This is a genomic window from Streptomyces sp. NPDC037100, from assembly GCF_055606225.1.
In genome coordinates this window covers 317,165-364,623 of record NZ_JBVJSX010000010.1, presented here as the reverse complement: position 1 = coordinate 364,623, position 47,459 = coordinate 317,165, and the positions used below count along the sequence as shown (strand labels likewise).

Sequence of the window (47,459 nt, the reverse complement as noted above, 5' to 3'; positions counted from 1 at the left end):
ATGCCGGGCCAGCACCGCGTCCACCTCCGGCGTCAGCGCCGCCGCCAGACGAGCCGCCGCGGGGCGGCCCTCGTCCCGCAGGGCGTCGACGGCGGTGAGGATCACTGCGCGCAGTCCCTCCTCCTCGGGCACACCGGCCGCTGCCCGCTCGTACAGTCGCGCGCCCTCCTCCAGGACGACGTCCGTGTCCATGCCCGCCGGGATCTTGATCTCGGCATGATGGCGCCAGGTACTGACCGGGTCCCCCCACGCCTCGACGGTGAACGTCCACAGCCCGGGCTCCCCCGCGGTGACCGTGGCACCCCATCGGTCGGTCCCCGGGGCCAGCTCCCGCAGGGGCGTGAACGGGCCGGGGCGGCCCTCGGGGTCCTTCAGGACGACATTGGCCGCCACCGCGTCGTGCCCCTCTCGGAACACGGTCGCCGAGATCTCGAAGGTCTCGCCGGTGACGGCCTTGGCGGGCCTGCGTCCCTGCTGGACCGCCGGGCGGACATCCAGGACGGGTATGCGCCCGACGGCGGTCGCGTCGCGGCGTGGTGGCGCGGCCGGTGGACCGGGGTCGGCCGGGCGTGCGGGGCGTGCTTCGCCGCCGGGTGCGCGCGCCCCGGTGGTGCGGCGGTTGGGGGGTGCTGGCGAGTGGTGCTTGGCGGGCATGACCGCTCCTGTCCGCGTCAACGTGGGTAGGCGGATGTCTGTGGGGAGGTGGGTCCTGCATGGTGCTCCTGAGAGGGGTACCCGCAGGAGCCTTCCCACCCTATTCGGGTGGGCAATCCGGCACGTTGTTAACTACTCACGCGTATGTCGACACACAAGACCGGCCTCGTCCGCGACGGACGAGGCCGACCCCTGCCGTGGCTGCTCCTTCGCCCTACCCGCGCGGCACCCGCAGTAACTTGTCCGGCGAACCGAAGCCCCGGCCGGAGACCTTCCCGGTCGCCGCTGTGGCGGTCAGAGCCCTCCCGACCTGCGCCGGAGTGGCTTTTGGATGATCGGCCAGATAGAGAGCTGCCGCGCCGGCGGCGTGCGGGGACGCCATCGAGGTACCCGAGAAGGTGGACCATGCGGTGTCGCCCGCGGCGGACGCGGAGGTGATGCCGACTCCCGGCGCGAACAGATCGAGGGCCGGACCGTGGTTGGAGAAGGCCGGTTTTGCATCCTCCCGGTCGGTCGCGCCGACCGTGAGGGCCTGCTTCACGCTCCCCGGGGAGTACAGACCGGCCGGCCTGCCGTCGTTGCCCGCGGCGACCGTGTAGGTGACGCCGGAGGCGATGGAGGCGCGGACGGCGGCGTCCAGCCGCTCGTTGCGCGGTCCGCCCAGACTGAGGTTGGCGACCGCGGGTTTCTTCGCGTGCCGGGTCACCCAGTCGATCCCGGCGATCACCCGGGCCGTGGTGCCCCCGCCCGCGGCGTCGAGGACGCGCACGGAGACGATCCGGGCCTTCCTGGCGAGGCCGTGGGTCGTCCCGGCCACCGTGCCGGCGACGTGCGTGCCGTGACCGTTGGCGTCCGAGGCGACCCGGTCGTTCCCGACGAAGTCCCAGCCGTGGCCCGCCCGGCCTGCGAAGTCCTGGTGGGTGGCCCGGACTCCGGTGTCGATCACGTACACCGTCACTCCCGCACCGGCCGACCGGGGCCAGGTGTAGCTCCGGTCCAGAGGAAGCCGCGGCTGGTCGACGCGGTCCAGCCCCCAGGACGGGGGGTTCTTCCCGGTGCCGTCGAGGCGCACGCGCGTGTCCTGGACGACCGAGGCGACACGGGGGTCGGCGGCCAGCCGAGCGGCCTGTCTCCCGTCCGCGCGGACCGCGTAACCGTTCAGGACCGTGCCGTAGGTGTGGCTGATCTCCACCCCGTACTTTCCGGCGAGGCCCTTTCCGGCCGCCGACCGGGCCCCCGTGCCCTCCTCCAGTGTCACCAGGTAACTTCCGTGCACGGAGCCGGGTGATCCGGCGCCGAGTATCCGCCCCTCCGGTACGGCCTGCGCGGGCAGGGTGGTGGCCGAAAACGCCGCGGCACAGATCGCCGCGACCAGGCCCCCCGTCCGGCGCAGACGCCGCTCGCGCGTCCGAGCCATGGTCCGATTTCCCCTCCTCGACTCGGCGTACGGCGGCCGCGGCGGCGCCGCGTGCGGCGGGCGCGGGCCGGTACGCCAGAGGCAGCCTCTCGTGGCGGGTGAAGCACCACAAGGACGCCTGTGGGGGTGGAATCGGCCATATCCGCCGATGGTGCGGTTCAGGCCGATCGGGGGTCGGGTCGCGGAGCCTCAGCGGCGGGGGCGCCGACGTGGGTACTGTCGTAGGAGACGTCGTCGAAGCCCTGCGAAATCCAGCGAACGCGCCGAGGTGGAACCCGTGAAGGCGATCCGTCGATTCACCGTCCGACCCGTTCTCCCCGACCCCCTCCGGCCGCTCAGCGACCTGGCCCGCAACCTGCGCTGGTCATGGCACGCGGAGACCCGTGAGCTGTTCCGGTCCGTCGACCCCGAGCGCTGGGCGGCCTCAGGTGGCGACCCCGTCCGGCTGCTCGGCAGCGTGCCGCCCGCGCGGCTGGCGGAACTGGCCGGGGACCGCCCGTTCCTGCGCCGCCTGACCGCGGTCGCCGGCGATCTGCACGACTACATGACCGGCGACCGCTGGTACCAGACCCAGCCCGAGGAACTGCCCGCCGCGATCGCCTACTTCTCACCCGAGTTCGGCATCACGGCCGCCCTGCCCCAGTACTCCGGCGGCCTCGGCATCCTGGCCGGCGACCACCTCAAGGCGGCCAGCGACCTCGGCGTCCCGCTGATCGGCGTCGGCCTGCTCTACCGGCACGGCTACTTCCGCCAGACCCTGTCCCGGGACGGCTGGCAGCAGGAGCACTACCCCGTGCTCGACCCGAACGAGCTGCCCGTCGTCCAGCTCGAGGAGCCCGACGGCAGCCCGGCCCAGGTCACCCTCGCCCTGCCCGGCGGCAAACAGCTGCACGCCCGGATCTGGCTGGCGCAGGTCGGCCGGGTCCCGCTGCTGATGCTGGACTCCGACGTCGAGGAGAACGACCTCGGCGAGCGCGGCGTGACCGACCGGCTCTACGGCGGCGGCAGCGAACACCGGCTGCTCCAGGAGATGCTCCTCGGCATAGGAGGTGTCCGGGCGGTACGGACGTACTGCCGGCTGACCGGCCACCCGGCGCCGGAGGTCTTCCACACCAACGAGGGGCACGCGGGCTTCCTCGGCCTGGAACGCATCGCCGAACTCTGCGCCGAGGGACTGGACTTCGACGCCGCGCTGGAGTCGGTCCGCGCCGGAACCGTCTTCACCACCCACACCCCCGTACCGGCCGGCATCGACCGGTTCGACCGCGCGCTGGTCGCCCGGCACTTCGGCCCCGACGCCGAGCTGCCCCGCATCGACGTCGAGCGCGTCCTCAGGCTCGGTATGGAGACCTATCCCGGCGGGGAGCCCAACCTGTTCAACATGGCCGTGATGGGCCTGCGCCTGGCCCAGCGGGCCAACGGCGTCTCGCTGCTGCACGGCAACGTCAGCCGGGAGATGTTCGCCGGGCTGTGGCCCGGTTTCGACGCCGACGAGGTGCCGATCACGTCCGTGACCAACGGGGTGCACGCGCCCACCTGGGTCGCCCCCGAGGTGTTCCGGCTCGGTGCGAAGCAGATCGGTGTCCAGCGCGCCGAGGACGCGCTGACCGTCGGCGGCTCGGACCGCTGGGACGCGGTCGCCGACATCCCCGACCAGGACATCTTCGACCTGCGGCGGGTCCTGCGCGAGCAGCTCGTCGAGGAGGTGCGGGAGCGGCTGCGGGCCTCCTGGCGGCAACGCGGCGCCCATACGGCCGAGCTGGGCTGGATCGACAACGTGCTCGACCCGGACGTCCTGACGATCGGCTTCGCCCGGCGCGTCCCCTCGTACAAGCGCTTGACGCTGATGCTGCGCGACCGGGACCGGCTCATGGACCTGCTGCTGCACCCCGAGCGGCCGGTCCAGATCGTCGTCGCGGGCAAGGCGCACCCCGCGGACGACGGCGGCAAGCGGCTGGTGCAGGAGCTGGTGCGGTTCGCGGACGACCCGCGGGTACGGCACCGGATCGTCTTCCTGCCCGACTACGGCATGGCGATGGCGCAGAAGCTGTACCCCGGCTGCGACATCTGGCTGAACAACCCGCTCCGGCCGCTGGAGGCCTGCGGCACGTCCGGCATGAAGGCCGCGCTCAACGGCTGTCTCAATCTGTCCGTCCTCGACGGCTGGTGGGACGAGTGGTTCCAGCCCGACTTCGGCTGGGCCATCCCCACCGCGGACGGTGCCGGTACCGACCAGGACCACCGTGACGACATAGAGGCCGCGGCGCTGTACGACCTGCTGGAGCAGCGGGTGACGCCCCGCTTCTACGAGCGCGGGCGCAGCGGACTGCCCGACCGGTGGATCGAGATGGTCCGGCACACGCTGAGCCTGCTCGGGCCGAAGGTACTGGCGGGGCGGATGGTCCGCGAGTACGTGGAGCGGCTCTACGCGCCGGCTGCGCTCTCCCACCGGGCCGTGGGCCCGGACGCGGCGCGTGATCTCGCCGAGTGGAAGACGAAGGTGCGGGCGGCGTGGCCGGGCGTCACCGTCGACCATGTGGAGACGTCGGCGTCGGAGGTGCTGGCGGAGCTCGGTACGACGCTGGGGCTTCGGGTGCGGGTGGGGCTCGCGGACCTGGGGCCGGACGATGTCGAGGTGCAGGTCGTTTCCGGGCGGGTGGACGAGGAGGACCGGATCGGGGACGCGACGGTCGTGCCTCTGAAGCCGGTGGGGTCTCCCGGCCAGGACGGGCGCTGGGTGTACGAAGGGCCCTTGTCGCTGGATCGCACCGGGCCTTTTGGGTACACGGTGCGGATCCTTCCCGCGCATCGGCTGTTGGCTTCGAGTGCGGAGTTGGGGCTTGTGGCAGGGCCGTCCGAGGAGCTGGTGGCGGCTGCCGGGCTGTTGATGCGCTGAGTGTCGGCCGCGGCGGCGTGGGGGCTGGTCGCGCAGTTCCCCGCGCCCCTAGAGGGGCGCTGCGATCCGGCGCAGGACATGGCCGCAGCGCCGGGCATACGCGTGCTGGAAGCCCCTCGTCGCCGGGCCGCCCGCCTTGGCGTACCACTTGGCCGCACGACTGAACGCGTTCACCGTCAGCCAGACCGTGCCGTCTCCCGTGCGGTCGACCACGAAGGACTCCTCGCCGGTCTCCGGGTGGCCGGGCAGGGTGCCGTAGGCCCAGCCCGCCCGGCGGGGTTCCTCGACCGTCCAGACCACGCGGCAGGGGGCCTTGATCATGCCGGCGAGGGTGACGGTGACGTCGACGCCGGGGGCGGCCCGGTCCGCGCTCGCGTCGAGGCCGACTCCCATCGCGCGGTGCATCTCCCAGGTGAGGACCGCCTCCGCCGCCCGGCGGAAGACCTCCTCGCCCTCGCCGAGACGGGTGCGTACGTTCATGGGGCGGAAGCCCGGGGGACAGAAAGCCTGGTCACGGGTGGCGCCGACATCGGCGTAGGTGAAGTCCTGCGAATCCGTAGAAGACACGGTCCCCAAGAGTAGGGCGGTACCCGGACCGCTTCGGGTCCGGGTACCGCCCGGGGTCGTGCTCCGGTCAGCCGACGTTGACGGCCGACCAGGCGGACGCGACCGCCTTGTACTCGGTGCTGGACGCGCCGTACAGCGCCGAGGCCGCGTTCAGCGTCGCCGTACGGGCCTGGGCGTACTTGGTCGTCGACGTCATGTACGTCGTCAGCGCCTTGTACCAGATCTGCAGCGCCTTGGTCCGGCCGATGCCGGTGACCGTGGAGCCGTTGGAGGTGGGCGAGTTGTAGGTCACGCCGTTGATCGTCTTCGAGCCGCTGCCCTCGGACAGCAGGTAGAAGAAGTGGTTGGCGGGACCGGAGGAGTAGTGGACGTCCACCCCGCCGAGGCTGGAGGACCAGGCGTCCTTGGACGAGCCGTCCTTGCTGGGCTTGTCCATGTAGCGCAGCGGCGAGCCGTCGCCGTGGATGTCGATCTCCTCGCCGATGAGGTAGTCACCGACGTCGGAGGAGTTGTTCGCGAAGAACTCGGCGCCCGCGCCGAAGATGTCGCTGGTGGCCTCGTTCAGGCCGCCGGACTCGCCGCTGTAGTTCAGGCCGGCGGTGTTCGAGGTGAGCCCGTGGCTCATCTCGTGGGCGGCCACGTCCAGCGAGGTCAGCGGGTGGGTGTTGCCCGAGCCGTCGCCGTAGGTCATGCAGAAGCAGCTGTCGGACCAGAAGGCGTTGACGTAGTTGTTGCCGTAGTGGACCCGGGAGTAGGCGGCCTTGCCGTCGTTGCGGATGCCGTTGCGGCCGAAGGTGCTCTTGTAGAAGTCCCAGGTGATCTGGGCGCCGTAGTGGGCGTCGGCGGCGGCGGTCTCGGCGTTGGACGGGTTGCCGGTGCCCCAGACGTCGTCGGAGCCGGAGAAGAGGGTGCCGGTGCCGGAGGTGCCGCGGCCCAGGTTGTACGTCTTGTGGCCGCCGCGGGTGCCGTCCGTCAGGTTGTAGGCCGACCCGGACTTGGTGGTGCCGAGGGTGACGGCGCCGCTGTAGGTGGTGTTGCCGGTGCCGGTCTCGATGCCCTGGTACTCGTACAGCTTCTTGCCGGTGGCGGCGTCGGTGATGACGTGCAGCTCGTTCGGGGTGCCGTCCTCCTGGAGGCCGCCGACGACGGTCTCGTAGGCGAGGACCGGCTTGCCGTCGGCCGCCCAGATCACCTTGCGGGGAGCGGAGTTCGCCTCGGACTTCTCCGAGCCGGCCGCCTTGGCGAGGGTCACGGCCTGCTTCTCGGCCTTGGCGGCGCTGACCGCGGGCTTGAGCGAGGCGACCTTCAGGGTCGCCTCGGTGGCTCTGGTGACGCCCTTGGTCGCGCCGGACTTGGACGCGTGCACCACGAGGTCGCCACCGAGGACCGGCAGGCCCGCGTAGGTGCGCTCGTACCGGGTGTGGACCGATCCGTCGGCGTCCTTCACGACGTCCTTGACGACCAGCTTCTCCTGGGAGCCGAGGCCTATCGCGTCGGCGGTCCGCGTGGCCTGTGCCTGCTGCTCCTGGACCAGCGCGGTGCGGGCCTGCGCGGAGAGCAGGACGGGGGCGGCGGCGAGGGCCGGCTTGCTCGCGGAGTCCGCGGCGACGCTGCTGCCGGAGCTCAGGCCGGTGGTGAGCAGGGCACCTGCGGCAACGGCGGTGGCGATGGCGAGCGTGGCGCGCTTTTGACGCGCGTAGAAAGAGGTGGACACACAAGCTCCTCGATGTGGGGGAAGTGCTGTGCTGCTGTGGTGCCGTGCGGCGTGGGGGAAGAGTGGCACCAGGGACGCGTACATGTCAGGAGAGGGACCTGAGGTTGGCCGGAACTCGACGACCAGATGTACGCGAGGACACGTGAAACGGACGCCGCCCCGGGGGATTCGAACCCACCGGGGCGGCGCCCTGACTTCGAGGGGCCTACGGGCCCGCGTACCTATGGGCCTGCGGGCCTGCCGGCCTGCGGATCTACGGGAACGTCAGCTTCCAGCTGTTGATGTAGCCGGTGTCGATGGCCGCGTTGTCCTGGACTCGCAGGTTCCAGACGCCGTTGGCGACCTCGGAGGAGGCGTTCACCGTGTAGGTGGTGTTGATGTCGTCGGCGCTTCCGCCGGTGCCGTACCCCTTCAGTGTGTAGACCGTGCCGTCGGGGGCGACCAGGTCCACCTTGAGGTCACCGATGTAGGTGTGGACGATGTCCACCGAGACCTGGAGGTTGGACGGCGCGTTGCCCGTCCGGCCGGAGACGGTGACCGGCGAGTTGACCGCCGCGCCCCGGTCCGGGATCGCCACGTCGGCGGTGTTCTCGAAGGACGTGCCGCCGCCCCCTCCGCCGCCGGAGCGGGTTCCGACGTTGACGCCCGCCCACGCGTCCTGGACCGCCTTGTACTCGGCGCTGTCCGTGCCGTAGAGCTCACCGGTGGCCGCGAGGGTGCCGGTGCGGGCGCCCGCGTAGTTGGTGGTCGAGGTGAACTTCGTGGTCAGCGCGCGGAACCAGATCTTCTCCGCCTTGTCCCGGCCGATGCCCGTGACCGGAAGGCCGTCCGAGGTGGCCGAGTTGTACGTGACACCGTTGATGGTCTTGGTGCCGCTGCCCTCGGAGAGCAGGTAGAAGAAGTGGTTCGCGGGACCCGACGAGTAGTGCACGTCGACCGAGCCGATGCCCGAGTACCAGCTGTCCTTGGACGAGCCGTCCTTGCTGGGCTTGTCCATGTAGCGCAGCGGCGTGCCGTCGCCGTTGATGTTGATCTCCTCGCCGATGAGGTAGTCACCGACGTCGGAGGAGTTGTTCGCGTAGAACTCCACCGTCGAGCCGAAGATGTCCGAGGTCGCCTCGTTCAGGCCGCCGGACTCGCCGCTGTAGTTCAGGCCGGCGGTGTTCGAGGTGAGCCCGTGGGTCATCTCGTGCGCGGCCACGTCGATCGACGTCAGCGGGTTCGCGTTGCCCGAGCCGTCGCCGTAGGTCATGCAGAAGCAGCTGTCCGACCAGAAGGCGTTGACGTAGTTGTTGCCGTAGTGGACCCGGGAGTACGCGCCCACGCCGTCACCGCGGATGCCGGAGCGGCCGTGTACGTTCTTGTAGTAGTCCCAGGTCAGGGCGGCGCCGTAGTGCGCGTCGGCGCCCGCGGACTCCAGGTTGGACGGGGTGCCGTTGCCCCAGACGTCGTCCGGGCCGGAGAAGAGGGTGCCGGTGCCGGAGGTGCCGCGGCCCAGGTTGTACGTCTTGTGGTTGCCGCGGGCGCCGTCGGTGAGGTTGTACGTCGACCCGGACTGGGTGGTGGTGAGGTCGACCGTGCCGGAGTACACCGTGTTGCCGGTGCCGGTCTCGATCGCCTCCCACTCGAACAGCTTCGCGCCGGAGGTGGCGTCGGTGACGACGTGCAGTTCCTGCGGGGTGCCGTCGTGCTGGAAGCCGCCGACGACCGTCTCGTAGGCCACGACCGGCTTGCCGCTCGCGGCCCAGATCACCTTGCGGGGCTCACGGTTGATGCCGGGGCTCTTGGCCTCGTCGGCCTCGCCGGCGGTCAGGGCCTGCTGCCGGGCCTTCGCGGCGGACACCGCGGTCTTCGTCGTCGCCGGCTTGATGGCGGCGCGGGTGGCCTTCACGACGGCCGCGGTGGCGTCCGCCTTCGTGCTCTCGACGATCAGGTCGCCACCGAGGACCGGCAGGCCGTCGTAGGTGCGCTCGTAGCGCGTGTGCACGGTGCCGTCACCGTCCTTGAGGACGTCGCGGACGACCAGCTTCTCCTTGGCGCCGAGGCCCAGGTCCTTCGCGGTCTGCGCCTTGGCGGCGTCGGCCTCGCGGATCAGTGCGGCGCGCTGGGCGGGGGTGAGCCTGACCGACTCGGAGCCGGGCTTCGCCTTGCTCGCGGCCGACGGTGCCTTCTCCGGGGCGGCGGTGGCGGTGCCGCTCTGCACGGCGGCGGCGATCAGCGCGGCGACGCCGGCGAGGGCCACGGCCGCGGTGCGGCGGGGGGTGTGGGGAGTGCGTCTGTGGGAGGTGCCTCTTCGCGAGGAACTGCTTCTCAACACTGACTCCTTCTGCGGGACCGGGGGTCGCCCGGCCTGGGGAGGTGGAGGTGTTGCTGTGGGGTTCCTGTGGAGCAGTCGTGGGAAGCGTGGCAGGGGAGTGCGCTTTCTGTCAGGACCGCGTCAAAAGTATGGCCGGAAAAGGTTCGTTGTCCGGAAGTTCATGTTCGCTATACGGACGCTTCACCGTCGTCGGGCGGATCTCCGTGCCAGGAGCGCCACAGCGCCGCATAGGCTCCGCCGGCCGCCACCAGCTCGTCGTGCGTGCCGAGTTCGGTCAGCCGGCCGTCCTCCATCACCGCCACCCGGTCGGCGTCGTGCGCGGTGTGCAGCCGGTGCGCGACGGCGATGACGGTGCGCCCCTCGAGGACGGCGGCCAGGGCCCGCTCGGTGTGCCGGGCGGTCGTCGGGTCGAGCAGCGCGGTCGCCTCGTCGAGGATCAGCGTGTGCGGGTCCGCCAGCACCACGCGGGCCAGGGCGAGTTGCTGCGCCTGCGAGCCGTCGGTACGGCGACCTCCCTGGCCCAGCGGGGTGTCCAGCCCCTGCGGCAGCTCCCGCACCCACGTATCGGCGCCGACCACGGCCAGCGCTTCCCACAACCGCTCGTCGTCCGCGGCCGGTTCGGCGATCCGCAGGTTGTCGCGGACCGAGCCGAGGAACACGTGGTGCTCCTGGGTGACCAGGACGACCTGACGGCGCAGCCGCTCCGGCCCCAGCCCGACGACCGGCACGCCGCCGACCGTCACCGAGCCCGCGGTCGGCGCGTCGATGCCCGCCATCAGCCGGCTCAGCGTGGTCTTGCCGGCCCCGGACGGCCCGACCACGGCGAGCCGCTCCCCGGGCCGCACCGTCAGATCGACACCGCGCAGCACCTCGACGCCCCCGTCGTAGGCGTAGCGCACCCCGACGACGTCGATCCGGTCACCGTCGGGATCCGGGCAGTCGCCCTCCCCGCCGGCGTGCGGCGCCCGGGCGAGCCCTTCCACCCGGGCGAACGAGGCGCCGCTGCTCTGCAGTTGCTCGACCCGGACCAGGATCTCGTCCAGCGGGTTGCTCAGCTGATGCAGATACAGGGCCGCCGCCACCACCGCCCCGAGACTCATCGCGCCCGAGGAGTGCAGCACGCCGCCGATCACCAGCACACCGGCCACGGGCAGGACGTACGACACCTCCACCGCCGGGAAGAACACACTGCGCAGGTGGAGCGTGTGGAAGCGGGTGCGGCGGGAGGTCTCCAGGGCGTCCCGGCTCGCGGCCGTGCGCTGCCTTTCCAGGCGGAACGCCTCGACCGTGCGGGCGCCGGACGCGGTCGCCGCGAGAATCTCCGCGACGTCCGAGGTGGCCGCGCCCTCGGCGAGATAGCCGTCCCGGGCCCGGCGCAGGTACCAGCGCAACGCCGCCTGGATCGGCGTGAGTCCGAGCACGCCGAGGGCGCCGAGCAGGGGGTCCAGGAGGAACACCGCGCCGATCAGGAACAGGCACTGGACGAGGTTGACGAGCAGGACGGGTCCGGCGTCGCGCAGGGTGTTGCCGACGGTGGTGACGTCGGAGGTGCCGCGGGCGGTGAGGTCGCCGGTGCCGGCTCGCTCGACCACCGAGGCGGGCAGGGCGAGGGCGCGGTCCACGAACCGCTCCCGCACGCGGGCCAGGGTCCGTTCGCCGAAGCGGTGGCCCGCGTAGCGGGCCCAACGGGCCAGGAGCAACTGGGCGAGGGCGCACAGGAGCAGGGCGAGGGCGAGCCGGTCCACGGCTCCGACTCCGCGGCCCGCCTGTACGTCGTCGATCATCCGGCCGAGCAGCCACGGCCCGGCCAGACCGGCCAGGGCGGCCAGGGCGTTGAGACCGAGGACCGTGCAGAAGACCCGGGTGTCCGCCCGTACGAGGCCCACCATCGCGCGCCGGACGTCCGGCCGTGCGGCGACGGGGAGTTGGGTGCGGGTCATCCCAGGGCCTCCTCGGCGTCTCGTGCGTCGGTGGCCCGTGCTCCGGTGGCCTGTGCCTCGGCGTCTCGTGCGTCGGTGGCCCGTGCCCCTGCGTCTCGTGCGTCGGTGGCCCGTGCTCCGGTGGCCCGTGCCCCTGCGTCTCGTGCTCCGGTGGCCCGTTCTTCGGCGTCCCGTGCCCCGGTGTCCCTTGCGACGACGGCTCGGTAGCCGGGGCTGGATTCCAGGAGTTCGTGGTGGGTGCCGGTGGCTGCGACCTTGCCGCCTTGCAGGAAGAGGACGATGTCCGCGTGGTCGAGGACCAGGGGGGAGGTGGTGGTGACGACCGTGGTGCGGCCTTGTCGTGCCGCGCCGAGCCGGGAGGCGACCGTGGCTTCCGTGTGGGCGTCCAGGGCCGAGGTGGGTTCGACGGTGAGGAGGATCTCCGGGTCGGCCAGAAGGGCTCTTGCCAGGCGGATGCGCTGGCGTTGGCCGCCGCTGAGGTTGCGGGCCTGGGCGGTCATCGGGGAGTTCAGGCCGTCGGGGAGGGCTTGGACGATGTCTTCGGCCGCGGCGGTGTGGAGCGCCTTGCGGGTCGCCGCGGCGTGCCGCCCGGCGGCTGCGGGGGTGCCGTGGCCGGTCGCGCGGTTCCCCGCGCCCCCGACCACAGGTCCCACCATCTCCTGCAGGGTTCCGGCGAACAGGTCCGCCTCGTGGTCCGCCAGCAGGATGCGGGACCTGACCTGGGTCAGGGCGATGTCGTCCAGGCGAGTGTCACCCCACATGGCGTTCGACGGGGCGTAGCGGGCCAGGCGGTCCAGGACGGCCGTGGCGTCCGCGGGGTGCTCCGCCACCAGCGCCGTCATGCGGCCCGGCCGGATGAGCACGCCCGACTCGGGGTCGTGCAGCACCGAGGGTTCGGACGGGGCGTCCCGGGTGCCGGTGTCGGGCACCGGCTCCAGGCGCAGGAACCGTACGACCCGCCGGGCGCACACCAGACCGCGGCTGATCTGGTAGCCGCACTCCACCCAGAAGGACACCGGGCCGACCAGGACCGCCACATAGCCGTAGACCGACACCAGCTCGCCCACGGTGATGTCACCCTGCGCGGCCAGTCGGGCCGCGAGCCAGGTCACCACCGCGAGGAACAGGGTCGGCAGGCCGATGCCCAGGGCCTGGACCCAGCTGGTCACCGCGCCGACGCGGTAGCCCTGTTCACGCAGCCGCCCGGAGTCCCGGCGGAAGGCGTCCGCGATCAGGTCCTTGCCGCCGAGGCCGGCGAGGACCCGCAGGCCACCGGCGAGGTCGCCGATACGGGCCGTCAGGACGCCCTGGCGTTCGCGGTACTCCGCCTCCGAGCCCTGCAGCCGGCCGAGCAGCGGGCCGACCAGCAGGACGAGGACCGGAATGCCGAGCAGGACGACCGCGGCGAGGAGTGGAGAGACCGAGATCAGCAGGACGGCCACGACCAGACAGGCCACGACGGCGCCGACGCCGGGGCCGACGACCGTCAGGGACTGGCTGATCGTCTGGACGTCACCCACACCGATCGTGACGACCTCACCCGCGCCCATCTGCCGGGACAGGGACGACCCGAGCCGGACCGCCTGACCGACGACCACCTTCACCGTGCGGAAGTTCGCGTCCATACGGACCCGGGTCATGGTGCGGTGCCGCATGATGCTCAGCCAGGCGTTGAAGGCCCCCACCGCGAACAGCGCGCCGCTCCAGAGCACCAGCGCGCTCATGTCCCCGGGCTCCAGACCGTCGTCGATCGCCCGGGACATCAGATAGGGCGTGGCCGCCAGCAGCACCATCCACACGCTGCCCAACATCGCCCCGGCGGCACACCGCCCGGGCTGCCGCATGACCAGCCACCACAGGTACCGGGCGCCGCCGCGGTGATCGGGTGTGCCGGGGTCCTCGTACGCGTCGATCATCTGCCCGCCCTCCGCCCTCCGCCCTCCGCCCTCCGCCGCCGCCCTAGGCCAGACTGTCCCGCCACGCCCGGTGCAGATCCGCGAACCTGCCCGTACCCGCGATGAGGGCGGCCGGTTCGCCGTCCTCCACGATCCGGCCGTGCTCCATCACCAGAACACGGTCCGCGATCTCCACGGTCGACAGCCGGTGCGCGACGACCACGGCCGTGCGGCCCTTCAGCACCGTCGTCATGGCCCGCTGCACCGCGCGCTCCCCGGGGATGTCCAGCGAGCTGGTCGCCTCGTCGAGGATCAGCACCGCCGGGTCGGCCAGCAACGCCCGGGCGAACGCGACCAGTTGCCGCTGCCCGGCGGAGATCCGGCCGCCCCGCTTGCGCACGTCGGTGTCGTAGCCGTCGGGCAGGGAGCTGATGAAGTCGTGCGCGCCGATCTCCTTCGCCGCCTGCTCCATCTCCTCGCGGGTGGCGTCCGGGCGGCCGATCGCGATGTTGTCGGCGACCGTGCCGGAGAACAGGAACGCCTCCTGCGTCACCATGACCACCCCGCGACGCAGTTCCGGCACGGGGAGGTCGCGCAGGTCGACGCCGTCCAGCAGCACCCGGCCGCCGGAGGGGTCGTAGAACCGGGCCAGCAGCTTGGCCAGCGTCGACTTGCCGGCGCCCGTGGACCCCACGACCGCGACCGTCTGCCCGGCCGGCAGGGTCAGATCGAACGTGGGCAGCACCTCGCCGCCGGTGCGGTAGCCGAAGCGGACGCCGTCGAAGACCACTTCGCGGCCGGGATGCTCGCCCTCGAGCGGCGGGAGCTGCCGGGGGGCGGCCGGCTCGGGGACCGACGGCATCTGGGCGAGCAGGCCGGCGATCTTCTCCAGCGAGGCCGCCGCCGACTGGTAGGAGTTCAGGAACATCCCGAGCCGGTCGATGGGGTCGTACAGCCGCCGCAGGTACAGCACGGCCGCCGCCAGCACACCGAGGGCCAGCGTGCCGTCCGCGACTCGGTGGGCGCCCCACAGGACGATCGCCGCGACCGCCGTGTTGGCGACCAGGCGGGAGCCGGTGACGTAGCGGGCCATCTCCAGCAGCGCGTCGCCGTTGACCCGTTCGTGCCGCCGGTTGAGCTCGCCGAAGTCCGCGTCGTTGGCGGACTCCCGACGGAAGGCGCGCACCGGGCGGATGCCGTTCATCGTCTCGACGAACTTGACGATCACGGCCGCGATGGCGGTCGACCGCGCCCGGTACACCCGCCCGGCCCGCCGCTGGTACCACCGCACGAGCCCGTACAGCGGCACCAGGGACGCCACCGCCACGCCCCCGAGCCCCAGGTCGAGCCAGAGCAGCATCGCCGAGATGTAGACGAAGGACAGAATCACCGTCACGAGCTCCTGGAGGCCCTCGTCCAGCAGTTCGCGCAGTGACTCCACGTCGGTCGTGGAGCGGGAGATGAGCCGGCCCGAGGTGTAGCGCTCGTGGAAGTCGACGCTCAGCGCCTGCGCGTGGCGGAAGATCCGGCCGCGCAGGTCGAGCAGCACGTCCTGGCTGACCCGGGCCGCGGCGGCGACGAACGCGAACTGCAGTCCGCCCGCGGCCAGCGCGCACGCCAGATACCCGACGCCCACCGCGATCAGCGGCCCGTGGTCCTGCGCGCGGAACGCCGGCACGCCGCGGTCGATGGCGTACGCCACGAGCAGCGGGCCCGCCTGCACGACCGCCTGCTGGAGCAGCAGCAGGAGCGTCGTGACCGCGACCCGCGCCTTCATGGGCGCGAGCAGGGAGCGCAGCAGGGCCCCGGTGGCGCCCGGCGGGGTGGGCAGGACATCGTGGTCGAAGGGGTCGCCGGTGGCGGCGTGACGATCGCCGGGTGGGTCGTCGGGTCGGTCGTCGGGTTTGTTGCCGGCCGGTGCGCCGGTGGCCGCCGTCATCGTGCGCCCTCCTCTTCCCCTGACAATTCCCCTGGCAGTTCCCCTGACATCAGATGCGCGTACTCGGCGTTCGTGCGCAGCAGTTCGTGGTGGGTGCCGACCGCGGCGATCCGGCCGCCGGACAGCAGCGCGACGCGGTCGGCGAGCAGCACGGTGGACGGGCGGTGCGCGACGATCAAGGCGGTGGTGTCCGCCAGCACTTGCCGCAGGGCGGCCTCGACGGCGGCCTCGGTGTGTACGTCCAGGGCCGACAGCGGGTCGTCCAGGACGAGGAACTCCGGCTGCCCGACGACGGCCCGGGCCAGTGCGAGGCGCTGGCGCTGGCCACCGGAGAGACTGAGGCCCTGCTCGCCCACCTGAGTGTCCGTCCCCTGGGGCAGGGCATGCACGAACTCGGCCTGGGCGACGGCGAGGGCACGCTCCAGATCCGTTGTGCCGGCGGTGTCCTTCGCGCCCATGAGAACGTTGTCGCGGACCGCGGCCGAGAACAGCGTGGGCTCCTCGAAGGCCACGGCGACCTTGGTGCGCAGCGCTTCTCCGGACAGCTCCGTGATGTCGACGCCGTCGAGCGTGATGCGGCCCGAGGTCAGCTCGTAGAGGCGGGGGACGAGCGCGGTGAGGGTGGTCTTGCCGCTGCCGGTGGCCCCGACCAGGGCCATGGACTCGCCGGGGCGGATGTGCAGGTCGATGTCCTGCAGGACGGGAGGGGAACCGGGCGGGGCGTCCGGGTAGCGGAACCGGACGTGGTGGAAGCGCAGACCCGCGTCCTGCGGGTCCTTCGCGCCGGTCCGCGTACCGGAGGCGGTGTGCTCGGGGGCGGTGCGCGTATCGGAGGCGGTGTGCTCGGGGGCGGTGCGCGTATCGGAGGCGGTGTGCTCGGGGGCGGTGCGCGTATCGGAGGCGGTGTGCTCGACCTCCTCGTCCATCACCTCGAAGAACCGCTCCGTCGCCGTCGCCGCCTCCTGGCTCATCGCCAGCAGGAACCCGATCGACTCCACCGGCCACCGCAGCGCCAGCGCCGTCGACAGGAACGCCACCAGCGTCCCCGCCGACAGGGCACCGTCGGCCACCTGGACGGCCCCCACCACCAGCGCCGCCCCGATCGCCACCTCCGGCAGCGTCACGATGACGCCCCAGATCGTCGCCAGCAGCCGCGCCTTGCGCAGTTCCGTGCCGCGCAGCGTCCGCGACAGGTCCCGGAACGCCCGGGCCTGGCTCCGGTGGCGGCCGAAGCCCTTGATGATGCGGATGCCGAGCACGCTCTCCTCGACGACCGTCGTCAGGTCGCCGACCTGGTCCTGGGCCCGCCGGGCCACCTGCGCGTACCGCTTCTCGAAGACCAGGCAGGTGACCATGACGGGCACGGCGGGTCCGAGGACGACCAGCCCCAGCGTCCAGTCCTGGAGCAGCATGATGACCACGCCCACGACGATCGTCACTCCGTTGACCAGCAGGAACGTCAGAGGGAAGGCGAGGAACTGGCGCAGCAGCATCAGATCGGTGGTGCCTCGGGACAGCAACTGCCCCGAGGCCCACCGGTCGTGGAAGGCCACCGGCAGCCGCTGGAGGTGCCGGTACAGCCCCGCCCGCATGGACGCCTCCACGTGGGTGAGCGGACGGGCCACCAGCCACCGCCGCAGCCCGAACAGCAGGGCCTCCGCGAAGCCGAGCAGCAGCAGATAGAGCGCGCCGAGCCACACCCCGGCCGGGTCACGACCGGCGATCGGCCCGTCGACCATCCACTTCAGGACGAGCGGGATCACCAGGCCCACGCAGGAGGCGAGTATCGCGACGAAAGCGGCACTGAACAGCCGCACCCGCGCGGGCCGCACGTACGGCCACAGGCGGAGCAACGAGCGCACGGCGGAACGGTCCTGGGCGGGGGCGTGTGTCGTGGCCATCAGCAGCGAGCCTACGGATCGCCACTGACACTGCCCACCGAGTTTCCGCCGGACCGGCTCGGTCCTCGGCCCTACGACCTGGGGGTACTCCCCGCTCGAGCGAAGCCGGGAGCTCCAGGGAGCGTTCGACGGGCGGTACGGCTGCACCTGCCGGGTCGTACGGCCGCATCAGCCGATCGGTCGATGTCCGTTCGAGCGCGACGGCCGATGTGCCGGGCCCCGCCTCACCGGGACCCTCTTCTCCCACCTGTACGCCGAGCCGGGCGTCAACGACCGTGCGGCGGCGGTCGCGACGGCGTACGAGCGGGGGATCCTCGGCCAGGCGGGGTAGCGCAGCGGGGTTCGGTCGGTCTTCTCCGAAACGGCCTTGAGCTCGGCGAGCCGCTCCGGTCGGTCCGGGCCAGGTCGGCCTGCGGGTTCACGGACCTGCAACGAGCCGCAACACAGCGCGGCATCGCCTCCCGGCCGACCGGCGAAACGGCGCCTCGGGCCGCCCCGCGGCGCAGTACCGCCCGGGTCGGCATGGCCCGGTCTCGCTCTCCCGGCCGGTGGCGAAACGATGCATCAGCCCGCCACCCTCAGCAGCAGCACCGCCCGTGCCGGCATCGTGATCTCCGTCCCCGCGCGGTGCTCCACACCCGGCGCCTCCCCCTGCTCCTCCAGGCTCGTGTCCACGACGACCTCGTACCGCTCGGCCCACGGCGGCCCCGGCAGCGCGAAGTTCACCGGGCCCTCGCCCGCGTGCAGGACGGCCAGGAAGCTGTCGTCGAGGATCTGCTCCCCGCGTTCGTCGCGGCCCGGGATGTCCCGGCCGGACAGGTACATGCCGAGTGTGGCCGCCGGTGCGTACCAGTCCTGCTCCGTCATCTCCGTGCCCCGGGACGTGAACCAGGCCAGGTCGCGCAGCCCGTCCGCGGTCTGCGCCCGGCCCGAGAAGAACGCCCGGCGCCTGAGCACCGGGTGGCGGTGGCGCAGCGCGATCAGCCGGGAGGTCAGCGCGAACAGGGCCTGCCAGCCCGGGTCCTCCAGCAGCTCCCAGTCCACCCAGCTGATCTCGTTGTCCTGGCAGTAGGCGTTGTTGCTGCCGCGCTGGGTGCGGCCCAGCTCGTCGCCCGCGACCAGCATCGGCACGCCCGTCGACAGCAGCAGCGTGGTCAGGAGGTTCCTGAGCTGGCGGCGCCTGAGCGCCCGTACGCCCTCGTCGTCCGTCTCGCCCTCGGCACCGCAGTTCCAGGCCCGGTTGTCGTCCGTGCCGTCCCGGTTGCCCTCGCCGTTGGCCTCGTTGTGCTTGCGCTCGTAGGACACGAGGTCGCGCAGGGTGAAACCGTCGTGCGCCGTGACGAAGTTGACGGACGCGTACGGCCTGCGCCCGCCCCAGGCGTACAGGTCGCTGGAGCCCGACAGGCGGTAGCCCATCTCGCGGACATCCGGCAGCGCATGCCGCCAGAAGTCCCGCACGGCGTTGCGGTACCGGTCGTTCCACTCCGTCCACAGCGGGGGGAACGCCCCCACCTGGTAGCCGCCCGACCCCACGTCCCACGGCTCGGCGATCAGCTTCACCCGGCGTAGCACCGGGTCCTGGGCGATGACCGCCAGGAACGGGGAGAGCATGTCGACGTCGTGCATGGAGCGGGCCAGCGCCGCCGCCAGGTCGAAGCGGAAGCCGTCCACGCCCATCTCGGTCACCCAGTAGCGCAGCGAGTCCGTGATCAGGCGCAGGACGTGCGGCTGGACCACATGCAGGGTGTTGCCGCATCCGGTGTAGTCGGCGTAGCGCCGGGGGTCGTCCTGGAGGCGGTAGTAACCCCGGTTGTCGATGCCCTTCAGGGACAGCGTCGGACCGAGCTCGCCCGCCTCCGCGGTGTGGTTGTAGACCACGTCGAGGATGACCTCGATCCCCGCCGCGTGCAGGGCGCGCACCATCCGCTTGAACTCGCCGACCTGCTGCCCGGCCGTCCCGGAGGCCGCGTAGCCCGCGTGCGGGGCGAAGTAGCCGATGGAGTTGTAGCCCCAGTAGTTCCTGAGACCTCTGCGCAGCAGGTGGTCCTCGTGCGCGAACTGGTGCACCGGCAGCAGCTCCACCGCCGTCACGCCCAGCTCGACCAGGTGCTCGATCGCCGCGGGGTGCGCGAGACCGGCGTAGGTGCCGCGCAACTCCTCGGGGACGCCCGGGTGCAGCTGCGTGAAGCCCTTGACGTGCAGTTCGTATATCACCGAGTCGGCCCACGGCGTCTTCGGGCGGCGGTCGTCGGCCCAGTCGTCGTCATCGTGGACGACGACGCCCTTCGGCACGTACGGCGCCGAGTCCCGGTCGTCGCGCACGGTGTCGGCGACGTGCTGCTGCGGCCAGTCGCGGACGTGCCCGTACACCTCCGGCGGCAGACCGAAGTCCCCGTCCACGGCGCGGGCGTACGGGTCGAGCAGCAGCTTCGCCGGGTTCCAGCGGGCGCCCGTCCACGGGTCCCAGCGGCCGTGCACCCGGTAGCCGTAGCGCTGCCCGGGCAGCACGCCCGGGACGAAGCCGTGCCAGATCTCGTGGGTCAGCTCGGCGAGCCGGACCCGCGACTCCTTGCCCGCCTCGTCGAACAGGCACAGCTCGACGCCCTCGGCCCCGCCCGCCCACAACGCGAAGTTGGTGCCCGCCACCCCGTCCGGACCGACCCGGAACCGGGCGCCCAGCGGGGTCGGCGCACCCGGCCACGCGGACACGATGGGCGGCGGCGCGGCCCTTCGTGCGCCGTTCACGGCGGCGGCCTGGCGCCCGTTCCCGGTGGCCCGATGACCGGCCACCGCCTCCTGCTCGGCTGCGCTGGACACCTGTCAGCCTCCCACCGGCTCGTGGGACGACGGGGGACAGAGGGGTACGGCCCTGTGCTGCGGCCCGGGTCGCGGCTCCCCTGCGCGTCGTCCTCCCCACTGTTCTGCCCAGAGCGTGGGTCGCACTCACGTTTCCCCGGGGGCGGGCATGGTCGTTTCCCGGGGACGCGGCCGGTCGTTGGGCACCGCGTGAGGCACGTACAAGGGCGCGCGCGGCGCGCGAGGGCCGCGCTGGCCGCCGTAGTGACATGGGCAGGGCTCCTGGCCGGGGCCACGGGGTGTACCTCGGACGACGCGGGCGGGATCACCGGGGCGTTCGGCGCGCCCCCGGCGCCCGAGGACGTCATCAAGGTCTCGCCCGACGACGGCAGCAGGGGTGTGCGCCCCGACAGGAAGCTGCGGGTGCGTGTGCCCGACGGCCGGCTGGAGAAGGTGAAGGTCGTCAGGTCGCACGACGCGCAGGAGTCCCGGGTGCCCGGGCACCTCTCCGCCGACGGCCTGACCTGGGAACCCGACGAGCAGCAGCTCGCGCTGGCCGCCAAGTACACGATCGACGCGGTGGCGGTGGGCGGCGACGGGCGCCGCTCGGCCCGGCACACCACCTTCACCACCTACGTCCCCGAGGAACGCTTCATCGGCTACGTCGCCCCGGAGAACCGCGCCACGGTCGGCACCGGCATGATCGTCTCCCTGGAGTTCAGCCGCGAGATCACCGATCGCGCCGCCGTCGAACGCGCGATCCGGGTCACCGCCCGCCCGGCCGTCGAGATCCGCCCGCACTGGTTCGGCAGGACCCGCCTCGACTTCCGCCCCGCGGACTACTGGAAACCCGGCACCCAGGTCACCGTCGCCCTGCGTCTGCGCGACGTCGAGGGCGCGCCCGGCGTCTACGGCCTGCAGCACAAGACCTTCTCGTTCACCGTCGGACGCAGCCAGGTCTCCGTGGTCGACGCCGCCGCGCACTCCATGGAGGTCCGGCGCGACGGAGAGCCCCTCGCCACCGTGCCCGTCACGGCGGGCGCGCCGGGGAACACCACGTACAACGGCAAGATGGTGGTGACGGAGATGCTCGACGTCACCCGGATGAACGGCGCCACGGTCGGTTTCAAGAAGCGCGACGGCAAGGGCGAGTACGACATCCCGGACGTCCCGCACGCCATGCGCCTGACCGACTCCGGCACCTTCCTGCACGGCAACTACTGGGCGCACCACTCCGTGTTCGGCCGCACCAACGTCAGCCACGGCTGCATCGGACTGCGCGATGTGAAGGGCGGCAGCTCGGACACCCCGGCCGGCTGGTTCTTCGACCGCAGCCTCGTCGGGGACGTGGTGGAGGTCGTCAACAGCAATGACAAAACCGTCTCTCCGGACAACGGGCTCGGAGGATGGAATATGGGCTGGAATGCATGGAAGGCAGGCAGTGCGGTGAAGTAACCGGACAGCGGGGTGGGTTGACCTGTGATCCGTTGGGACCGAACGGTGACAATCGCAGGCCGCCGGTGCCCGGTGCCTTGTGGTTAATATGCGCCGACGCGCGGGGGACGCGCGGGGTGCGGGTCTGACCAGGCCCTGGGAGGGGAGAACCACGTGAACGGGCGACCGATATCGGGGGCGTCGGTTGGGCGCAGGAACGGAGTGCTCGCGTCGGCGATCGGCGTGCTGCTGCTCGCCGTCACGGCGTGCGGCGGCGGGGGAAGCGGCTCCGGTTCCGGCGAGGGCGGCGGCAACGGCAAGGATTCGGGCAGCGCACAGAGCAAGCAGTCCGAGGCTGTCGTCGGCATCACCCCCAAGGACGGGGCCAAGTCCGTCGACACGAGCGGTGCGCTGAAGGTCACCGCGACGAAGGGGAAGCTGACCGAGGTCGAGGTCAAGGACGCCGAGGGCAGGAAGGTCGACGGCGAGATATCCGGGGACGGCGCCAGCTGGACGCCGTCCATCCATCTGGCCGGCGCCACCAAGTACACGGTCCACGCGGTCGCCAAGGACTCCGAGGGCCGCACGGCCGCGGAGGACGCCGGCTTCACCACACTGACCCCGAAGAACACCTTCATCGGCACCTTCACCCCCGAGGACGGCTCCAAGGTCGGCGTCGGGATGCCGTTCTCCATACGCTTCTCCCGGGGCATCACGGCACCGGAGGACGTCGAGAAGGCCATCCGCATCAAGACGGAGCCGGCCGTCGACGTCGAGGGCCACTGGTTCGGCAACGACCGCCTCGACTTCCGGCCGGAGAAGTACTGGAAGCCCGGCACCAAGGTGACCGTCGACCTGAACCTCGACGGCGTCGAGGGCCGCTCCGGCGTCTACGGCGAGCAGGACAAGACGGTGAAGTTCACCATCGGCCGCAACCAGGTCTCCGTGGTCGACGCCAAGAAGCTCACGATGAAGGTCATGCAGGACGGCAAGACCATCAAGACCGTCCCCGTCACCACCGGCCAGCCCGGCATGGAGACCTGGAACGGCCAGATGGTCATCAGCGAGATGCTCACGGTCACCCGGATGAACGGCGAGACGGTCGGCTACGGCGGTGAGTACGACATCAAGGACGTCCCGCACGCCGTCCGCCTGACCACCTCCGGCACCTTCCTGCACGGCAACTACTGGGCGAGCGGCGCCTTCGGCAACTACAACGCCAGCCACGGCTGCATCGGCCTGCGCGACGTGCGCGGCGGCTGGGACAAGAAGGTGCCGGCCGCGTGGTTCTTCAACCACTCGATGATCGGTGACGTGGTGGTCGTCAAGAACTCCGAGGACCGGATCGTCGACCCGGACAACGGGCTCAACGGCTGGAACATGTCCTGGGAGAAGTGGAAGAAGTAGTTCTCATTCGCGTAGGACACGAGGGCCCCGGCCGGTGTGACCCACCGCACCGGGGCCCTGGGCGTGAGTCCCCTGCCGTGCCGGCCCGGGGGCGACCCCGGACCCCCGGCCGGTGTGACCCACCGCACCGGCCCCAATCCTGTTAGTCCCCGTTAACCTGCTGCCTATGACCGTCTCTCTCGAAGTCGCTGAAGGCGTCGGCACGATCCGTCTCGACCGCCCGCCCATGAACGCGCTGGACATCGCCACGCAGGACCGGCTGAAGGAACTCGCCGAGGAGGCCGCGCGGCGCGAGGACGTCCGGGCCGTGGTGCTCTACGGCGGGGAGAAGGTGTTCGCGGCCGGCGCGGACATCAAGGAGATGCAGGCGATGGACCACACCGCGATGGTGCTGCGCTCCCGTGCCCTGCAGGACTCGTTCACGGCGGTGGCCAGGATCCCCAAGCCGGTCGTCGCGGCCGTGACGGGCTACGCGCTGGGCGGCGGCTGCGAACTCGCCCTGTGCGCGGACTTCCGCATCGCCGGCGAGAACGCCAAGCTCGGCCAGCCGGAGATCCTGCTCGGCCTGATCCCCGGCGCCGGCGGCACTCAGCGCCTGGCCCGCCTGGTCGGCCCCTCCAAGGCCAAGGACCTCATCTTCACGGGCCGGATGGTGAAGGCCGACGAAGCCCGCGAGATCGGCCTGGTGGACCGGGTCGTCCCCACCGGCGAGGTGTACGCCCAGGCGCACGCCTGGGCCGCGAAGCTGGCTCAGGGTCCGGCCCTCGCGCTGCGCGCCGCGAAGGAGTCGATCGACACGGGTCTGGAGACGGACATCGACACGGGCCTCGCGATCGAACGGAACTGGTTCGCGGGACTGTTCGCCACCGAGGACCGTGAGCGCGGGATGCGCAGCTTCGTGGAGGAGGGGCCGGGCAAGGCGAAGTTCCTCTGAACATCCCCACAGGGGCTTGCAATTGACGCGGTGTCTGACCCGGGGTCCCTCGATGGGGCGGTTTATGTGAGCCTTAAGGCAACCTTAAGCGTGCCGGAACGGGAGAGTCCGGCGATTACCCCGGAAGGCAACGTTCCAGCAGTTCAGGCGGGGTGCCGAGGGCTTCGAAATGCCTGCAGCATATGACGGATGATCGCCGGTCCGCCGTCCGTTCCCCGGGGCGTATTCCCCGGGAACGGCCCCGTCGGGTGCTGCGGACGGCCATGATGGGGGCATGGCGGGGCTGGAGGGTATGGAACAGCCGCGGGGACACGCACATGCGGCCGCGGCACGCTGGTCGCCGACCGTCGAGGACGAATACGCGCTCAAAGCGCTGGAGTTGTACGGCAACCCGACGGAGGCAGAGGTTCCACTGCCGTCCCGCCCCGAGTCCGCGGCCACCGCGAGACGGCTCACCCAGGTCGTGATCCTGCGCCACTGGGGACTCACCCCCAAGACCACCGAGGACGCGGTGTTGCTCGTCTCCGAACTGGTCGGCAACGCCGTACGCCACACCGGCGCCCGTGTCTTCGGGCTGCGCCTGCACCGGCGCCGCGGCTGGATCCGCGTGGAGGTCCGCGATCCCTCCCGCGGGCTGCCGTGCCTGATGCCGGTCCAGGAGATGGACATCAGCGGCCGTGGCCTGTTCCTCGTCGACAAGCTGGCCGACCGCTGGGGGGTCGACCTCCTGCCCCGGGGCAAGACGACCTGGTTCGAGATGCGGGTCTCCGACCGCTGAGCACGCCCGATGCCTCACCCGGTCGCCGGACGGACGAATCATGCGTTCCTCCGCCGGGCGCCCATTAAATGGTGCAATGCGCCCCCATCTCGTCAAGAGCACCCTGGTCGCGGGTGCCGTCCTCGCCGTCCTCGCCGCCTGTGGCACCGGAAGCGGGGAACGGACCCCCGAGGGACACGGCACCAAGGCCGCCGTGCCCCTCCCGCCCGAGAAGAAGCCCGTGAAGGGCCTGCCCGGCATGCCGCCCGTCCTGGACCCCGAGGACGTGTACGCGGCCGACCGCCCGAACAAGCTGTCCCCGGTGGTCAAGGACTTCCCGTCCCGGGTCTACGTCCCCAACACCGAGTCCGACACGGTCACCGTCATCGACCCCAAGACGTACGAGATCACCGAGACGATCCGGGTGGGCCGGCAACCCCAGCACGTCGTGCCCTCCTGGGACCTGAAGACGCTCTGGGTCAACAACAACCGCGGCCACACCCTCACCCCGATCGACCCCAAGACCGGCAAGGCCGGCAAGGACGTCGAGGTCCACGACCCGTACAACCTGTACTTCACGCCCAACGGCAGATACGCCGTCGTCATGGCCTCCCTCGACCGCGAGCTGGTCTTCCGGGACCCGCACACCATGGCGATCAAGAAAACCGTCCCGGTCTCCTGCTACGGCGTCAACCACGCCGACTTCTCCCTCGACGGCCGCTACTTCATCGTCTCCTGCGAGTTCAGCGGCGAGCTGCTGAAGGTCGACACCGAGAAGATGGAGGTCGTCGGTCAGCAGCGGCTGCCGTTCGACGGCGCCATGCCGCAGGACGTGAAGGTCTCGCCCGACGGCAAGAGGTTCTACATCGCGGACATGATGGCCCACGGCATGTGGGTCCTGGACGGCGACCGGTTCACCGAGCCCACCCTGATGCCCACCGGCAAGGGCTGCCACGGCCTCTACGTCAGCCGCGACTCGCGCGAGATGTACGTGACCAACCGCGGCGAGGGCACGATCTCGATCTTCGACTTCACTCAGGGCAAGCTGACCAGGAAATGGCAGCTGCCCGACGGCGGCAGCCCCGACATGGGCGGTGTCTCCGCCGACGGCAAGGTGCTGTGGCTGTCCGGCCGCTACGACGCCGAGGTGTACGCCGTCGACACCCGCACCGGCACCCAGCTCGCCCGCATCCCGGTCGGCAACGGCCCGCACGGCCTCGCGGTCTACCCCCAGCCCGGCCGCTACTCGCTCGGTCACACGGGCGTCTTCCGGTGAGCCCGGGCCCACGGCGGCCGGACCGGAGGCGGCCGAGGTGCTGGGCGAGCTGCTGGGGGACGCCGATCCGGCCGTCGTGCTGACCCGGCTGCGGGCGCACGCCACCCACCGGGTGGCCCGGTACCGGGAGTTGCCCGCCGCGGTGAAGGGCACCGGGCCCGGGGCGGCGTACCACCAGGAGTTCGCCTGGGTGGTCGCCGCGCTGGAGGCGCGCACGGCCGGTTAACCTGACCTCCGTCAGACCTGCGTCAGCAGGACGCACAGCACGAGATGAGGGGCGGATCGGTGGCGGACATCGAGGAAGCACGCAAGCAGTTCGAGCGGATCGATACGGACGGGGACGGATTCATCACCGCTGCCGAGTTCAAGACCGCCCTGGCCCGGTCGGGTGACTGGAACGTCACCGAGTCGGTCGCCGAGGTCGTCATCAAGACCCGCGACCTCGACGGCGACAAGCAGTTGAGCTTCGACGAGTTCTGGGCCTACCTGAGCAAGTAGCCGCACCGCTCGCCGGCCGCGAGCGAAGGGGCCCGTTCCGCGATCCCGGACCGGGCCCCTCGCCGTACCCGGAACACGGGAGGCCGGACGTCCGCGGCAGGTCAGGCGTCTTCCGCCCACGTGCGCAGCGCCGCCCTGCTCTCGAAGCGGGCCACGTTCTTGTCGAGCGGGTCGTCGGTGTACTGGTGGAAGCGCCACTTCGCCTTGATGCGGGGCTTGCCCGCCGAGACGTAGTCGGCGATCCACAGGCCGTCGCCCGCACAGGAGGTCGTGTCGACGTTGAGCCAGAAGTTGCGGTTGGCGTAGAGGACGACCCGATGGTTCGGCCGGAGGTCCTTCAGCTTGCGGATGAACCGGTCCTTCTCGGCGTTGCTCGCGTGGGTGCCGCTGCCGGTCGTCTCCCAGTCGACGGCGAGGATGTCGCCCGCCCGCTCGGGGGCCTTGCTCAGGAAGTACTCGGCCTGGGCCGTCAGATTGCCGGGCCACAGGAAGTGGTAGAAGCCGACGACCAGCCCGGCGTCTCTGGCGCGCTTGGTCTGGGCGGCCAGCTTGGGGTTGACGTAGGAGCGGCCCTCGGTCGCCTTCACGAAGACGAAGGAGAGGCCGTCGGTGTCGTAGGAGGAGCTCTGGTAGGCGCTCACGTCGATGCCGCGCAGCATGGGGGTCTCCCTGAAGTGCATGTGGGGGAGGGGGAGTTCGACCACCATGGCACGGGCTGCCGTCGGCTGACGTGGAAACGGCGACGTAGGTCGAGTGCGGGGCGGAGGTCCTCCGGGTCCGGAGTGTGGTGATGCCCCCGCTGCGGCGGCCCTACGCCGGGCGTGAGGCGGCTCGCGCCCGGCGCTCGTGAACGGAGGGCGGATTCAGGGGGCGGAGGAGGTGACCGGGGAAGCGGGCGCATCGGTGGCGGAGACGGCCTCGCCCGAGTCGAGGGAGAGGTGCTTGGTCTCCTTGCCGATCAGGAGCGCGACCAGCGTGAGCACCGCCATCGCCGAGAGGTAGACGCCCACCAGCCAGGGCGAGCCGTCCCCGGCCTGCCACAGCGCCACGGCGATGAACGGCGCGACGGCCGCCCCCAGGATCGAGCTGACGTTGTACGCGATTCCGGAGCCGGTGTAGCGCACGCTGGTCGGGAAGAGCTCCGGCAGCAGCGCGCCCATGGGGCCGAAGGTCATGCCCATCAGGGTGAAGCCGAGCACCAGCCACAGCACCACGCCGAGGGTGCCCAGTTCGATCAGCGGCACCCAGACCAGACCGAAGACCACGATCGCGGCGGTGATCCAGATCAGGGTCGTGCGCCGGCCGTAGCGGTCCGCGAGCGGTCCGGAGACCAGGGTGAACGCGGCGAAGAACAGCACGCCGAAGATCATCATGAGGACGAACGTGGTGTAGTCGTACCCCAGCCCGGGCACGGCCGCGTCCCGCGCGGTGCGTCCGTAGCTCAGTGAGAACGTGGTCATCAGGTAGAAGAGCACGTAGGTGGCCAGCATGATGAAGGTGCCCAGGACCAGCTGCTTGCCGTGGCCGCGCACCACGGTGGCCAGCGGCAGCCGCCGCACCCCGCCCGACGCGCGGGTCTTGGCGAAGACCGCCGACTCGACGAGCCGGGAGCGCACCCACAGGCCGATCGCGACCATCACGGCGGAGAACAGGAACGGCACGCGCCAGCCCCAGCTGACGAAGGCTTCGGAGGGCTGCGAGGGGTCGGCGCCGGCGGCGGAGGGCAGCAGCGCGCCCATGGCCAGGAACAGGCCGTTTCCGATGATGAAGCCGAGCGGGGCGCCCAGCTGGGGGAAGGTGCCGTACAGGGCGCGCTTGCCGCTGGGCGCGTTCTCGGTGGCGACCAGGGCGGCGCCGCTCCACTCGCCGCCGAGCGCGAAGCCCTGGGCGAGGCGCATCAGCACGAGCAGTGCGGTGGCCGGCCAGCCGACCTGCGCGTAGGTGGGCAGGACGCCGATGAGGAACGTGGCGATGCCCATGGTCAGGAGCGAGGCGACGAGCGTCTTCTTCCGCCCGAGCCGGTCGCCGAGGTGCCCGAAGACGACGGCGCCGATCGGGCGGGCGACCATCGCGGCGCCGAAGACCGCGAAGGACGACAGCAGCGCCGTGGTCGGGTCGCTGCTCGGGAAGAACAACGCGGGAAAGACGAGCACCGCGGCGGTCGCGTAGATGTAGAAGTCGTAGAACTCGATCGTCGTGCCGATGAGGCTGGCGACGAGGACACGGGACCGCGAGTTGACGGGTGTCGGGGCGGAACCGGGGGCAGATGGGGGCATCGTCAGGTCTTTTCACGCGTGAAACATGGTCACTGCAACGATGTCAGCCGTCTCGTTTGCCGGTGTCGCCATCTCGCGATGTGGGACGGCGATCGGGGGTGCCATGACGTCCCCGGGGGCGAGTCGGTGGTGATGCCGCTCCACGGGAGACGGCGTAGCTGCTTCCTGTCGGGCCCCGGATTCCGCTTCACGGGAACCGGCGTGGCTGCACAACGGCAGCAGCCGCTGCGGCTGGTCGTCGGCTGTGCGGACTCGCTGTCTATGTCCTGCGGGTGTTCGAATCTGCCTGCCCCCCGAGGTGAACACAGTCAGAACGCGTCCGCATGGCCGTAGACGGCGGCTAAACACTTTTGACGGGTCGGGAGATGAACAGGCATGAACGCCATCGCAGCCCTGATGCAGGGGTGGGCAGTTGAGGGGGCAGCCTTCATGCGGCACGTGTTGCCGTGGCAGTCCGCCTGCTGCGTCTTACTCATCACCGGAGTGATGAGATTCCTTTCGGAGAGGTCGCGCCGCAAGACCCTGCTGGCCATCACCACGCAGTCGCCGCCCGGCACCGTAGTGACGCAGGCAGGTGGCATGGGGGGCCCGAAAATGTGGATCCAGGTCGGAGGCGGGGCGGTGTCGCTTCCGGAGCGGGACTCATGACGCCTCGAATCCCGCCGATGCACCGGGATGAGATTGCCGCCCTGTACCTGCAGCTCCGCGACGGCATGGTCAAGTTCGCGGACCGGCTGCTCCATGGCGATCGCCATATGGCTCGTGACCTGGTTCAGGAGACATTCAAGGCCGCTGCCCTGCAGTGGGGCACCTTGCGCACCCGTACCGAGTGCGTCCAGCGGGCGTGGTTGTACCGAGTGCTGAAAAACAAGATCTTCGATCAATGGAGAGCAGCCGGACGCCATGAGGAGAGCGCCGGTGGTCAGGACATGGTGAACGAACTGGATACGCCGCGGACGGCGATCTCCAACCTCCTATTGCAGAAGTGCTGGAAAGCCATCGACAGCATGCCTTGTGCTCAGCGACGGGTGGCTCTCTTGAAGTGGCAGGGCGAGTGGACCAACCGTGAGATCGGCACACACTTGGACATCGCTCCGAGCACCGTACGGGTCCATCTGAGAAACGCGCGGAACACGCTGGTCGCCGAACTGGGCGATGAGCTTGTCTTCCCGTCCGAATGGAGGGACGAGGCACCTGGAGAGGAGGCAGCAGGATGAGGAACACCCAGCACTGGACAGACGTCCCCAACCCCCCGTCTCCATCCGGCAAGTGCGTCAGGGTTGACGACCTTCTCAGGCAACTCGACCGTGCAATGGACGCGGAGGTACCGACACGGAGTGCAGTCGAAGGGTTGATCGAGTTGAAGGAGTGGATGGCCGGGGAGAGGCCGTTTCTTCAGGAGCAATCCGGGCATGGGGCGATGTTTCCCGCGGATCAGCCGCATGAAGTGGTCGGGCATACGGCAGATGAGCTGCGGCAATCGGCCACCCGGCAGGACCTGTTACTGGAGCGCCACGAGGAAGTCCAAGCCATCGACGAAGCATTGGTGGCGCTGGGCAGGACCGCCGACGGTGTGCGACGGCAGCGGCACACCGGACTCCTCGCCTTCACCGGCCCGGCCGGACTGGGCAAGACGGCTCTCGTCACGGAAGCGCGCACCCGAGCCGCGGCACGCGGGTTCACAGTGCTTTCGGGCAAGGGCGGCGAGATGGAGGAGCAGTTCGCGTTCCATGTGTTGCGTCAGCTGGTGCAGCCCGCCCTGGCGCCGATGGACGAGGCCGAACGCCGTGCCTGCCTCGGTGGTTGGTACGACATCGTCGCCGCCACGCTCGGACTCGAGGCACCCGACCCCGCTCGGGCACCAGACCCGGCCGGGGTGCGCGATGGCCTCGACTGGGTCATGACACGCCTTACGGTCAAGAAGGCGCCTGTCGTTCTGCTCCTGGACGACATGCACTGGGCCGACGCCGAGTCTCTGAACTGGATCGCTTCCTTCGCCCCACGAGCCCAAGACCTCCCCCTGCTGATCGTGGTCGCCTACCGGCCGGACGAACTACCGTGCGAGGCGGCCGCTTTCCGCATGCTCATCGAGCGTCACAACCGTCCCTACGCCTTGAAACCACTCACACCGGCCGGCGTGGCACACATCGTCAGGGAGAAGGTGAGCGGGGGAGCAGACGATGTGTTCTGCGAGGAATGCTGGACGGTGACCGGAGGGAGTCCGTACGAGGTCGCCGAACTCGCCAGTCAGCTCGCGGAACGACAAGCAGCGGGCAGCCACGACGAGTTGCCGGTGTTGCGAGAGCTGGCCTCTGCGGTCAGGGGCCCCGGACTGCTCGACCGACTGCAACGACTGGGTACCGCGACCGTCCGCTTCGCGTGGGCCTCCGCCGTTCTGGGCACCTCCATCTCGCCGAATCTCGCGGCTGCCGTCGCCGCCGTCAACAGCGCGGAGGCCGCCGAAGCGACAGAGAAACTGCGCGCCGCGCGAATCCTGACAGACACCCTCGAACGCGATGGTGGCATGGAGTTCTCACATCCACTGATCGCCTCGGCGATCTACCGATCCATTCCCCCGGCCCTGCTGGTCGCTCTGCACCATTGCGCGTCAGAAGCCGTCATGGCTGCGGGGTTGGGTCCCACCGCCGCTGCCCGGCATCTGCTGGAGGTGCCCTGCGAGGGCATGCCCCGAACCGTCGAATGCCTGCGTGCTGCCGCGCGGGAGTACCTTCGCGCGGGAGCTCCGGAGGCCGCCCGGCGGGTCCTGAGCCGGGCGCTGCTGGAGCCGCCCCTCCCGGAGGACCGCGCGGCACTCCTCCACGAGCTGGCCTGCTCGACCTCCCTGACCGACCCCATGGCCACGGTTCGTCATCTCCGGGCAGCGCTGTCAGAACCGGGAGTCGACCCCGACCTGAGGGCCTTCATCGTCCATCGCCTGACGCAGGCGCTGGCCCACACCGACCAGGTGGCCGAGGCGGCAGACCTGGCCGCCGACGAGGCACGGCAGGCGCCCAACCCGCGCATCAGGCTGCGTTTGCAGGCAGATCATTTCGTATGGAGCGCGCTGCGCATGGACGAGCCCGACTCGGCCGCCCGCTCGCGTCGGCTGGCGCGGCTGGCCGGGCGCCTGACCGGCCGGGGTCTGGAGGAGCGGTACATCCTGGGCCTGAGAGCCTGGGACGCCATGCTGTGCGGCGAGCCGCGGCCATCCGTCCTGTCCCATGCCGAGGATTCCCTGCGCGGCGGACTGAGCTGGACTGATGAGGACCGAGGCTTCGAGGTGCCTGTCTATGTCGCTCTCGTCTTCATGTACTGCGACCAGCCACGACGGGCCGAAGAACTGTTCGCCAAGGGGATGGCCGAGTGCGAGGCCAAAGGCTGGCGCGGCTCCCACCTGGCAGTCGGGCAGACCCTCTTGGCCTATATCCGCTACCGTCGCGGCTGCCTCACCGAAGCGGAGGCACTGGTACGGGAGGGCCTGCGCACCGCCGACCGCGTGGAAGGTGCGGTGCCCGCCCAGTGGTTCGCCATCGGCATCCTCATCCAGACCCTTATCGCCCGGGGGCGGACGGCGAACGCGCGCGAGCTCGCCGATTCCTACCACTACGGCGAGGTGGTTCCGAATGCCGTCATCTACCCGGACCCTCGCACGGTGTACGCCGAACTGCTCCTGGCCGAGGGGCGGCGGTCCGAGGCCGAGCGCCTCTTGTCCACCGTGGGAGACTGGCTTGAGTCACGGAACTGGCGCAACCCGACCTGGTGCCCCTGGCAGCTGCACCTGGCGTCCGCTCTCGCATCCTCCGCTCCCGACCGGGCGGTCCGCCTCGCCCGGGAGGCCGTCAAACGGGCCCGCCACTTCGGTGCGGCGTCCGCGATCGGCCAGGCCCTCCTCACCGAGGCCGATGTGACAGGCGGGTCGGCGGCGCTCGACCTGTACGCCGAGGCCGTCGACCACCTGGAACGGTCTCCTGCCTCCTACGAGCTGGCCCGGGCCCTGGTCGGATATGGCGCCGCCCTGTCCCGGAACGGCCAGCCACAAGAGGCCGCAGACCGCCTCTACCAGGGCCTGGAAGCCGCTGTCCACTGTGGTGCCGAGGCCCTGGCCGACCACGCCAGAGAGGAACTCTCGGCAGCCGGACTGCGGCCCCTTCGCCACGCGCAAAGGGACACACTCACCGCTCATGAACGACTCGTTGCCGAGATGACGGCCCACGGTCAGCCGACAGCGGTGGTCGCGAAGGAACTGCGGATCACCGAACAGGGCGTGAAGCGACTGCTCTCCTCCGTCTACCGCAAGATCGGCACCGACAACACCGGTCTCGCCAGAGACCTCGACGCACTCTCCCGCTTGTGACGATGCCGCGCAGCGCCCCTCGGCCTGGCAGCCTCCGGAAAGGCCTGCCGGCTGCGAGGATCGGTACCGCACCGGCCGAGCTACGGGCGTCGCAACGACGAGGGAGCCCCCACTGAGGACCGCCGACGGGGCCGCGGAAGTCCCCGGCAGTGGTCGAGTCGGCGCCAGGACGCTTTCGGCGCTCACGGGGCGCGGCACGCGGCGGACCTGCGTCCCCATGTCGGTACGGCCGCGCAAGCAGGGAAGGCCCTGACAACCCCGACCGACACGAACACGCTGGTCAGGCCCGTTACCTCAGCACTCGATGATGTTCACCGCCAGCCCGCCCCGGGCCGTCTCCTTGTACTTGACCGACATGTCCGCGCCGGTGTCCTTCATCGTCTTGATGACCTTGTCCAGGGACACCTTGTGCGAGCCGTCGCCGCGCATGGCCATGCGGGCGGCCGTGACGGCCTTGACCGCGGCCATGCCGTTGCGTTCGATGCAGGGGATCTGCACCAGACCGCCGACCGGGTCGCAGGTGAGGCCGAGGTTGTGTTCCATGCCGATCTCGGCGGCGTTCTCGACCTGCTCGGGCGAGCCGCCGAGAACCTCGGCCAGGGCGCCCGCGGCCATGGAGCAGGCGGAGCCCACCTCGCCCTGGCAGCCGACCTCGGCGCCGGAGATGGAGGCGTTCTCCTTGAAGAGCATGCCGATCGCGCCCGCGGCGAGCAGGAAGCGGACCACGCCCTCCTCGTCGGCGCCCGGCACGAAGTTCATGTAGTAGTGCAGGACCGCCGGGATGATGCCGGCGGCGCCGTTGGTGGGGGCGGTGACGACCCGCCCGCCGGCGGCGTTCTCCTCGTTGACCGCCATGGCGTAGAGGGTGATCCACTCCATGGCCAGGGCCAGCGGGTCGCCCTCGGAGCGCAGCTTGCGCGCGGTGTTCGCGGCCCGGCGGCGCACCTTGAGCCCACCCGGCAGGATGCCCTCCTGGGACAGTCCGCGCGCCACGCAGTCCCGCATCACCTGCCAGATCTCCAGCAGGCCCTCGCGGATCTCCTCCTCGGAGCGCCAGGCCCGCTCGTTCTCCAGCATCAGCGCGGAGATGGACAGGCCCGTCTCCTCGGTCAGGCGCAGCAGCTCGTCACCCGTGCGGAAGGGGTACTTCAGCACGGTGTCGTCGAGCTTGATGCGGTCCGCCCCGACCGCGTCCTCGTCGACGACGAAGCCGCCGCCGACCGAGTAGTACGTCTTCGTCAGCAGCTCGGTGCCCGAGGCGTCGTACGCCCACAGCGTCATGCCGTTCGCGTGGTACGGCAGGGCCTTGCGGCGGTGCAGGACCATGTCGTCGTCGAAGGAGAACGCGACCTCGTGCTCGCCGAGCAGGTTCAGCCGGCCGCCGGCCTTGATCGCCTCCACCCGCTCGTCGGCGCTCGAGACGTCCACCGTGCGGGGCGAGTCGCCCTCCAGGCCGAGCAGCACCGCCTTGGGCGTGCCGTGGCCGTGCCCGGTGGCGCCGAGCGAGCCGTACAGCTCCGAGCGGACCGAGGCGACGGACCCCAGGAGCTCCTCGTTGCGCAACCGCCGGACGAACAGGCCGGCCGCCCGCATCGGGCCGACGGTGTGGGAACTGGACGGGCCGATGCCGATCGAGAACAGGTCGAAGACCGAGATGGCCACGGGGGAACTCCTGACTACATGGGTGGTGCAGAGGGGGTGGGCGCCGCGTCCACGGGTGGCGGGCGCGGCGCCCGAAAGGTTTCTTCGTTACGTGTTCAGACCCGGGTACAGCGGGTGCTTGTCGGCCAGGGCCTTCACCCGGGCCTTGAGGGCCTGCGCGTCGTACGACGGCTTGAGCGCCTCGGCGATGACGTCCGCGACCTCCTGGAAGTCCTCGGTCCCGAAGCCACGGGTCGCCAGCGCCGGCGTGCCGATCCGCAGACCGGACGTCACCATCGGCGGACGCGGGTCGTTCGGGATCGCGTTCCGGTTGACCGTGATGCCCACCTCGTGGAGGCGGTCCTCGGCCTGCTGGCCGTCCAGCTCCGAGTGGCGCAGGTCGACCAGGACCAGGTGCACGTCCGTGCCGCCGGACAGGACGTCCACGCCCACGGCCCGGACGTCGTCCTTCACCAGACGCTCGGCCAGGATGCGGGCACCGTCCAGCGTACGGCGCTGGCGCTCCTTGAAGTCCTCCGAGGCGGCGACCTTGAAGGAGACGGCCTTGGCCGCGATCACATGCTCCAGCGGGCCGCCCTGCTGACCGGGGAAGACGGCGGAATTGATCTTCTTGGCCAGTTCGGCCGTGGAGAGGATCACACCGCCGCGCGGGCCGCCGAGAGTCTTGTGGGTCGTGGTGGTGACCACGTGGGCGTGCGGCACCGGGTTCGGGTGCAGCCCGGCCGCGACGAGCCCCGCGAAGTGGGCCATGTCGACCATGAGGTACGCGCCGACCTCGTCCGCGATCCGGCGGAACGCGGCGAAGTCCAGCTGCCGCGGGTAGGCGGACCAGCCGGCGACGATCAGCTTCGGCTTGGACTCCTTGGCCAGCCGCTCGACCTCGGCCATGTCGACCCGGCCGTCCTCGCCCACGTGGTAGGCGACGACGTCGTAGAGCTTGCCGGAGAAGTTGATCTTCATGCCATGGGTCAGGTGCCCGCCGTGCGCGAGGTTCAGCCCCATGATCGTGTCGCCCGGCTTGAGCAGCGCGAACATCGCGGCCGCGTTGGCCTGGGCGCCCGAGTGCGGCTGGACGTTGGCGTGCTCGGCGCCGAACAGCTCCTTGACGCGGTCGATCGCGATCTGCTCGACCACGTCGACGTGCTCGCAGCCGCCGTAGTAGCGGCGGCCCGGGTAGCCCTCGGCGTACTTGTTGGTGAGGACCGAGCCCTGCGCCTCCATGACCGCGACCGGCGCGAAGTTCTCCGAGGCGATCATCTCGAGCGTGGACTGCTGGCGGTGCAGCTCGGCGTCGACCGCCGCGGCGACGGCCGGGTCGAGCTCGTGCAGGGGTGTGTTCAGGACGGACATACGACTCCCTCAGCCCGCGGAGAAGGCGGTGTACTCGTCGGCGGAGAGCAGGTCGCCCGGCTCGTCCGTGACCCGCACCTTGAACAGCCAGCCGCCCTCGAAGGGGGCCGAGTTCACCAGCGACGGGTCGTTCACGACGTCCTCGTTGACCTCCGTGACCTCACCGGAGACGGGGGAGTACAGGTCGGACACCGACTTGGTCGACTCCAGCTCGCCGCAGGTCTCACCGGCGGACACGGAGTCACCGACCTCGGGAAGCTGGACGAACACGACATCGCCGAGCGCGTTGGCCGCGTGCTCCGTGATGCCGACCGTCGAGACGCCGTCCTCGGCGGCCGACAGCCACTCGTGCTCCTTGCTGTAGCGCAGCTCGTTGGGGTTGCTCATGACCTGGATTCTCCTGTACGCGCGGGAGTGCTGTGGAAGGGGGGACTGCTGGTGAGCTGGGACGACGGGCACGGGGTCGCTGGAGCGGCCCTCCGGCCAGTGTCTACTTCTGACGCTTGTAGAACGGCAGCGCCACGACCTCGTACGGCTCGTGACTGCCCCGGATGTCCACGCCCACGCCGGTCGTGCCGGGTGCGGCGTGCGCGGCGTCGACGTACGCCATCGCGATCGGCTTGCCGAGGGTGGGGGAGGGGGCGCCGGAGGTGACCTCGCCGATCACCTCGCCGCCGGCGACGACCGCGTACCCGGCGCGCGGCACCCGGCGTCCCTCGGCGACCAGCCCGACCAGCACGCGCGGCGGGTTCTGCTCGGCGCGGGCGGCGGCCTCGCGCAGGGCCTCGCGCCCGACGAAGTCGCCCTCCTTCTCGAACTTCACCACCCGCCCGAGCCCGGCGTCGAAGGGGGTGAGGGAGGTCGACAGCTCGTGCCCGTACAGCGGCATGCCCGCCTCCAGGCGCAGCGTGTCGCGGCAGGACAGCCCGCACGGGACCAGGCCGACGCCCTCGCCGGCCTTGGTCAGGGCCTGCCACAGCTCGACCGCGTGCTCCGGCTTCACGAACAGCTCGAAGCCGTCCTCGCCGGTGTACCCGGTCCGGGCGATCAGGGCCGGTACGCCCGCGACCGTGCCGGGCAGCCCGGCGTAGTACTTCAGGCCGTCGAGGTCGGCATCGGTCAGGGACTTCAGGATCCCCGGCGACTCCGGTCCCTGGACGGCGAGCAGCGCGTAGGCGTCCCGGTCGTCGCGCACCCCGGCGTCGAAACCGGCGGCGCGCTCGGTCAGCGCGTCCAGCACCACCTGGGCGTTGGAGGCGTTGGCGACGACCATGTACTCGGGGGCCTCGGTCTCGCCCAGCCGGTAGACGATCAGGTCGTCCAGGATGCCGCCGTCGGCCCGGCAGATCATGGTGTAGCGGGCCCGGCCCGGCTTCACACCGCCGATGTTGCCCACCAGGGCGAAGTCCAGCAGGGCGGCGGCCTGCGGCCCGGTGACGGTGATCTCACCCATGTGGGAGAGGTCGAAGAGCCCGGCCTTCGTGCGCACGGCGGTGTGCTCGTCGCGCTCGGAGCCGTAGCGCAGGGGCATGTCCCAGCCGGCGAAGTCGGTCATCGTCGCGCCGAGGACACGATGCAGGGCATCGAGCGCGGTGTGACGGAGTTGTCCTGTACTGCTCACAGTCGGTCGTCTCCAAGGGCAATGACGGGCGAGGTCGTTCCTCCCCATCTGTCATCGGAACCTGAGAGGTTCGCCATGACCGCACGGGTCGTGACTTGCACCTTGGGTGGGGCCACCCCTGTCATACGGAGGGGGCGACCCGCTTTTCAGATGTGCCTCGCCCGCGCGGTAACGGGGCCTGAGAGATTCAAGGGAGGGACTTGCTCCTTCGGCGCCCCAGCGACAGATGCTGCCGGGGACTCTCCCGCGCGGATTCAAACGGCCGGTATGCAGTTGGCGCGCACATCATTGCACGCATCCTTCCGGCGCGGCAGGGGGACCTTCACAGGGAGTGCGGGAGTCCCGCGCGCCGGACACGGCGACCTGTAGCAGCCCTGTTGCAGGACGCGAACGTAAATGAGAGGCCTGCGGCATTACCTTCTCTTTACACTCGGCGGGGATGGGACTCCGTACCTGGCCCCAGGGGAGGACGATCACGGTGAACAGGACCACCGCGTACGCGACGACGGGCATCGCGCTGCCCGAACAGCCGGCCGCACCGGCCCGGGCGGTCCCCGCTCCGGCACCGGCGCCGGTCGTCCGCGACCTGCGCGACCGTGCCGGCCGGAGCCCGCACGCGCTGCTGTTCGGCCCCCGCGACCTCGTCGTGGTGACGGGCCTGCCGGGCAGCGGCAAGTCCACGCTGATGCGGCGCACCGTGCCGGACAGGCGCATCGACTCCCAGGACACCCGCGACCGCTGGGCCGACCGCATGCCGCGCGCCCTGCCGTACGCGCTCTACCGCCCGCTCGTCCGCCTCGCCCACTACACCGGGCTGCGGCGCGCCCTGCGCACGGGAGAGGGCGTCGTCGTGCACGACTGCGGCACGCAGGCCTGGGTCCGCCGCTGGCTCGCCCGCGAGGCGCGCCGCCGCGGCGGCGCCCTGCACCTCCTCCTGCTCGACGTCAGTCCCGAACAGGCACTGGCCGGTCAGCGCGACCGCGGCCGCGGGGTCTCGCGCTACGCGTTCCTGCGCCACCGCGCGGCGAGCACCCGCCTCCTGCGCGCCGTGGAGCGCGGCGACCTCCCCGCCGGCTGCGCCTCGGCCGTCCTGGCCGACCGGGACGCGGCGAACAGCCTCCGCAGAATCGGCTTCACGGGCTGAGCCCGCGCGGTCGTCCACAAGCCGGCCTTCCTCATGCCGTCCGGCGTCCGTCAGCCGTTAGCCTTTTGAGCCACAGCAGTGGTTCCAGGCAGGCGGTAGGCAGATGGACATCCCGGCGGACTTCTCCGCGGACTTCCCGGCGCAGACGCAGACCCACCCGCACGGCGGTTGGCCCGGCAACGAGCTGGAGGAGGTGCTCTCGGCCTCCCTCGGCGCCGGACCGGCGGCCGGCGGGCGGATCGTCGAGGTGCTCGGCCGGAGCTTCGTGTGGGTCCCGCTGCCCAACGGCGGCGGCCCGCACAGCGGCCCCCTCGACCTGCCCGGCATCGAGATCGACGGCCAGGCGTTCGTGCCGGTGTTCAGCTCCGAGGAACAGTTCCGCCAGGTCACCGGCGCACACATGTCGTACACCATCGCGCCCGCGGTGGAGTTCGCCCGCGGCCTTCCCCCGCACGCGGGGATAGTCGTCAACCCGGGCGGTGTGGTCGGCATTCCGCTCCCGCCGCCCGCCGTGGCCGAGCTGTGCCGGGCCGGCCGGACCCCGCTGGACGGCCCCGCGAGCGGCGGCCGCGTCCGCCTCTTCGAGCCCGACTGGCAGGACGACCCGGTGGACTTCCTCGCCGCCGTGGCCGCCGAGTTCGAGGCGACCGGCGTCGTCGTCACCGCCCGCCGCTGCCTCGCCGCGATCGAGACCGCCGACCCCGTGATGTTCGTCGGCGTCGAACTCTCCCAGTGGGAGGGCGACCTGCGCGTCCTCCCCCTGGACGCCCTCACCCGCGCCGTCACCGCCGTCCCGGCCCCCTGGCCGGTCAACCTGGTGCTCCTGGACGTGACGGAGGACCCGGTGGGCGCCTGGATGAGGGAACGGGTCCGGCCCTTCTACCAGCGGTAGGGCAGCGCCTCAGGGGCGCGGGGTACCGAGCGATCAACCACACACGACCGCACCCGCCCGACGGCACCAAGCTCCGGGCTTCCGCGCGGGCTTAAGCTAGGGCACCGTCGAGGCGTTGTACGAAGGGGCGGTAAAGGTGAGCGCGAGCGGCACGGCCGCGGCCGGACAGGTCGAGCACATGCTGCGCCAGGTCACGCCCGGGCGTTACGACGCCTACGAGGCACTCCTGCGCGCGCTCGCGACCCCGCACACCGGCCAGATCTGGATGCTCCTGTGGCACGGCCAAGCCGGCTCCCCCGACGCCCAGTACGGGAACATGGACGTCGACGGCCACGGCTACGCCCCCTGCGTGACCTCCGCCCAGGAGCTCTCCGCCAGCGGCTGGAACCGCTCGTACGAGGTGATCGACGGACTCGACGTCGCCCGCGCCCTCTACCCCGACCACTACGGCCTCTGGCTCAACCCGCACGCCCCCGGTGGCGGCGTCGGCATCCCGTGGCTCGACCTGCGCCGGATCGCCACGGGCCTGGACCGCCAGCCCGCCGGCCCCCTGCGCCTGTCGGAACCCGCCATCGAGATCCCGCAGTTCTACGCCCTGCTCGCGCAGAACGCCCACCGCACCCCGGCGGTCCGCTCGCTGCGCCGCGCCTGGGTGCAGCCCGCGCTCGGGGCGCCGTACCTCGCCATCGGACTGGATGTGTACGACACCTCGCCGCCGGCCGTGGACTCGGTGCGCGCGATGATGCAGCAGTCCCTCGGCGCCGTACCGGACGGGCTGCCCGTGTCGACCGTCGCCATGTCCGACGAGCACGACCCGGTCGCGATGTGGCTGCGCGAGAGAGCGCGCCCCTTCTACGACCGTGAGGCCCACGCCACCGCCCCCGTCCAAGCCCCGGCCTCCGGCTACGGCTACCCTCCGGCCCAAGGCCGGTACTGAACGTCGCCCGTCCTCATCCTCTCGGGTGCGGCAGAGGCGCGTCTTCGCGCGTAGATAGCGGAGAAATCATCTAACCTGCATCAAATGTCCAGGTTTGTCTGCGACCGATCCCCGTCGCCCCTTGTCCGGATAACGGAATCCCGCAGACAGCATCACGTTTGCGCATCCTTTCATCGTCAAGTCTGGCAGCGAAACGCTGAAGCGTTGAAGACTCCCCGCACCAGGGGAGTTTCGCCCCTGCGTACGACGGACTGATCACGCCGCTACAGCGGAATGCGCGGGCCGGCCACCGCCGGTTGAGAAGAGGGGTCCCTGCCTGATGACGGCACCATTGCACGAGCCGACCGCGGAAGCGGCTCCGAGTGCGGCCGAGGAAGCGGCAGTTGTCGGTGCCGGTGTGAAAGCCGTGCAGGGCCGTTCTCTGGGCCGGATCGCCTGGGAGCGCCTGAAACGGGACAAACTCGCACTGGCGGGTGGCGTCATGGTGCTCGTGCTCATCGCGATCGCCCTCCTCGCACCGGTCATCACGAGCCTCGTGGGTCAGGACCCCGAGGCGCACCACGAGGACCTGATCGACCCGCTGTTCGGCACCCCCACGGGAGCGTTGGGCGGCATCAGCGGTGATCACCTGCTGGGTGTCGAGCCGGTGAGCGGCCGTGACATCTTCGCCCGCATCATCTACGGCGCCCGGATCTCACTCCTCGTGGGCTTCCTGTCCGCGATCGTCGCCGTCGTGATCGGCACCGTCCTGGGCGTCCTGGCGGGCTTCTTCGGCGGCTGGGTCGACGCCGTCGTCAGCCGTGTGATGGACGGCCTGCTGGCCTTCCCGCAGCTGCTGTTCATCATCGCCCTGGTCTCCGTCATGCCGAACCAGATGCTGGGGCTGACCGGCACCGGCGTGCGTCTGTTCGTGATGATCCTGGTCATCGGCTTCTTCGGCTGGCCCTACATCGGACGCGTGGTGCGCGGCCAGACGCTCTCGCTGCGCGAGCGGGAGTACGTCGAGGCGGCTCGATCGCTCGGTGCCGGGCGGTTCTACATCCTTTTCAAGGAGCTGCTGCCCAACCTCGTTGCGCCCATCATCGTGTACACGACGATGATGATCCCCACCAACATCCTCACCGAGGCGGCACTCAGCTTCCTGGGTGTGGGTGTCAAGCCCCCCACGGCCTCCTGGGGGCAGATGCTGTCGAGCGCGATCGACTACTACGACTCGGACCCCATGTACATGGTGGTCCCGGGCATGGCGATCTTCATCACCGTCCTTGCCTTCAATCTCTTCGGTGACGGCGTGCGTGACGCGCTCGACCCGAAGGGTTCCCGCTGAACTGCCGTACAAACAGCGACCCGTGACACCTGGCACGGGGCCTCTCATCTAATCCGGAGGATCCGAGATCGTGACTACCCAACGCACCTCAGGGCGGCGCAAGCAGGCCATGGCCGCTGCGGCCGTGGTCGCCGCACTGCTGACCACGGCGGCGTGCGGCGGCGGCAACGACAACGGGGGGTCGAAGGACGGGGCGGCGGGCTTCGACGCCGCGAACAACAAGGTCGCCCAGGCCTCGCTCGCCAAGAAGGGCGGCACGCTGAAGTTCGCCGGTGCCCAGGACGCCGACTCGTGGGACACCACGCGCGGCTACTACGGCTTCATGTGGAACTTCTCCCGCTACTACAGCCGCCAGCTCGTCACGAGCAAGACGGAGCCGGGCAAGGCCGGCACCGAGCTGACGCCGGACCTCGCCACCGGGCTCGCCAAGATCTCCGACGACGGCAAGACCTACCAGTACACCCTGCGTGACGGGGTCACGTGGGAGGACGGCAAGCCGATCACGTCCAAGGACGTCAAGTACGGCATCGAGCGCGTCTGGGCGCAGGACGTGCTGTCCGGCGGCCCGGTCTACCTGAAGGACGTGCTCGACCCCAAGGGCGAGTACCAGGGCCCGTACAAGGACAAGTCCGCGGACAAGCTGGGCCTGAAGGCCATCGAGACGCCCGACGACAAGACCATCGTCTTCAAGCTGCCGCGGGCCAACTCCGACTTCGAGGAGATGCTGGCCCTGACGTCGGCGTCCCCGGTCCGCCAGGACAAGGACACCAAGTCCAAGTACGGCCTGCACCCGTTCTCCTCGGGCCCGTACAAGTTCCAGTCGTACAACCCGGGCAAGGACCTGACGCTGGTCCGCAACACCCAGTGGAAGCAGTCCTCGGACCCGATCCGCAAGGCGAACCCGGACAAGATCACGGTCAAGTTCTTCTCCAACGCCAACGACATGGACGCGCGCCTGATCGCGGGCGACTACGACCTGGACATCAACCAGACCGGTATGTCCCCGCAGGGCCGCACCACTGCCCTGAAGCAGCACAAGGGCAACCTGGACAACCCGGTCTCCGGCTACATCCGCTACGCGGTCTTCCCGCAGAGCGTGAAGCCGTTCGACAACATCGAGTGCCGCAAGGCCGTGATCTACGGCGCCGACCACGTGTCGCTGCAGACCGCCCGCGGCGGCCCCATCGCCGGTGGTGACATCGGCACCAACATGCTGCCGCCGTCCGTCCCGGGCGCCGAGGGCCAGAAGTACGACCCGTTCGAGATCGCGGGTGCCAACAAGAAGGGCAACGCGGCCAAGGCCAAGGAAGCCCTGAAGGCCTGCGGCAAGCCGAACGGCTTCAAGACCACCATCGCGGTCCGCAACAACAAGCCGTCCGAGGTGGCCACTGCCGAGTCCCTCCAGGCCTCGCTGAAGAAGGTCGGCATCACCGCCGACATCGACCAGTACGACGGCTCGCAGAGCTCCGGCATCATCGGCAGCCCCTCGAACGTGAAGAAGAAGGGCTACGGCATCATCATCATGGGCTGGGGCCCGGACTTCCCGTCCGTGCAGGGCTACGGTATGCCGCTGTGGGACAGCAGCTACATCCTTGAGAGCGGCAACAACAACTTCGCCCTGATCAAGGACAAGGCCATCGACGGTCTGTTCGACAAGTACGTCACCACGCTGGACGACGCGGGCAAGACCAAGATCGCCACGGAGATCAACCACAAGGTCATGGAGGGCGGCTACTACCTGCCCTTCGTCTTCGAGAAGTTCATCAACTGGCGTTCCAGCCGCCTGGCCAACGTCTACACGACGGACGCGTACAGCGGCATGTACGACTTCGTCAACCTCGGCCTGAAGTCCGCGAAGTAACCGGCACACCCGCCGTACGGCACGAAAGGCAGGTGAAGGCCGGCGCGGCGTGACCCAGGGCCACCGGAAGACCTCCGGTGGCCCGAAGGTCCGCAGCGGGCCGAGATCTGTGCTCGCTTACCTGATCAGGCGGCTGTTCGCCGCCGTAGTGATGCTCGCGGTCATCATCATGGTGGTCTTCGGCATCTTCTTCCTCGTCCCCAAGTGGGCGGGTGTCGACATCGCCGCCAGCTTCGTGGGCAAGCAGGCCGACCCGGCGGCCGTCGAGGCCGTGCGCCAGAAGCTGGGTCTGGGCGACCCGATCTTCGTCCAGGTCTGGGAGTTCTTCAAAGGCATCTTCGTGGGCCGCACCTACGCGGCCGGCGGCGACGTCACCCACTGCGCCGCACCGTGCTTCGGCTACTCATTCCGCAGCGAACAGGCCATCTGGCCGGTACTGACCGACCGATTCCCGGTGACCCTGGGACTCGCGCTCGGCGCAGCCGTGCTGTGGCTGCTGTTCGGTGTCGCGGCGGGTGTCCTCTCCGCGCTCAAGCGGGGCAGCATGTGGGACCGCGGTGCGATGGTGATCGCCCTCGCGGGCGTCTCCCTCCCCATCTACTTCACCGGGCTGCTCAGCCTGGCGATCTTCTCCTACGGGCTGGGCTGGATCAACGCCGAGTACGTGCCCATCGAGGAGAGCTTCACCGGCTGGCTCGGCGGCATGATCCTCCCGTGGGTCACCCTGGCGTTCCTGTACGCCGCGATGTACGCCCGGATCACCCGCGCCACCATGCTGGAGATCCTCGGTGAGGACTACATCCGTACCGCCCGTGCCAAGGGCATGCGTGAACAGGTCGTCATCCGCAAGCACGCCATGCGCTCGACGATGACACCCATCCTGACCATGCTCGGCATGGACCTCGGTGCCCTCATCGGCGGCGCCATCCTGACCGAGACCACGTTCAGCCTGCCCGGCCTGGGCCAGGCCGTGCTCAACGCGATCAAGAACCAGGACCTGCCCATCATCCTGGGCGTCACCCTGATCACCTCTGTCGCGGTGCTCATCGCCAACCTCGTGGTGGACGTCCTGTACGCCGTGATCGACCCCCGAGTGAGGCTCGCATGACCGAACTCAACAAGACCGGAGCGGCCGTGGGCGAGCCCACGAGTGACGCCACGGCACCGACCGCCTTCCTGGAAGTGCGCGACCTGAAGGTGCACTTCCCGACCGACGACGGCCTGGTCAAGTCCGTCGACGGGCTCAGCTTCCAGCTGGAGAAGGGCAAGACCCTCGGCATCGTGGGCGAGTCGGGCTCCGGCAAGTCAGTGACCTCGCTGGGCATCATGGGTCTGCACACCGCCGGCCAGTACGGCAAGCGCAAGGCGCGGCTCTCGGGCGAGATCTGGCTGGACGGCACCGAGCTGCTGTCCGCCGACCCCGACCACGTGCGCAAGCTGCGCGGTCGTCAGATGGCGATGATCTTCCAGGACCCGCTGTCCGCGCTGCACCCGTACTACACGATCGGTCAGCAGATCGTGGAGGCGTACCGGATCCACCACGACGTCAGCAAGAAGATCGCGCGCCGGCGGGCGGTCGAGATGCTCGACCGCGTGGGGATCCCGCAGCCGGACAAGCGTGTCGACAGCTACCCGCACGAGTTCTCCGGCGGTATGCGCCAGCGTGCGATGATCGCGATGTCGCTCGTCAACAATCCCGAGCTGCTCATCGCGGACGAGCCGACGACCGCCCTCGACGTGACCGTCCAGGCGCAGATCCTCGACCTGATCCGTGACCTGCAGAAGGAGTTCGGCTCCGCGGTCATCATCATCACCCACGACCTGGGGGTCGTCGCCGAGCTCGCCGACGATCTCCTCGTGATGTACGGCGGCCGCTGCGTCGAACGGGGCCCGGCCGAGCAGGTGTTCTACGAGCCCCGCCACCCCTACACCTGGGGTCTGCTCGGCTCGATGCCCCGCCTCGACCGTGAGCAGCAGGAGCGCCTCATCCCGGTCAAGGGCTCCCCGCCCTCCCTGATCAACGTCCCGTCCGGCTGCGCCTTCAACCCGCGCTGCCCGTACGCCGACGTCCCCAAGGACAACGTCACCCGCACGGTCCGCCCCGAGCTGACCGAAGCCGGAAGCCGGCACTGGGCCGCCTGCCACATGAGCATGGAGCAGCGGGAGCGGATCTGGATCGAAGAGATTGCGCCGAAGCTGTGAGCGAGAACTCCAAGGACACCGTTGTGACCACTCCCGCCGAGAGCGACGGCACCGAGGCGAACGCATCCGGCGCGGCGACCCTCACCAAGAACGCGGCTTCGGGCGACGTTCTGCTGAAGGTGACCGGGCTGCAGAAGCACTTCCCGATCCGCAAGGGGCTGCTTCAGCGGCAGGTCGGTGCGGTGCGCGCGGTCGACGGCATCGATTTCGAGGTCAGGGCCGGTGAAACCCTCGGTGTCGTGGGCGAGTCGGGCTGCGGCAAGTCGACGATGGGCCGGTTGATCACGCGCCTGCTCGAACCCACCGCGGGAAAGGTCGAGTTCGAAGGCCAGGACATCACGCATCTCGGTGTCGGCGGCATGCGTCCGCTCCGCCGGGACGTGCAGATGATCTTTCAGGACCCGTACTCCTCGCTGAACCCGCGCCACACCATCGGCACGATCGTCGGCGCCCCCTTCAAGCTCCAGGGCGTCACGCCCGAGGGCGGCATCAAGAAGGAAGTGCAGCGGCTGCTCGAGGTCGTGGGCCTCAACCCCGAGCACTACAACCGCTACCCGCACGAGTTCTCCGGCGGTCAGCGCCAGCGCATCGGCATCGCCCGCGCGCTCGCGCTCAACCCGAAGCTGGTCGTGGCCGACGAACCGGTCTCCGCGCTCGACGTGTCGATCCAGGCCCAGGTCGTCAACCTGCTCGACGACCTCCAGCAGGAACTCGGTCTGACGTATGTGATCATCGCGCACGACCTGTCGGTCGTCCGGCACGTCTCGGACCGTATCGCGGTGATGTACCTCGGCAAGATCGTCGAGTTGGCCGACCGGGACCAGCTCTACCGGTCGCCGATGCACCCGTACACCAAGGCCCTGCTGTCGGCGGTGCCGATCCCGGACCCGCGGCGCAAGTCGGCCAAGAGCGAGCGCATCCTGCTCAAGGGCGACGTGCCGTCGCCCATCTCGCCGCCGAGCGGCTGCCGCTTCCACACCCGGTGCTGGAAGGCCACGGAGATCTGCAAGACGACCGAACCGGCGCTCGTCGAGCTGACGCCCGGCCAGCGGGTCGCCTGTCATCACCCGGAGAACTTCGAGGACCAGGCCCCGCAGGACACCGTGCTGCTCACCGCGGCGAAGGAAGCCGCGGAGCTCGTTCCGGGCGAGGTGCTGGAGGAGTCCGCACAGACGTCGGCGGCCGTGGCCGGGGCCTCTTCCGAAGGGGTTGCCTCCTCAGCCGAGAACGGCGACGCCACCGGCTCCACGGAAGCGGACGGACAGGGGGCGACGGAGCGGAAGGGGATCTGAGCTCTCGGCTCTCCATCCTGTCGCCGCGCCGCGACCACGACGACCGCAGGGCCGGCAGGTACTCCTGCCGGCCCTGCGGCGTTCAACGGGCTCCAGGCGGATCAGCCGCACCGTGACCCGCGATCCGGCTTTCGCCGACGGCGCGCCGAACCGCCGGGAACCCCGTCCGCTCTCCGTCACCGGTGGCCCCTCCCGGAGC

The 47,459-nt window shown here is 70.5% G+C and carries 34 protein-coding genes, 1 pseudogene and 2 riboswitches; of the genes and pseudogenes, 19 read left to right on the top strand and 16 right to left on the bottom strand.

Features of this window, described 5'->3' with window-relative positions; translation table 11 throughout:
* Both ACZ7EG_RS30340 and ACZ7EG_RS30335 read right to left on the bottom strand, forming a co-directional pair.
* A partial coding sequence (locus ACZ7EG_RS30340; RefSeq protein WP_471085688.1) for a maltotransferase domain-containing protein occupies positions 1-654 on the bottom strand: 654 nt, incomplete at its 3' end.
* A gap of 214 nt (positions 655-868) precedes the next feature.
* Positions 869-2,071: a S8 family peptidase gene (locus ACZ7EG_RS30335; RefSeq protein ID WP_471085685.1), complete on the bottom strand. Its 1,203-nt coding sequence runs from the start codon at positions 2,069-2,071 to the stop codon at positions 869-871.
* Positions 2,072-2,348: 277 nt separating this feature from the next.
* Between ACZ7EG_RS30335 and ACZ7EG_RS30330 the strand changes: the two genes are divergently transcribed.
* Entirely contained in the window at positions 2,349-4,967 is a 2,619-nt protein-coding gene (locus ACZ7EG_RS30330) for a glycosyltransferase family 1 protein (protein WP_471085682.1), read from the top strand.
* Positions 4,968-5,015: 48 nt separating this feature from the next.
* Here ACZ7EG_RS30330 and ACZ7EG_RS30325 read toward each other — a convergent pair whose 3' ends face one another.
* The 7 genes from ACZ7EG_RS30325 to ACZ7EG_RS30295 all read right to left on the bottom strand — a co-directional run bounded on the left by ACZ7EG_RS30325 (position 5,016) and on the right by ACZ7EG_RS30295 (position 17,240).
* On the bottom strand, positions 5,016-5,543 hold the full coding sequence (locus tag ACZ7EG_RS30325) for a DUF1990 family protein (protein ID WP_471085679.1): 528 nt from the start codon (positions 5,541-5,543) through the stop codon (positions 5,016-5,018).
* 58 nt (positions 5,544-5,601) lie between these two features.
* Positions 5,602-7,248 carry a M4 family metallopeptidase gene (locus ACZ7EG_RS30320; RefSeq protein ID WP_471085676.1) on the bottom strand — a complete coding sequence of 549 codons (1,647 nt, stop codon included), beginning with the start codon at positions 7,246-7,248 and terminating at the stop codon, positions 5,602-5,604.
* Between the two features lie 253 nt (positions 7,249-7,501).
* Complete coding sequence (locus ACZ7EG_RS30315) at positions 7,502-9,562, bottom strand: M4 family metallopeptidase (RefSeq protein ID WP_471085673.1); 2,061 nt, start codon at positions 9,560-9,562, stop codon at positions 7,502-7,504.
* 170 nt (positions 9,563-9,732) lie between these two features.
* Positions 9,733-11,505: an ABC transporter ATP-binding protein gene (locus ACZ7EG_RS30310; RefSeq protein ID WP_471085670.1), complete on the bottom strand. Its 1,773-nt coding sequence runs from the start codon at positions 11,503-11,505 to the stop codon at positions 9,733-9,735.
* On the bottom strand, positions 11,502-13,421 hold the full coding sequence (locus ACZ7EG_RS30305) for an ABC transporter transmembrane domain-containing protein (protein WP_471085667.1): 1,920 nt from the start codon (positions 13,419-13,421) through the stop codon (positions 11,502-11,504). Before ACZ7EG_RS30305 ends, ACZ7EG_RS30310 begins: the two co-directional genes overlap by 4 nt.
* A gap of 43 nt (positions 13,422-13,464) precedes the next feature.
* Positions 13,465-15,339 (bottom strand): ABC transporter ATP-binding protein, encoded by a 1,875-nt coding sequence (locus tag ACZ7EG_RS30300; RefSeq protein ID WP_471085664.1) that lies wholly within the window; start codon positions 15,337-15,339, stop codon positions 13,465-13,467.
* Entirely contained in the window at positions 15,336-17,240 is a 1,905-nt protein-coding gene (locus ACZ7EG_RS30295) for an ABC transporter ATP-binding protein (protein WP_471085660.1), read from the bottom strand. Before ACZ7EG_RS30295 ends, ACZ7EG_RS30300 begins: the two co-directional genes overlap by 4 nt.
* 232 nt (positions 17,241-17,472) lie before the next feature.
* Here ACZ7EG_RS30295 and ACZ7EG_RS30290 point away from each other — a divergent pair.
* Positions 17,473-17,571: pseudogene (locus ACZ7EG_RS30290) on the top strand (DNA-binding response regulator); the annotation flags it as partial.
* A gap of 233 nt (positions 17,572-17,804) precedes the next feature.
* On the opposite strand, the gene glgX reads toward ACZ7EG_RS30290, so the two are convergent.
* The gene (gene glgX, locus ACZ7EG_RS30285; RefSeq protein ID WP_471085657.1) at positions 17,805-20,057 is read right to left on the bottom strand and encodes a glycogen debranching protein GlgX; all 2,253 of its coding nucleotides are present in this window, start codon (positions 20,055-20,057) and stop codon (positions 17,805-17,807) included.
* A 189-nt stretch (positions 20,058-20,246) separates the two neighbouring features.
* Here glgX and ACZ7EG_RS30280 point away from each other — a divergent pair, with 189 nt between their 5' ends.
* The 7 genes from ACZ7EG_RS30280 to ACZ7EG_RS30250 all read left to right on the top strand — a co-directional run bounded on the left by ACZ7EG_RS30280 (position 20,247) and on the right by ACZ7EG_RS30250 (position 26,342).
* Positions 20,247-21,491, top strand: coding sequence for a L,D-transpeptidase (locus ACZ7EG_RS30280; RefSeq protein WP_471085654.1), 1,245 nt, complete (start codon positions 20,247-20,249; stop codon positions 21,489-21,491).
* A gap of 153 nt (positions 21,492-21,644) precedes the next feature.
* Positions 21,645-22,877, top strand: a complete 1,233-nt coding sequence (locus ACZ7EG_RS30275; RefSeq protein ID WP_471085651.1) for a L,D-transpeptidase — start codon at positions 21,645-21,647, stop codon at positions 22,875-22,877.
* Positions 22,878-23,043: 166 nt separating this feature from the next.
* Entirely contained in the window at positions 23,044-23,811 is a 768-nt protein-coding gene (locus ACZ7EG_RS30270; RefSeq protein ID WP_471085648.1) for an enoyl-CoA hydratase/isomerase family protein, read from the top strand.
* Positions 23,812-24,085: 274 nt separating this feature from the next.
* Positions 24,086-24,589 carry an ATP-binding protein gene (locus ACZ7EG_RS30265; RefSeq protein ID WP_471085645.1) on the top strand — a complete coding sequence of 168 codons (504 nt, stop codon included), beginning with the start codon at positions 24,086-24,088 and terminating at the stop codon, positions 24,587-24,589.
* 76 nt (positions 24,590-24,665) lie between these two features.
* A complete protein-coding gene (locus tag ACZ7EG_RS30260; RefSeq protein WP_471085642.1) occupies positions 24,666-25,844 on the top strand; it encodes a YncE family protein in 1,179 nt (392 codons plus the stop codon).
* Positions 25,845-25,881: 37 nt separating this feature from the next.
* The gene (locus ACZ7EG_RS30255) at positions 25,882-26,070 is read left to right on the top strand and encodes a hypothetical protein (protein WP_471085639.1); all 189 of its coding nucleotides are present in this window, start codon (positions 25,882-25,884) and stop codon (positions 26,068-26,070) included.
* Between the two features lie 59 nt (positions 26,071-26,129).
* Positions 26,130-26,342, top strand: a complete 213-nt coding sequence (locus tag ACZ7EG_RS30250; protein ID WP_471085636.1) for an EF-hand domain-containing protein — start codon at positions 26,130-26,132, stop codon at positions 26,340-26,342.
* 101 nt (positions 26,343-26,443) lie between these two features.
* Here the strand turns inward: ACZ7EG_RS30250 and ACZ7EG_RS30245 are convergent, their stop codons facing one another.
* Both ACZ7EG_RS30245 and ACZ7EG_RS30240 read right to left on the bottom strand, forming a co-directional pair.
* Entirely contained in the window at positions 26,444-27,001 is a 558-nt protein-coding gene (locus tag ACZ7EG_RS30245; protein ID WP_471085729.1) for a glycoside hydrolase family 25 protein, read from the bottom strand.
* Positions 27,002-27,205: 204 nt separating this feature from the next.
* The gene (locus ACZ7EG_RS30240) at positions 27,206-28,618 is read right to left on the bottom strand and encodes an MFS transporter (RefSeq protein WP_471085633.1); all 1,413 of its coding nucleotides are present in this window, start codon (positions 28,616-28,618) and stop codon (positions 27,206-27,208) included.
* Between the two features lie 644 nt (positions 28,619-29,262).
* Here ACZ7EG_RS30240 and ACZ7EG_RS30235 point away from each other — a divergent pair.
* Together ACZ7EG_RS30235 and ACZ7EG_RS30230 are read left to right on the top strand one after the other, a co-directional pair.
* On the top strand, positions 29,263-29,835 hold the full coding sequence (locus tag ACZ7EG_RS30235; protein ID WP_471085630.1) for an RNA polymerase sigma factor: 573 nt from the start codon (positions 29,263-29,265) through the stop codon (positions 29,833-29,835).
* A gap of 203 nt (positions 29,836-30,038) precedes the next feature.
* On the top strand, positions 30,039-32,972 hold the full coding sequence (locus ACZ7EG_RS30230) for an ATP-binding protein (protein ID WP_471085726.1): 2,934 nt from the start codon (positions 30,039-30,041) through the stop codon (positions 32,970-32,972).
* Positions 32,973-33,266: 294 nt separating this feature from the next.
* On the opposite strand, the gene ACZ7EG_RS30225 is transcribed toward ACZ7EG_RS30230, so the two are convergent.
* From ACZ7EG_RS30225 to gcvT, 4 genes are all read right to left on the bottom strand, one after another.
* A complete protein-coding gene (locus tag ACZ7EG_RS30225; protein ID WP_471085627.1) occupies positions 33,267-34,634 on the bottom strand; it encodes an L-serine ammonia-lyase in 1,368 nt (455 codons plus the stop codon).
* Positions 34,635-34,721: 87 nt separating this feature from the next.
* Positions 34,722-35,984, bottom strand: coding sequence for a serine hydroxymethyltransferase (gene glyA, locus ACZ7EG_RS30220; RefSeq protein WP_471085624.1), 1,263 nt, complete (start codon positions 35,982-35,984; stop codon positions 34,722-34,724).
* A 9-nt stretch (positions 35,985-35,993) separates the two neighbouring features.
* On the bottom strand, positions 35,994-36,371 hold the full coding sequence (gcvH, locus tag ACZ7EG_RS30215; RefSeq protein WP_234845364.1) for a glycine cleavage system protein GcvH: 378 nt from the start codon (positions 36,369-36,371) through the stop codon (positions 35,994-35,996).
* A 103-nt stretch (positions 36,372-36,474) separates the two neighbouring features.
* The gene (gene gcvT / locus ACZ7EG_RS30210; protein WP_471085620.1) at positions 36,475-37,653 is read right to left on the bottom strand and encodes a glycine cleavage system aminomethyltransferase GcvT; all 1,179 of its coding nucleotides are present in this window, start codon (positions 37,651-37,653) and stop codon (positions 36,475-36,477) included.
* Positions 37,644-37,761, bottom strand: a riboswitch (glycine riboswitch). (Overlaps the previous gene by 10 nt.)
* Positions 37,762-37,862, bottom strand: a riboswitch (glycine riboswitch).
* Positions 37,863-38,083: 221 nt separating this feature from the next.
* On the opposite strand from gcvT, the gene ACZ7EG_RS30205 reads away from it, so the two are divergent.
* The 8 genes from ACZ7EG_RS30205 (at position 38,084) to ACZ7EG_RS30170 (ending at position 47,260) form a co-directional block, all read left to right on the top strand.
* The gene (locus ACZ7EG_RS30205; RefSeq protein ID WP_471085723.1) at positions 38,084-38,749 is read left to right on the top strand and encodes an AAA family ATPase; all 666 of its coding nucleotides are present in this window, start codon (positions 38,084-38,086) and stop codon (positions 38,747-38,749) included.
* 103 nt (positions 38,750-38,852) lie between these two features.
* Positions 38,853-39,641: an enhanced serine sensitivity protein SseB gene (locus ACZ7EG_RS30200; protein ID WP_471085617.1), complete on the top strand. Its 789-nt coding sequence runs from the start codon at positions 38,853-38,855 to the stop codon at positions 39,639-39,641.
* A 136-nt stretch (positions 39,642-39,777) separates the two neighbouring features.
* Positions 39,778-40,578: an enhanced serine sensitivity protein SseB C-terminal domain-containing protein gene (locus ACZ7EG_RS30195; protein ID WP_471085614.1), complete on the top strand. Its 801-nt coding sequence runs from the start codon at positions 39,778-39,780 to the stop codon at positions 40,576-40,578.
* Positions 40,579-40,897: 319 nt separating this feature from the next.
* Entirely contained in the window at positions 40,898-41,905 is a 1,008-nt protein-coding gene (locus tag ACZ7EG_RS30190; protein WP_352096800.1) for an ABC transporter permease, read from the top strand.
* 70 nt (positions 41,906-41,975) lie between these two features.
* Positions 41,976-43,766 (top strand): ABC transporter substrate-binding protein, encoded by a 1,791-nt coding sequence (locus tag ACZ7EG_RS30185; RefSeq protein WP_471085610.1) that lies wholly within the window; start codon positions 41,976-41,978, stop codon positions 43,764-43,766.
* A gap of 109 nt (positions 43,767-43,875) precedes the next feature.
* Positions 43,876-44,874, top strand: a complete 999-nt coding sequence (locus tag ACZ7EG_RS30180; RefSeq protein WP_471085607.1) for an ABC transporter permease — start codon at positions 43,876-43,878, stop codon at positions 44,872-44,874.
* On the top strand, positions 44,871-45,968 hold the full coding sequence (locus ACZ7EG_RS30175) for an ABC transporter ATP-binding protein (protein ID WP_471085604.1): 1,098 nt from the start codon (positions 44,871-44,873) through the stop codon (positions 45,966-45,968). The genes ACZ7EG_RS30180 and ACZ7EG_RS30175 overlap by 4 nt, the downstream gene beginning before the upstream one ends.
* Positions 45,969-45,991: 23 nt before the next feature.
* Positions 45,992-47,260: an ABC transporter ATP-binding protein gene (locus tag ACZ7EG_RS30170; protein WP_471085601.1), complete on the top strand. Its 1,269-nt coding sequence runs from the start codon at positions 45,992-45,994 to the stop codon at positions 47,258-47,260.
* The last annotated feature ends 199 nt before the right edge of the window (positions 47,261-47,459 follow it).

Bases quoted from the DNA above. Each gene is read 5' to 3' on its own strand.
- ACZ7EG_RS30230 (WP_471085726.1), top strand. From the start codon at position 30,039: ATGTTTCCCGCGGATCAGCCGCATGAAGTGGTCGGGCATACGGCAGAT.
- ACZ7EG_RS30265 (WP_471085645.1), top strand. From the start codon at position 24,086: ATGGCGGGGCTGGAGGGTATGGAACAGCCGCGGGGACACGCACATGCG.
- ACZ7EG_RS30240 (WP_471085633.1), bottom strand. From the start codon at position 28,618: ATGCCCCCATCTGCCCCCGGTTCCGCCCCGACACCCGTCAACTCGCGG.
- ACZ7EG_RS30305 (WP_471085667.1), bottom strand. From the start codon at position 13,421: ATGATCGACGCGTACGAGGACCCCGGCACACCCGATCACCGCGGCGGC.
- ACZ7EG_RS30190 (WP_352096800.1), top strand. From the start codon at position 40,898: ATGACGGCACCATTGCACGAGCCGACCGCGGAAGCGGCTCCGAGTGCG.
- ACZ7EG_RS30335 (WP_471085685.1), bottom strand. From the start codon at position 2,071: ATGGCTCGGACGCGCGAGCGGCGTCTGCGCCGGACGGGGGGCCTGGTC.
- ACZ7EG_RS30295 (WP_471085660.1), bottom strand. From the start codon at position 17,240: ATGGCCACGACACACGCCCCCGCCCAGGACCGTTCCGCCGTGCGCTCG.
- ACZ7EG_RS30300 (WP_471085664.1), bottom strand. From the start codon at position 15,339: ATGACGGCGGCCACCGGCGCACCGGCCGGCAACAAACCCGACGACCGA.
- ACZ7EG_RS30270 (WP_471085648.1), top strand. From the start codon at position 23,044: ATGACCGTCTCTCTCGAAGTCGCTGAAGGCGTCGGCACGATCCGTCTC.
- ACZ7EG_RS30310 (WP_471085670.1), bottom strand. From the start codon at position 11,505: ATGACCCGCACCCAACTCCCCGTCGCCGCACGGCCGGACGTCCGGCGC.
- ACZ7EG_RS30245 (WP_471085729.1), bottom strand. From the start codon at position 27,001: ATGCTGCGCGGCATCGACGTGAGCGCCTACCAGAGCTCCTCCTACGAC.
- ACZ7EG_RS30200 (WP_471085617.1), top strand. From the start codon at position 38,853: ATGGACATCCCGGCGGACTTCTCCGCGGACTTCCCGGCGCAGACGCAG.
- ACZ7EG_RS30260 (WP_471085642.1), top strand. From the start codon at position 24,666: ATGCGCCCCCATCTCGTCAAGAGCACCCTGGTCGCGGGTGCCGTCCTC.
- gcvH (WP_234845364.1), bottom strand. From the start codon at position 36,371: ATGAGCAACCCCAACGAGCTGCGCTACAGCAAGGAGCACGAGTGGCTG.
- ACZ7EG_RS30175 (WP_471085604.1), top strand. From the start codon at position 44,871: ATGACCGAACTCAACAAGACCGGAGCGGCCGTGGGCGAGCCCACGAGT.
- glyA (WP_471085624.1), bottom strand. From the start codon at position 35,984: ATGTCCGTCCTGAACACACCCCTGCACGAGCTCGACCCGGCCGTCGCC.
- ACZ7EG_RS30235 (WP_471085630.1), top strand. From the start codon at position 29,263: ATGACGCCTCGAATCCCGCCGATGCACCGGGATGAGATTGCCGCCCTG.
- gcvT (WP_471085620.1), bottom strand. From the start codon at position 37,653: ATGGGGAGGAACGACCTCGCCCGTCATTGCCCTTGGAGACGACCGACT.